This window comes from Maribacter algae (assembly GCF_047345745.1).
Lineage (GTDB): Bacteria > Bacteroidota > Bacteroidia > Flavobacteriales > Flavobacteriaceae > Maribacter.
This window is the reverse complement of record NZ_JBLFES010000005.1, coordinates 230686-287449: the sequence shown is the minus strand read 5'-3', so window position 1 is coordinate 287449 and position 56764 is coordinate 230686. Positions and strand designations below refer to the sequence as shown.

The window sequence follows — 56764 nt, the reverse complement described above, 5'->3', positions numbered from 1 at the left end:
TAGCCTAACACTCTTTTCCGAAAGTTTTACGTTTCCTGAATCGGAAACAACGGATGGGGAATTTGATTTGGAACTAAGTTCGGAAAACGTCAGCGTTGTATCAAATGGGATAGCTTATTTTAAATTGAGCGGTAACACGGAAAATTTAAGACTTACCATTGCAGCTGGAGATTCTCGGATAGAGGCCGAAAATCTAACGGCGCAAACCGTAAGTTTAAATCACAGGGGTTCCAATGATATTTTGGTCAATCCTCAAGTGGGTATCAGCGGAATTATTAGAGGTTATGGTGATGTAATAAGTTTTAACCGACCAGAAACAATTGCTGTTGAAGAGATTTTCAATGGTAGGTTACTATTTAGATAGTGCCAAGCTAAGCGATTAAGGACCAAAATATACGCTGTTAAACTTTTAATGTCATTCCGAATGGAATGTGGAATCTCATTTTCTATTAATTGGATTTCTCACTATGTTCGAAATTACAAATGCTTATCAATGAATTCCGTTTTAAAGTACATAAAACATTTATTTTCTCCATTAAAAGAAACTACTGTTGATAACATTAAATGGAAGGAGCTTTTAACAGCCGATGGGTTGTTACAGGATTTGATTGATAATGAAAAGATTCCTGGATTGGCAATAACTGTTTTAAAAGATGGAAAAAAACACTTTCAGAAAGGCTATGGTTATGCCAATTTGGAAACTAAAACTTTGGTACATCCTCAAAAAACAGTTTTCCGTATCGCCAGTGTTTCTAAACCCGTAGCGGCAACTGCTTTGGCGCACATGGTTGTTGATGGACTTATCGATTTGGATACTTCATTTTATGAATATGTATCCTATTATCCGAAGAAGAAATGGGATTTTACCATAAGACAGCTAGCAAGCCATACCGCTGGGATAAGGGGGTATAAAGGAGCCGAATACGGATTGAGCAAACCCTATTCCATTAAAGAAAGTATCAATATTTTCAAGGACGATGCGCTTCTTTTTGAACCCGGAACGGACTATCTGTACAATAGCTTTGATTGGGTTTTAATATCTCTGGCAATGCAGGAGGTAAGTGGAATTCCATTTGAGGAGTATGTGCAAGAAAAAGTACTGATACCTTTGGGAATGAAAAATACATTTGCACCGGAAGGGTATAAGAAGTCATTTCTAGCAGAGCGAGAAATCTATTTTTCAGAATTCTATTCCAAAGGCCGACTCGATTTTAGGGAAGCCATTCCCGTAAACAATTATTACAAGTTGGCTGCAGGGGGATATTTGTCCACTTCTGAGGATATCGCCAAGTTTGGACAGGCGTATTTAAATGGAGAAATTTTAAACGAAAAAGTGCTATCCCCTTTTTTGACTTCTGAAAAAATAAATGGAAAACCGACACATTATGGTTTAGGTTGGCAAGTGAGCGAAGATAAACAGGGCAGACCTTACTTTGGACATATCGGTAATGGAGTTGGGGGCTATTCCAACTTTTTTGTGTATCCCAATGAGCAAATGGTTTTTTCGATATTAACAAACTGTACAAATCCAAATATTCAAGAGGCGTTGGATGCAGTTGTTGATAGTTTTATCAATAATACCTCCCTATCATAGGATGCTCTACAATTGTTTTTTTCAGTTCGAACGGGTCTATGCTGCCCATTTTCCGGTACACTATTTCTCCTCCCGGAGCCACTAAGGCGGTATAGGGTAAAGCGCCGTCCCATTCCGGGTCTACCGCCTCTATCATTTTATATTTATCCTCTTCCGAGTAAATATAATTGTTGAGTGCGGAATGTTGTTTACGTAGAAATTTTAGTGCACGGTCTTTGGATTTCATATTGTCCGCACTAATGGAAATAAATTCAAAATCCCTGCCGCGATACATTCTGTGAATATCAACAAATTCAGGATATTCATGCACGCAAGGGCCACACCATGTAGCCCATAGATTTATAAGACGTAGTTTATCCGTATCATTTTGAAAAAGTGTTTGGATCCCTTGCGCATCAAGTTCCTCTAAGGTTACTTCTTTTTCCTTCCACTCCTTATTGATTTTTTTGGCATAGTCATCTTTCCAAGCCCATTTTACCGAACAACCAAACGTTTTAGTGACAGCTTCATCAATAGCTTTTCCCGCTAAAGTATTATCAATTGCATTTCTCACATCTTCCGCATTTGCCGTACCAGGTTTTTCGGAAGCATCTAACCTTCCTACATAAGTGAGTTCCCGTTCCTTGTTGAATACAAAAGTATGGGGTGTAGCTACTGGACCATATTTAAGGGACGCTTCGTGAGTGTCACCGTCGTACAAATAGGGAAAATTATAAGATTTGTCCACAGCCCTCGTCTTCATATCTTCAAAAGAATCGCCAAGATCACTGTACCCTAACTCGTTCAATAACAATCCGTTTATAGAATTGGGGGATATGGCAACGATCTGCACGTTTTTGTTTTGATAATCTTTGGCAAGTTGAATGATTCGATCTTCATAAGCCTGAGCGGTCGGGCAGTGGTTGCATGTAAATACGATGACCAACACTTCTGAACCATTGTAATCGTTCAAGGAATGAAACTTACCATCGGTACCGGGTAACTTAAAATCCGGGGCTTTTTGTCCAATTTTCAAAGTAATTACTTCTTGTTTTGGAACGGACTGTGGTTTGGCTACAAAAAAGGCCGTCTCTTCAGTGGAAGATTCTTCTACCATAGTAGCATTGCTATCCTTTTGTTTTTCCTTACAGGAAATGATTAGTAATATGCTGAATAACAGAAATGTGAATTGCGCCTTCATTTAAAACCTAAATATTTACTCCTAAATTTAAATATTCTAATTGAAGATTATACCGGTATTATGAATTATTTAAAATTGAATCTAACATTCTAGATTTCTATTCCGATGGATTCATATACAAATTGAAATACATTTTTGAATAGTTACATAAGCAATATATGAAACTATAGTTCTTTCAGAAGTGCATAGGATAACTCATAAAGCCTAATTAGAGGATTCTTTTTTCAACCAAGTTAATGGTAGTAGCTCATTAGGAAATGGTGCTAATAATAACTATATTGCACCATATCTATTATTTTATGCGAACTACTAGAAAGTCAATAACATTTACGGATCAACAGGATAGCTGGATAAAGCTTAGAGTTGAAAAAGGGGATTTCACTAACGATAGTGAATATATTCGTGATTTGGTAAGAAAAGACCAAGCGGAGAATATGAAACTTTTAGAATTAAAACAAGCTATTGATGAGGGGTTGCAAAGCGGTAGAAGCCCCCTAAAAATTCGTGATATAATCAGGAAGGTAGATAATGGGAATTTATAATCTATCTACTAGAGCTCAATTTGATATTGTAGGTATATATAAACATGGTATAAAGTTTTTTGGCGCGAAGCAAGCTTCGGATTATTTAATTCAATTAGAAGGTTTTTTGGAAGAATTGGCTGAACGTCCTGAATTAGCTAGAGATGCTTCTCCAATAGCAAATGCTTTGAAATTTTATAATTTCAAAGGCCATGTTATCTATTATTTATTTGACGGTCATGGGGAAATATACGTGGTTAGGGTACTTGGCAAAAGAATGAATTTTGAAGAACATCTATAAAGTTCAAATAATCTCTTTCTATAATTAAAGAAATATTCATAAATCATATTTTTCTTAGCAGAAATTGAAATTCTGTCCTGTTCGTAGTTTTTGATTTTATCGAGCGGAATATTCAACACTTTTTAAAATACACCAAGTCACTTTTTAATTTATCGGTTACAGTTAATAGTAAGGAATATTGCTTTGAAAAGGCGATTCAGAATATTTAATATGGCGAATAGGCAAAGCATATCTGTCTTCTTGAGCATAACGGGGTTTTAATTATCATAAAAAACTATTAAACACTATTCATAATTAAAATGTTTAAAGATTAATAATTAACTTTAAACAAAAATTTATATAATGAAAAAAATAGGAATACTAGTTTTACTTTTTGGAATGTGTTTAACAGGTTTGCAAGCACAGGAAATTACTGCGTTCCCCGGAATGTGGGGAGAAGCTTTTTATCAGGACAAAGAAAAATTGACTTGGAAAGAAATTGATAAAATTATGAGAGAAAGCCAAGTCGCGGAGATGCACTGGCAGAAATCAAAAAAACAAGCGTTAGGAGGTTTAGTGTTTGGAGCTGCTAATTTTGGTTCGGCTATTTGGTTAATTTCCAATCTTGATAAAAACGAACCTTTGACTGGTCCGGCCATTGCAGTCGCGGGAACTGGGCTTATAGGCGGTATTTTCTTTCATGCTTCTTCCAAAAACAAAAAAATGGCAATATTGGAATATAACGATGCTTTGGGTAAGAAAATGTCCTATAAGCTGGTGCCGATCAGCAATCAAAAAGGATTGGGCCTGGCATTGAAATTTTAAGAATTGCTATAAAATTTAAACATTGCATAGAGAATCATCAATATTTATTTGCATCGATGCGAAAATTATAAAAAAATATTCCTTTTTGAGGTATATTGAATTTTATTACTACATTAGCTCCAAGTTATAGGATAATGACAAAGCAATATTTCTGGAACGGTTTCTTTTTTTACTTCTTTTTTAAGAGAAGTACGGGACTGTTGTAGTATATAATAAAATACATATCAATTGAAGTCCCGTGAAAAACGGGGCTTTTTTTTGTTTAAAACTTGAGGTTTTGATGCTCCTAAAACTATTATCAGGAGTTAAGTTAGAAGTAATGAAACTAAAAATAGCCATACAGGGAATAAAAGGTTCCAACCATCATCAGGTAGCAAAAGACTATTTTGGTAATGATACGGAAATGGTAGAGTGCCTATCTTTTGATACGCTTGTAGACCAACTCTTGGAAGGCAAAGCGGATAAGGGCATCATGGCCATTGAGAATTCCATTGCCGGTTCCATCATACCTAATTACGCACTCGTATATCAAAATAACCTGCATATTATTGGGGAATATTACTTGAACATCCATCACAATTTGATGGTTTTAAAAGGTCAGAAATTAGAGGATATTAGAGAGGTTTCATCACATCCCATGGCATTGTTACAGTGTAAGGAGTTTTTTAAGAAGTATCCACACATAAAATTGGTAGAAGATGTAGATACCGCGGAAACGGCAAAGCGTATTCAAGAACAGAATTTATCGTATTTAGCGGCCATTGCGCCAAAGGTGGCAGCCGAATTATATGGTTTGGACATCGTAGCGGACGACATCCAAACCATAAAGAATAATGCCACCCGATTTATTATTGTAAAAACAAAAAATAAAGAGCTTCCCAAGTCCGAAATCAATAAGGCGTCTTTACGGTTTATTACGGACCACAAACGCGGGAGTTTGGCCACTGTCCTTAATGTGATGAGCGATTGCAATTTAAATCTGACCAAGATACAGTCGCTTCCGGTGATAGAAACACCTTGGAAGTATGCTTTTTTTGTGGATGTCACCTTTGGTGAATATCAAGCTTTTGACAAGGCGAAAGCACTTTTGAATATCATGTTGGAGGATTTTAAAGTATTGGGAGAATATAAAAATGCCATGCGATGATACAAACAGCGGATAGGCTTAAAACAGTCCAGGAATACTACTTCTCCAAAAAATTAAGAGAGGTAAGGGGGCTTGCAGCGGAAGGAAAACCCATTATCAATATGGGAATCGGGAGTCCCGATCTTTCGCCTTCACAAAGTGTAATAGAAAGTATCCAGAAAGCAGTGCTGGATTTAGGTGCGCATCAGTACCAAAGCTATCAGGGATTGCCGGAATTAAGAAAGGCAATTGCATTATTTTATAAAAATAAGTTTAATGTAAGTGTGGATGCCAATTCGGAAATATTGCCCCTTATGGGTTCTAAAGAGGGCATTATGCACATAAGTATGGCCTTTCTGAACGATGGGGACGAAGTACTTATCCCAAACCCGGGGTATCCAACCTACGCATCGGTTACCAAATTGGTCGGTGCTTCCGAAAAATATTATGATTTAACCGAGGCAAATGGGTGGTTTCCAGATATTGAAGCGCTGGAGAAAAAAGATTTGAGCAAAGTAAAATTAATGTGGTTGAGCTACCCGCATATGCCTACGGGCGCTAACGCAACGATAGCGCAATTCAAAAAGTTGGTGGCTTTTGCCAAACAGCATCATATTTTGTTGGTGAATGACAATCCGTACAGTTTCGTTTTGAACAGCGAACCTAAAAGCATCTTGACCATTGAAGGGGCCAAAGAGGTGTGTTTAGAACTGAATTCTCTAAGTAAAACCTTCAACATGGCCGGTTGGCGCGTAGGTTTTGTGTTAGGGAGTCAGGAGCATATCAGTGCCGTTTTAAAAGTGAAGAGCAATATGGATTCCGGTATGTTCTATGGCATCCAAAAAGGAGCGATAACCGCCTTGGAAAGCGCGGATATTTGGTATGAGCAATTGAATAATGTATATGAAAAGCGTAAAAAATTGGTTTGCCAGTTAGCGGACAAACTTAGCTGTACCTATGATAAAAATGCCGTTGGAATGTTTCTATGGGCCAAATTACCCAAAGGGATTGCATCGGCCGAAAGATTTATAGATGATATACTTTATGAAAAGGATATTTTCATCACTCCAGGTATTATTTTTGGCAGTAACGGGGAAGGATATATTCGATTTTCATTATGTGTAACAGAGGAAAAAATAAAAGAAGCAATAGATAGGTTTTAATTAGTTGTTTGTTGTCGGTTGATGATAAATATTAATGATGAATTTAAAAAAATGAAGCAATCAACGAACAACGAACAACGGACAACTAAAGCGAAGCGATAATAATGAACGTATTTGCAGTGGGTATAGGTTTAATAGGAGGGTCTTTCATGAAAGACTTAAAGGCAAAGATGCCCGAAACCGTTATCTATGGTATTGACGTTAATGAATCTCATTTGGAAGAGGCATTGGAGTTGAATATCATCGATAAGAAATCTAGTTATGATGAACTGCATCTAGCGGATTTTGTCCTCGTCAGTATCCCTGTAGATGTTATGGTTGAAGAGCTTCCCAAAATTTTGGATAAGATTTCGGATGACTGTGTGGTATGTGATGCCGGGTCTACCAAGGAACTTATTTGCAAAGTTTTGGACGGGCACGTTAAACGAAGAAATTATTTAGCTTGTCACCCCATTGCGGGAACGGAATTTTCAGGTCCGTCTGCCGCTATAAACGGACTGTTCAATGGAAAAGCAAACATTATTTGCGAGGTAGAGAAGACGGCATTTAAGCTTCAGGAGAAAGCACTCTCTATTTTTCAGTTGTTGGGAATGCGCATACGCTATATGAATCCTAAGGCGCACGATAAGCATATCGCATATGTATCACACTTATCGCACATAAGTTCCTTTATGTTGGGGAAAACGGTCATTGAGAAGGAGAAAAACGAACGTGATATTTTTGATATGGCGGGTAGTGGATTTGAAAGTACGGTTCGTTTGGCCAAAAGTTCACCGGCCATGTGGACTCCTATTTTTCAGCAAAATAAAGAGAACGTTATAGAAACATTGGAAGAATATATCCAAAATCTATCCGATTTTAAAGAGTTATTGCTCAAGGACAATTTTGAAGGAATTTATAATGAAATGAATAACACAAACAAAATAAAATCAATATTAAAAGGTATACCACTGAACAAAAAATGATTTTAGAGTCAAGAGCATATAAAAATAGATAGTAGAATAAACAATTAATATTTAAATAGAAGAAGATGTAAGATGGTGAAAACTTTACCCTTCACCTTTTTGCCCTTCAGCCAAAAACAAAGTAATGGAGAATACAAAAGAAATGAGAACATGGTTGGATGATATGGGTTTAGACCATCCACTAGTAATAGCAGGGCCATGTAGTGCGGAAACCGAAGAGCAAGTATTGCGCATTGCGCATGACTTAAAAGATACCGATGTAAACTACTACCGCGCAGGTATTTGGAAGCCAAGAACGCGTCCTGGCAATTTTGAGGGCGTTGGTGCTTTAGGTTTAAAATGGCTCCAAAAAGTAAAAGAGGAAACCGGATTAAAAACGGCAACGGAGGTGGCCAATAGAGCACATGTTGAGCTGGCTTTGGAGCATGATGTGGATTTGTTGTGGATCGGAGCACGTTCAACCGTTAGTCCTTTTATCATGCAAGAATTGGCAGATGCCTTGGAAGGAACTGATAAAATTGTATTGGTAAAGAATCCTGTAAATCCGGATTTAGCATTATGGTTAGGAGGAATTGAAAGATTGCATACTGCCGGAATAAATAAATTAGGAGCGATTCATAGGGGATTTTCGACCTACGAAAAATCAAAATACAGGAACATTCCGGAATGGCAACTGGCAATTGAATTCCAAAATAAATTTCCCGATTTGCCATTGATCAACGACCCATCGCACATTACGGGGAAACGCGATATGATTTTTGATGTATCGCAAACCGCATTGGACTTGAATTTTGATGGATTGATGATTGAAACGCATCACGACCCGGATAATGCATGGAGTGATGCTGCACAACAAGTAACACCGGACAAATTAGTGCAGATCATGAAAGATTTGAAAATACGAAAGGAGACTGATGTGGAAGCCGAGTACAATACAAAATTGAGCAATCTAAGGGCTCAAATAGATATCATAGACAATCAATTGATAGATACCTTAGGAAAAAGAATGAAAATTTCCGATAGCATTGGAGAATTGAAAAAACAAAAGAACGTAGCGGTGTTACAATCCAATCGTTGGAACCAGATTTTGGGTAAAATGATTTTGGAAGGAGAAACCCGTGGACTCAGTGAAGAGTTTGTACTGAGGATGTTCAAGGCAATTCACCAAGAGTCCATTAATCATCAAGAAAAAATAGTAAAGGCATAGTTTTAGAGTGCTACTATTAAAAAGCATCCACGTTAGCGGGGATGCTTTTTTTGTTTTTACACCAAAGTGTAAGAAAAATCATCCATATTCTTGCAATATTGACAAAACAGGAGCGTTAGGGGTCTATAAAACCAATAAAAATTAAAATAGAGGGGCATGAAAAAAAGTTTTTTAGCAGCCATATTGTTGATTACTGGTATGGGTGCCAGTGCACAATCTTATATCGGATTTTTAACCGATAACTATAGTGGCGTAAACAGTGTTATTGCGAACCCGGCCAATATTACCGATTCTCGGTTTAAAACAGATATCAACCTTGTGGGTGCGAGTACATTTTTTACGAACGATTATTTCTCGGCAGGATTTTCGGAACTAACGGGAAGTGATTTTGATTTTGATGCGGATGCGGAGTTATCGCCTTCCGATAATAATAATTTCGCGAACAATATAGATGTGTTAGGGCCTTCCTTTATGTTCAATTTGAGCCCCAAAAGTTCCATCGCATTTTTTTCAAGGGCCCGGCAGTTTGCCAGTGCAAATGAAATAAATGGGGAGACCGTGGATAATTTGGATGAAGGTATTGATGAGGATAGGGATTTTACCGTAAACGAAGGTGATTTCTTTGGTTCCGGAAGTGCTTGGGCAGAAGTTGGTTTGGCATATGCTAGGACCATCATGAATAAGGAACAGCATTATTTAAAGGGCGGACTTTCTTTAAAATACCTAAAAGGTTTGGGAAACGCCTATGCAACAGGAAGGGGCGTAACCGTAAATTATGATGCAGATGGCGCTACTTTGCCGGATGGCTCTACGAGCGGAACGTTACAATCAACGGGCGAATTGGATTACGGCCGCATTGCGGAATATGATGATGAGGATTATGATTATGAAGTGCCCGAGGAGGCTAGCGGTTTTGGTCTAGACCTTGGTTTTATTTATGAATGGAGACCGGATTATAATGATTACACCACCACTGGTCCTGACGGAGAAACCAAGGTCATGAAGGACAAAAACAAATACAAGCTTAAATTAGGTCTTTCCATAACGGATTTAGGCTCGGTCACCTATAAAAATGGTTTTATAGATAACTATGATATCACCAATTCAATAACACAAGAAGATTACGAAAGTATTGATGGTATTGATGAACTTAGAAATTTTTACACCTTTACGGCATCTAGGGCAGATATTAAAGCTTCATTGCCAACGGCGCTTCATTTTAATGCGGATTATAACATCAGCAATCATTTTTATGTAAACCTAAATACGGATTTATCACTTAAATCTCCCGGTGAGAACATTGTAAGAATAGCCAATGTAGTTTCGTTGACCCCGAGGTTCGAAAGCAAATGGTTCAGTTTTTATTTACCATTGAGTACCATTCAATATAGTGGTTTTCAGGTAGGTGCGGGATTACGTGCCGGGCCATTTTATCTTGGTTCAGGGTCTTTACTTACTTCATTGACGGAAGATAAGATACAAGGAAGTGATGTGTATGCGGGCGTTAAAATACCGGTATATCAAGGACAACCTAAAGATAAGGACGGTGACGGAATCATAAATAAGGAAGATGGCTGCCCAAAAGTGGCAGGACCGGCGGAGAACAATGGTTGCCCATGGGGAGATGCGGACAATGATACGGTACTGGATAATGAAGATAAATGTGTAAACGAAGCTGGCCCCGTTGAAAATGGAGGATGTCCTTGGCAAGATACGGATGGCGATGGCTTATTGGATAATGAGGATAATTGTATCACTGAAGCCGGACCTGTTGAAAACAACGGTTGCCCTTGGCCGGATTCGGATAACGACGGAATATTGGACAAGGATGACAAGTGTCCAGAAGAAATAGGTACGGTCGCAAATGATGGTTGTCCTGAGCCTGAAGTAACGGAAGAAGTGCAAAAATCATTGAACGAATATGCACGTACCATTTTGTTCAATTCAGGTAAATCTTCCATAAAGGACGAGTCTACCGCCGTATTGGTAGATATCCTCAAAATATTGAACGAATATCCCAATGCCAATTTTGTGATAGAAGGTCATACGGATAGTATTGGTTCTGTTCAGACCAACCAAAGACTATCGGAGTCTAGGGCGAAAGCCGTAATGGACTTTTTGGTAAAAAGTGGAATAGCTGCCAACAGATTGTCTGCGATAGGTTATGGAGAAAGCAAACCAATTGCGACCAATATGTACAAGGATGGTAGACAGAAAAATAGAAGAGTAGAAATAAACTTGGTAAAATAAGTAGCATTATCTAGGAAAAACAAAATGCCCCTTTAACGGGGCATTTTTAGTTTATAAAGTATTTTATATTGTTACTTTTTGAAAATGTATCGTGTTATAAAAATACCTTGTCCATCTTGTTGTCCGGCATCCGCCTCAACGGCACTGGTAACGAATATGAGTTCCCATCCATCGGCTAACATCTGGGTCAGTTTTGAAGAGATAACGGCATCATTGGCGGCAATATTCTGGAAACGGATTCCGGCAATATTGTAAAAGTTCAATAATTTGGTTTCCTCAAAGTTTTTGATGCGGATATCCCCTCGTTTGGATTTATTTCTAGTATTGTCCTCATCGGTCTGTTCGGAGGTGAATTCCTGAAAATCCTTTTCTTCTTGGGCATCAATGATTCTTGAACGCCCAATACCACTGGGAACAATAGATTCAACGCTGGTAATCACTTTTATTTGCTGCGCATTCGCATCAATTGATACAATTAAAAGTAAGCTTGTTATCAGTACTATTTTTTTCATAATATAAATTTTAGTATGTGTTGATTAAAGACAATTCGTTTTAGAAAGGGTTGCATGGATAAAGAAAGTAATTTCCATTGTTTCGACACATTTTAGTTACATTTTAATACTTGGTGTTTTTCATGGAATTAAGTTATGGCTATTTTCGATTTAGCGATATTAAAAATAGGTTTTTTGAAAAAGAACTAAAAAATAAGAAGAACTTTCAAAGGGACATCCGGCAGTATTTTGACAGATGCCATTGGAATTAATGAACATCAGATCACTGCAAGTTCATTCAAAAACCCTTAATTTGTAGCTATGATGAGCTGGAATCGATCAACATGTTAGGAACCGTCTATAAATCTACGGGAAGCTGGTACTCCGTTAAGAGTGAGGAAGGGGTTTTTTATGAATGCCGCATCAAGGGAAAATTCAGGATAGAAGGGATTAAAAGTACCAATCCGGTTGCTGTTGGGGATAAGGTTTTGTTCGAGATTGAAACAATCGGCGACGATACTATCGGTATAATCAATACGATTGTAGACCGTAAAAACTACATCATCAGAAAATCGGTCAATCTGTCCAAACAAACGCATATTATTGCCGCTAATCTAGATCAGGTTTTTTTGATGGTCACTTTGAACAATCCAAAAACATATCCTGTTTTTATAGATCGATTTCTCGTCACTGCAGAGGCGTATGATATTCCAGTGATTTTATTATTCAACAAGATTGATAGCTATACCGAAGAAGCACTGAACGAGGTGAAGTTTTTAGCGGCTCTCTACCGCAAAATAGGATATACTTGCATAGGAATATCCGCTAAGACCGGAAAGAATGTGGATAAGGTAATGGATTTGATGTTTGGTAAAACTTCTATGTTTTCCGGACATTCCGGAGTCGGCAAGTCTACCTTGATAAATGCAGTGGAGCCTGATTTGGACATAAAAACAGCGGAAATTTCCCAACAACACCTTCAAGGACAACATACCACTACTTTTGCGGAAATGTTCGATTTAAGTTTTGATGCTAGGATAATAGATACTCCGGGCATTAAGGGCTTTGGTATCGTAGACATGGAAAAAGAAGAAATTGGTGATTATTTTCCGGAGTTATTTGAATTGAAAAAAGACTGTAAATTCAACAACTGTATTCATTTGGATGAGCCCAAATGCGCGGTAAAAGAAGCGTTGGAAGAGGGAAAAATATCTTGGAGCAGGTATAAAAGCTACTTGCAAATGATTACCGGGGAAGAGGAGAGTTATAGAATTGATAATTACGGGGAAAAGTAATGCGGGCGGTATTGCAAAGAGTTTTGAAAGCCAATGTAACGATTGATGGTATTGTCAATGCAGCAATCGATAATGGAATATTGATCTTACTTGGAATAGTCAATGAGGACAATCAAGAAGATATAAAGTGGTTGTGTAGAAAAATAGCAAATCTTCGTATTTTCAATGATGCCGATGGTGTTATGAACAGATCTATTTTGGAGGTAAACGGGAAGGTAATCGTTGTAAGTCAATTTACATTACAGGCATCCACTAAAAAAGGCAATAGACCTTCCTATATCAAAGCGGCGAAGCCAGATGTAGCGGTTCCATTATATGAAATGTTCATTGCCGAGTTAGAGGATAAACTATCAAAAAAAGTAGGTACAGGTGTATTTGGCGCAGATATGCAAGTGGAATTGGTAAATGACGGTCCTGTTACAATAATCATCGATACTAAAAATAGAGAGTAATGAACATACAAAACGCTCAAGAAGCAGTAGACAATTGGATCAAAAAGCATGGAGTGCGTTATTTCAATGAACTCACTAATATGGCACAGCTCACGGAAGAAGTGGGCGAAGTGGCCCGTATAATAGCCAGAAGGTACGGGGAGCAAAGTGAAAAGGAATCCGATAAATCCAAGGATTTGGGGGAAGAGCTGGCCGATGTTTTGTTCGTAGTGTTATGTTTGGCCAATCAAACAGGAATAGATTTACAACAGGCTTTTGATAAAAAGTTAGATTTAAAAAGCAAGCGTGATCATGACCGTCACCACAATAATGAAAAGCTGAAATAATACTATCTTTGGGGCTATTTTTAAAAAGCAGATGCCTTGAAACTTCACTTGAACGGTCCATCCAATAATACGTTAAAAGCAGCTATAAAAATTACAGGTTCCAAGAGTGAATCCAATCGCTCTTTATTGCTTTCGGCATTATATCCTAATATATCTATCGCGAACCTTTCCAATTCTGATGATGCACAATTTATGGAAAGGGGTCTTACGGTTGAAAAAGGAACCGTAGATATTCATCATGCAGGGACGGCCATGCGTTTCCTAACGAGCTATTTTGCATGCCAGTCAAATAGAGAAGTGGTATTGACAGGTTCCCATAGAATGCAAGAAAGACCAATAAAAGTTTTGGTCGATGCATTAAAGAGTTTAGGAGCGGATATCACATATGAAAAAGAAGAAGGCTATCCGCCCTTAAAAATAAAAGGCGTTGCTATAAATAAAGAGAAAGTCAGTCTACCCGCAAATATTAGTAGCCAATATATTTCATCACTCTTATTGATAGCTCCAAGTCTCAAAAACGGACTGGAAGTGGAACTGGTCGGTCAAATTACATCTATTCCCTATATCAAAATGACTTTAGGGCTATTGGATGAAATTGGTGTCAAACATTCGTTTGAGGGGAATACTATCAAGATCAGTCCAAAGAATGATGTTTCAGAAACACTATTAACGGTTGAATCGGATTGGAGTTCCGCATCTTACTTTTATAGTATAGTTGCTTTTTCAGAAATTGGTTCGGAAGTTTCTCTTTCGGCCTATAAAAAGAATAGCTTGCAAGGGGATAGTGTGTTGGCTGAAATCTATACCGCTTTGGGCGTGGAGACTTCTTTTGAAAAAAATAACATTACGTTAAAAAAAATAGCAAAAGAATACCCAGAAATTTTAGAGGTAGATTTGGTCAATGCCCCTGATATTGCACAGACCATAGCGGTCACTTGTTTCGGTCTGGGAATAGGGTGCAATTTAGCAGGGTTGCACACACTCAAGATAAAAGAAACAGATCGGTTAGAGGCCTTGGACGTTGAATTAAAAAAACTTGGAGCCGACATTGAGGTGACGGATAAATCTTTGTCCTTACATGCTACTAGTAGTATTAAACCAGACATTGCCATAGATACCTACCATGATCATCGTATGGCCATGGCTTTTGCTCCTTTGGCATTCCGTACGAGTATCATCATCAATGACGCAGAAGTAGTTTCCAAGTCATACCCGGATTTTTGGGACGATATGAAAATACTGGGAATAAAGGTTGTTGAATTATAATTGCCCATTTACTTGACAACCCCCTATTAGGGATTGTATCTTTGCAGCCGCAATTTTGTGTTAAATTAACGCGGATTGCCATTAACGTTTAAAAGATATACCAAACATATGAAACTATCTCACTTTAATTTTGAGCTTCCAAAAGAATTATTGGCAGAACATCCTTCCGAAAATAGGGATGAGTCCAAATTAATGGTCATTCATAGGGAGACCGGAAAAATTGAACATAAGATGTTCAAAGATATGATCGATTATTTTGATGAGGGAGATGTTATGGTTTTGAATAACACCAAGGTTTTCCCCGCCAGGTTATATGGCAATAAAGAAAAAACCGGGGCTCGTATTGAAGTGTTCCTTTTACGCGAACTAAATGAGGAACAGAGGCTTTGGGATGTTTTGGTAGATCCCGCGCGTAAAATACGTATTGGCAACAAATTATATTTTGGGGATGACGAGACCTTGGTTGCCGAGGTTATTGATAATACCACGTCTAGAGGTAGAACACTTCGTTTTTTATACGATGGGGCGTATTTGGATTTCAGAAGAAAATTAAGGGAATTGGGTGAAACACCACTTCCAAAATATATAAAAAGAGACGTTGAGCCAGAAGATGAGCAGCGTTATCAAACCATTTATGCAAAACATGAAGGTGCCGTTGCCGCACCCACGGCAGGACTCCATTTTTCCAAACACCTTTTAAAACGTTTGGAGATAAAAGGGGTAGACTTTGCGGAACTAACGCTTCACGTTGGTTTGGGTACTTTTAATCCTGTTGAGGTCGAGGATTTGTCCAAGCATAAGATGGATAGTGAGGAATTGTATATAGACGAAAGAGCTACTGAAATAGTGAACAAGGCCCAAGCGCAGAAAAGACGTATTTGTGCGGTAGGTACAACGGTCATGAGAGGTTTGGAAAGTGCTGTTTCGTCCAATCATCAATTGAATACCTTTGAAGGATGGACCAATAAGTTCGTTTTTCCACCATATGATTTCAGTATAGCCAATGCGATGATCACTAATTTTCACCTGCCAAAATCAACATTGTTGATGATGGTGTCCGCATTTATGGGACATGATTTAATGAAAAAATCATATAAAGAAGCCATTTTGGAAGGTTACAGGTTTTATTCTTACGGTGATGCCATGTTGATTATTTAAATAAATTTATCCGCCCCTGCGGAAATTATTAAAATCCCGCTTTTTCAATATGACTGATAAAGCGGGATTTTATTTATGAAAGCTTATCCGATTAAAATGAAAGAAATCAAGAAGAAAGACATTCGGGCATTGACACGCGACCAACTTCGTGATTTTTTTGTTTCTAACGGAGATAAAGCTTTTAGGGGTAACCAAGTGTACGAATGGCTTTGGCAAAAAGGGGCACATTCTTTTGAGGGAATGACCAATCTTTCCAAACAGACCCGTGATATGCTACAAGACAATTTTGTAATCAACCACATTAAGGTTGATCAAATGCAGCGTAGTGCGGACGGGACCATTAAAAATGCGGTGCGGTTACATGATGATTTAATCGTGGAATCTGTCTTGATACCTACAAAAACACGTACAACGGCCTGTGTATCCAGTCAGGTTGGGTGTAGTTTGGACTGTAAATTTTGCGCTACTTCCAGATTAAAGCGTATGCGCAATTTAAATCCAGATGAAATTTACGATCAAGTGGTGGCCATAGATAATGAGAGTCGCTTGTATTTTGATAGACCTTTAAGCAATATTGTTTTTATGGGCATGGGCGAGCCGCTCATGAACTATAATAATGTGCTGAAAGCAATTGACAAAATAACCTCGCCAGAGGGTTTAGGCATGTCTCCAAAACGCATTACCGTTTCCACTTCCGGAGTGCCAAAAATGATAAGGAAAATGGCGGATGATGCGGTCAAATTCAAATTGGCAGTGTCCTTACATTCTGCTATTGATGCCATTAGAACTTCTATCATGCCCTTTAATGAAACCTTTCCATTGGCAGATTTAAGGGAAGCCTTGCAATACTGGTATCAAAAAACCAAAAGTCGTATTACCTATGAATATGTGGTTTGGGACGGAATCAATGATACACCTAAAGACGTAAAAGCATTGGTTGATTTTTGTAGGTTCGCACCATCCAAAGTCAATATTATAGAATATAATCCAATTGATGATGGTGAATTTCAACAAGCCTCGAACAAAGCGATAGAAATATACCAAAAAACCCTTGAGGCACATAACATAACCGTAACCGTAAGACGTTCTAGGGGAAAGGATATTGATGCCGCTTGTGGCCAATTGGCGAACAAGGCCTGATCAACTTTCATTTCTGGGTTCGTTTTAACCTTTAAACAAGTTACAACAGAAACTTTAAACGACTTTATTTGATTAATTTTGTTGGTTTAAGCCAGACCATCTGAAAATAGTAGCGCAAATAAAGGAACCTGTAAATCAGGAAATGGAGCTCTTCGAGTCCAAATTTCGGGATTCCATGTCGTCAAAAGTGGCGCTCCTTAATAGAATTACCCACTACATCGTCAATAGAAAAGGGAAACAGATGCGACCCATGTTCGTTTTTCTGACGGCCAAACTCCTGAATAATGGAGAAGTAAACGAACGTACCTATCGTGGGGCCTCGGTCATTGAATTGATACATACCGCAACGTTGGTACATGATGATGTGGTAGATGAGAGTTATAAGCGTAGAGGCTTCTTTTCCATAAATGCCCTTTGGAAGAATAAAATAGCGGTATTGGTAGGGGACTATTTACTGTCCAAAGGACTTTTGTTATCCATAGATAATGGCGATTTTGATTTGTTACGGATTATTTCGGTAGCGGTTCGTGAAATGAGCGAAGGCGAGTTGTTACAGATTGAAAAGGCCCGCAGACTGGATATTACGGAAGAGGTCTATTACGATATCATCCGTCAGAAAACGGCAACTTTGATCGCTGCTTGTTGTGGTCTGGGAGCGTGTTCGGTAAAGCCTGAAAGTGAAGATGTGGAAACGTTCAGAAAGTTTGGCGAGCTTTGCGGAATGGCGTTTCAAATTAAGGACGACCTTTTTGATTATGGTAATGAAAGTATTGGAAAACCTACCGGGATAGATATTAAGGAACAGAAAATGACCTTACCTCTTATTTACGCTTTGAACCATTGCTCTAAAAAAGAGAAAAGTTGGGTTATTAATTCCGTTAAAAACCACAACAAGGATAAAAAAAGAGTCAAAGCGGTAATAGCCTTCGTAAAGGAAAAGGGCGGACTGGATTATGCCGTGAAAAAAATGCTTGCTTTTAAGGATGAAGCATTGGAAATTTTGAGTTCCTACCCAGAATCCGATTACAGAAGTGCCTTGGAGTTGATGGTGAACTACGTTGTAGAACGTAAAAAATAGACTGTACATATTATTGATTTTCATTAGATTATGAAAATCGATATAAAATATTTTTTCTTCAGGCAACTTTTATGGAAACCAAATCGTCTATCTAAATAGAAGACAGAAATACAGTTTTGAAAATTATACCTTTTTACAAAAACGAAAGCCAGCTGATCAGAAAAGCATCCAACGGAAATAGGGATGCCCAGCAGCGTATATATTCAAAATATGCTCCTAAAATGTTGGGTGTTTGCCGGCAATATATTAAGGACATTCACTTTGCCGAAGATGTCATGGTACAAGGATTTTTAAAGGTTTTTACACATTTGGGTTCTTTTAAGTTCAAAGGTAGTTTTGAAGGTTGGGTAAGAAGGATAATGATTCGGGAAAGTATTTCGTATTTAAGGAAACAGCAGTTTGTGGTCTATGATGATGAAATCTATGAAAAGAACCAGTACGGGGATTTAGATCAAACTACGGATATGGACACGGAGCACATACAGCAGTTGATAGACGGTCTGCCGCAAGGATATAAAATGGTATTTGTATTGTACACGGTAGAAGGATACAAACATTATGAAATTGCTGAGATGCTTTCTATTTCTGAAAGTACTTCTAAAAGTCAGCTCTTCAAAGCACGAAAAGTGCTTCAAGAGCAATTAAAAAAACAAAATATTATAGGTTATGGAACCCGATAAATTTGAAAAGCATATAAAGGAAAAGCTACGGGAGCGCGAGATAAAACCTTCTGCAGCAGCGTGGGACAAGATTTCGGAAGAATTGACTACTGCGCCAAAGACCAAATCTCCGAACAGATTTTGGTATGCCGTTGCGGCCAGTGTAATCGTTTTGATCAGTGTTTCACTTTTTTACTTCAGTGGAAATGATGCTAAAACAACAGAAGAAATTAAAATGGTAAATACACCGGAACAAGCCTTGCCAAAAGAGAGACAAGGAGATGTTGGGACGGTTATCAAGAATGCCACAGAAATTGTTGTAACAGACACTGAACAGGACATTGATAAAACTGTTTTAGAGGATGAGGTTATAGCTGAAGGTCAATCAAGAACAAACGAGGTAAAGGATGTGAAAAAGGAGTATATAGAGGAGGGAGAGATTGTAAATAAAGAAGCGCTGGCCATGGAAGAAACAAAAGAACCCATTATAGTACCTGAGGCCGTTCTCCATATAAAAATTGCGGAGGTAGTAGCACAGGTAAATCATTTGGAGCGTTCGGAAAAGGTCACGGATGCCGAGGTAGATTCTTTGCTTTATGCCGCAAGAACATCAATTTTAAAAGAGAAACTTTTTAATACCGATAATAGTGTAAACGCTTTGGCTTTATTAAATGAGGTTGAAGGAGAACTTGATCAATCCTTCCGAGACCAAATTTTTGAATCCTTAAAGGCCGGTTTTTTAAAGGTTAGGACTGCTGTCGCGGACCGTAACAATTAACCAAAATTATTTAAGAACATTCTAAATATTTCATCGATTTATCGGTGGAACAGGGAGGAGTTTATTCATCAATCAATAGTAAAAATCAAAAATTATGAGAATTATTACCATGTATGTAGTGGGTTTGTTAGTTGTATTGGCAATACAGACCGGTCATGCCCAAAAGAAGGAAAGGAACAAAACGAAAATCGAGGTTTTGCAAGATGCCAAGGAAAAAGTAACAGTGCAGGAGAAAGAGGCACTTAAAGTAGAAGTAGAGGGAATCAATGAAAGGCTGGAAGAAGGACAAATAACAGCGGAAGAAGCACAGACCCTTAAAGAGGCCGCAGCAAAAAAAAGAGCCTTAAACATTGAAAACAGGCTGGCCATTTTGGACAATGAAATTGAACTTTTGAAGAGAAACGGTAATGGTGTGTTGGTGCTAACGGAGTCGGATACGACCAACAGCCTTGGTTTCAGTATAGATATCAATGGGAAACCGGCCATTTTTATCAAGGATAATTGGAAACGGGATGTGCGGTACGATCGTAGAACCTATTCGGATTTTGTATTGGCGGTAGGTTTGAACAATGCAATTATCGATGGCCAATCTTTGGAAGACTCGCCTTATAGAATAGGCGGAAGTCGGTTTTTTGAAATGGGCTGGCAATGGCGAACTAGGGTGTTCAAAAATTCTAATTTCTTGAGGTTTAACTATGGGTTTTCGTTTCAGTTCAATGGATTGAAACCAAAAGGCAATCAATATTTTGTGTTGGCCGAAAATGGACAAACGGAACTTGAGGAATTTGATTTTGACCTCAGGAAATCAAAGTTAAGAATGGATAACCTGGTATTTCCACTTCATTTTGAGTTTGGCCCCTCTAACGTGACTAAAACGGATGAAAGAATACGGTATTCCCTTAGAAACAAGTTTAGAGTAGGATTGGGAGGATATGCTGGATTTAATTTGGGTACACGCCAAAAATTAAAATATGATAGGGACGGGGAACGCGTAAAGGATAAGTTAAAGAGAGGGTACAACACCAGTAATTTTGTGTATGGATTAAGTGCCTATGCCGGTTTTGATGGTGTTCTGCTATACATGAAATATGATTTAAATCCTATTTTCAAAGACGCTCTTATAGAACAACGAAATATTTCTTTGGGCTTGAGATTTGATTTGTAGTTAAAGTGTTTTATTTGAGTTGGTCGGGCATATATTTTCAGATATATGCCTTTCTTTTATTAGGGAAGTTCTTTGCGCATAGCTTCCGTGAATTCATTTTCATAATAAACTCGTTTGCAATGACTGCATTCTGCAATGGTATCGGTGGTTATTTTGAAAAGCTTTATCCAGAACAAATGAAAATAGCTGCTGGTTTTTGAAACTTGTAAAGTGCCTATTTGGTTGCAATAAGGGCATGCGGTATCGGGCAATTGGGTGATTACCGTTTTTCCGGGCCGCGTTCCAAAAAAGAGAATCATTTTTAGTATTACTTTTGAGTTCGTAATTTACAGAATTAAAATTTCTCTCCTTTTGAGGGATTTAGGGAATGATTTCAAAAACCACCATAGATCAAGTATATGAAACTGCTCGTTTAGAGGAGGTTATCGGTGATTTTGTACAATTGAAAAAATCCGGTTCCAATTTTAAGGGACTCAGCCCCTTTAGTGATGAGCGAACACCGAGTTTTATGGTGTCGCCCGTAAAGCAGATATGGAAGGATTTTAGTAGCGGAAAAGGGGGTAATGTGGTGGCTTTTCTAATGGAACATGAGCATTTCACCTATCCGGAAGCTATAAAATATCTTGCCAAAAAGTATAATATTGAAATTGAGGAAACAGAGAAGACCAACGAGCAAAAGGAGCAGGCCAACGAACGCGAAAGCATGTACTTGGTTTCAGAGTATGCCCAAAAGTATTTTGGGGATATTCTTTGGGAATCTGAATTGGGCAAAGCTATAGGACTCAGTTATTTTAAAGAGCGAGGCTTTACCGAGCAAACTATCAAAAAATTCAAATTAGGATACTGTTTGGACCAGTGGGACGGTTTTACTACAGCTGCTTTAGATAGTGGCTATCAGTTGGATTATTTGGAAAAAACGGGACTTACTATTGTAAAGGAGGATACATCCAATCCGAATAATACAAGAAAATTTGATCGTTTTAAAGGCAGGGTCATGTTTCCTATTCATTCTTTGAGCGGACGTGTTTTAGGATTTGGTGGGCGCATATTGACCAATGATAAAAAAGCTGCCAAATACCTTAATTCCCCCGAAAGTGAAATCTATCATAAAAGCAAGGTACTTTACGGCATTTATTACGCCAAGCAATCCATTGCGAAGGAAGATAACTGCTATTTGGTGGAAGGTTATACAGATGTGATTCAATTTCATCAAAGGGGAATCCATAATGTTGTTTCCTCCAGTGGCACGGCATTGACTCCCGAGCAGATTCGTTTGATCAATAGACTTACCAAAAATATCACGGTGCTGTTTGATGGTGATGCTGCAGGTTTAAGGGCTTCGCTTCGTGGTATCGATTTGATCTTGGAACAGGGAATGAACGTGAAGATATGCACATTTCCAGAAGGGGAAGATCCGGATAGTTTTTCCAAAAACAACGAGCTGGAAGATGTGGTTTCCTATTTAGAAAAAAATGCCAAGGATTTCATTCAGTTTAAAGCGTCCTTATTGGTTGAGGAAGCTGCCAATGACCCCATTAAACGTGCCGAAACGGTTAGGGACATCGTAAATAGCATTGCAAAAATTCCCGATCGTATCAAAAAAGAAATATACATACAGGAATGTGCACAGATCATGAACATTTCTGAAGCGGTTCTTTTTAATACTTTGGCCCAAATAGGAAAAAAGGATGTTGCCGATGCTAAAAAACAACTCAAACAAGAGCATAAAGCTTTTGATGTAGTCAAGAATGAAACCGTTCCGGAAAAGGTAGATGTTCAATATGAATTGGAGCGAAAAATCATCGAGATACTATTGTTATATGGTACTCGAAAAGAAGAATTTGAAGATTTGGTACTGAAGGAAAGTGAAGAGGGCGATTTAATTTTAGAACCTGAATCCTTAGAAATAAAAGTGTATGAAAAGATATTTTTGGATTTGCAGGAAGATGAAATTGAACTGGCGCAACCTAAGTTCAAGGATATTTACTATAAGCTGATAGAAGCTTTAAACAACGGCACAGAGAACTTTACCGTGAATAGTTTTATGACGGAACTGGAGCAGGAAATGGTCAATGAAATCTCTTCTATACTTATGGAAGAAGAACGTCATGTACTGCACAATTGGGAGAGCAAGGATATTTATCCGAAAGCAAAGGAAAATACGATTTCGCAATTGGTAAGTGAAACCATTCTGACGTTACGCTGCTTTTTGATTAAAAAGCGAATGGAGTCCTTACAAAATCAAACACAGGAAATCCATAAGGACCATAAAGAAACCTTGGAAGAAATTATGAACTATATTCAGTTGAACAAACTACTGAATCAGAAATTGAACAGAGTACTTTCTTGAAACAAAAAAGACCTGCGAGCGCAGGTCTTTTATTTATGTTACAATTTGAGCTTAATAAAGTTCTAAAGCTTTGGCCTGCTGCAGTAAATCTACCATATTGTCCACATTCAATTTCTTCATTAAACGTGCCTTATAGGTACTAACTGTTTTTTCGTTAAGGTTTAACCCTTGTGCCACTTCTTTGTTCCTTTTGCCACTGGCCAAAAGTTTGAGCACTTCTACCTCTCTGGTAGACAACTTTCTGAAAAATCTTCTCGGCTTTTTGGTACCTTCATCAAAAGCTAGGCGTTGTGCCAGTTCATTGGTAATGAACATACTGCCTTCGCTAACTTTTTGTACAGCGGTAATGATGTAATCAATATCGGAGGATTTGGAAAGATATCCAAATGCACCTGCCCTAATGGCACTCAATGCATATACATCTTCGGATTGTCCGCTATACATCAAGACTTTTACGTCGGGATATTCTTTTTTGATTTTTCGCAGTGCCGCTATACCGTTCATTTCAGGAATGTCCATCTCCAGCATAACTACATCAGGAGTAACTTTTTCAAGTTTTTCAAAAAGTGCTTCGGTTGTGGCAACGTCTTCCACTAATTCAAAACCGGACGCAGATTCTAAAACTTTTCTAACGCCCATTCTTATAATAGGGTGGTGGTCCGCAATTAAGACTTTAATCATTATGTTCGTTTTTCTAGATTCAATTAGTAAGTCAATTTGTCAATAAAGACTTACATGCAAAGTAAGTTTAAATAATCTAATTTAGAAGTCAAAGGTGTGTTATTTTCTTAAATAAGCGTGAATTTAACACGAAATATTCGATTTATCTACTTGATTGTTAGTTGAGTGGTTTATTTTAACATTTCTGGAATCTCGCAGACGGGTATAGGGAGCATTTTGTGTTGATTCATCGTATTAAAGCGCTTGAATATCGAGAACACCTCTTGTTCCCTACCTTCAAAGTCATTAATCGTTTTACCTTCGTCCTGCATTTTCATGGCCCATTCCAGTTCGGGATAAGATGCTCCTATTTGATCTTCATCGGTACGATCATCTCCCCAAAGTCCATCTGTTGGGGCTGCCCTTAAAATTTCATCATTCACGCCCAAAGCCTTTCCTATGGCATATACTTCTGTTTTCAGAAGGTCGGCTATAGGGCTTAGGTCTACACCACCGTCCCCGTACTTGGTATAAAAACCTACACCAAAATCCTCAACTTTATTACCGGTACCTGCAACTAGGTAGCGCTTAAGTGCCGCAAAATAATACAGGCTGGTCATTCTCAGGCGAGCCCGGGTATTGGCCAAGGACATAAAACGTTCTTCCTCATTCGCTACGTTTGGGAATGCTGCAACCAGGCTATCGAATACTGGAGTAAGGTTTACCTGTTGTCTTTTAACGTTTGGAAAATTGGATTGTAACCAATCTATATGCCTGGATGCCCTGTTTACCTGATTGGTCGCTTGGTGAATGGGCATTTCCAAGCAAAGTAGATCCAATCCTGTTTTTGCACAAAGCGTAGAGGTGACCGCAGAATCAATACCACCTGAAACGCCGATTACAAAACCGTTTTGTTTTGCATGGGTAGCATAATCCTTCAGCCAATTTACAATATGGTCTATTACTTTATCCGTTTGCATACCACTATTAATATTTTTAAATCGATTAACTTTGCCTTAAAAATAACTTGTCCCTACCTAAAAAGAAAATGTAATTGGAAATACTTGGTATGAGAAAATCCATTTTTATCGTATTGTCAATTTTACTGGTTTTTTTTGCCTGTAATCAAACCGATAAAGTAGCTGCCGAAGTAGAAAAAATACCTTTGGAACTCAAGATATCAAGATTTGATAGGGATTTTGCAAAAGCAACTCCTGAAAATCTACCACAATTACGAAAAACTTATCCCTATTTATTTCCGGCACCGGATAGTGTCTGGATACAAAAGATGCAGGACTCTCTTCAGATAGAATTGTTTCAGGAAGTCGGGAAGATTTTTAATAGTTTTGAAGGTGAGGCCGAGGATTTAAAGCTGTTCTTTAAATATGCGAAGTATTATTTTCCCGAAATCGCTACTCCCAAAATTATAACCGTTACGAATGATGTTGACTACAATAACCGTATTATTTTGGCAGATACTTTATTGCTTATCGGTCTGGATAATTATCTTGGACCGCAACATAAGTACTATGGAGGCTTTCAACGGTACATTGCAAAAAGTTTGGACCGTAGTTATTTGGTGAGCGATGTGGCAAGTGCCTTTGCAAAAAGAGTTGTTCCCCGCCCTAATGAAAGGACTTTCTTAGCGCGAATGCTCTATTTTGGTAAAGAACTATACTTGAAGGACAAGTTAATGCCCTATGCGGGAGATAGTATTAAAATTGGGTATTCTAACAAAGAGATGGATTGGGCCGTGGCCAATGAAGAGCCCATATGGCGAAATTTTATAGAACAAGAACACTTGTACAGTACGGACAATGCCTTAAACCAACGTTTTTTGGAACCGTCACCCTTTTCCAAATTTGGGCTGGAACTGGACAATGAATCTCCTGGCAGATTGGGACGTTACATAGGTTGGCAAATTGTAAGGGCGTTCATGGATAAAAATGATGTACCCCTAAAACAAATGCTAAAGATGCCGGCGGATGAAATCTTTAAAAAGTCAAATTACAAACCAAGAAGCTAAATGGCAGATTTACACACATCGGAAATTACATTGAAAGTAGGTCTTGATGAAAATCGTGTTCCCGAAAAACTAACATGGTCCGCCCAAGACGGAGGTATAGAGAATGAAGCGGCAAAAGCTATGTTGCTATCGGTTTGGGACAGTAAGAATCAAGAATCCTTGAAAATTGATTTATGGACGAAAGATATGCCCGTAGATGAGATGAAAATCTTCTTTCATCAAACCTTGGTATCATTATCGGAAACATTTATGAAAGCCACTCAGGACGAAAAAATGACCGCCACCATGAAAGATTTTTGTGACTATTTTGCCGAGAAGCTTGAATTAAATGGCTAAACGTTACTTCTTGGCAGCCAATAAGTAAAGTACCACGCCCGGACCGGATTTTATTCTGCCCACTTCCCATTCAAAATTTTCTTTGCGTTGCAGTTGATCAATAAGACCGTTCATTTCTTTTATGGAATAGGTCCTAAAACAAGATACAATGCCATCCCAAAGAACAAAGAGCGGTACGATAGGAATTATATAGGTAAAGAGTAAGCGACCCCACTTAAAAGGTTTAATGAACGGGGTAGTGAAAAGAACGCTCAATGGAGAAAAAATCATGGCTAAAACACTCGGAATACTTCTTTCCTGGGCTTCAAAAATCCCGATAGAACTTTCTGAATCAACCGCATTTTGAAGAATCAAAAGTGCATCCTTTGGCCTAAAATGATGTAGGGAAAGAAATTGTGTCCGTAACCCTTTTAGATTTTCTGGAACATCTCTGGCATCTACAGCATCAGAAATATACTCAAAATTGTCTGCTAAAGCAGCAGTTGTTTTAAATGCAGGAATGTTCGGGTAGTAATCTGTCAATACAATCTTAATATCAGGATTGGTTTTCTTCAACTCTTCGTTTAGCCATAACCAACCGCCACCGCCACCCGAACCCAAATCTATAATCGTGTTGGTGTTGCTTTTTTCTAGACCTTTTTGAAGAATGGGAACTGCAGGTTTATATATTTTGACCTTGTTGGACAGAAATTGCAAAAAATCCGTACCATAGTTTCTTAGAAAATCAGGAAACCATTTTTGGTCTTCAAATTCAAATAAATGAACACGCCCCATAAAATGTTATTAAACTGATATAAAGGTAGTTAAATCTAATTCCATAATGGGTAAAAATCTGTTTTTAATAGTACTTTGTAATTGCCCCGCTACTTTAAAACCCAACTTTTTATAAAAGATTTCAGCGTTTGGGTCGGCATCCAGTGTAACCTTTGTCGCTTTTCCTTTGATACGATTTAAAAAATCGACCATTAAAAATCGACCATATCCTTTTCCGATAAAGATGGGGTCAACAAATAGAAAGTTAAGCTTTACTAGGTTCCTGTTAATCGGTGCAAAAGCGTAAAAACCTATTGGAGCATCTTTTTCTAAAACTACAAACACTTGATTAGTGCTGATATAATGAGGGGTGATTGTTAATTCCTCACGCCATTCTTCAAGCTGTTGGGGACTATAGCCCCAATACCCTTTAGATTTAATGGTGAGTTGGGTAAGTTTGGCAGCATCCGCTGTTTTAGCCTTCCTAATCTTCATTTTTGGGAAGAAATAAGTTTTCGGTATAATCCAATAAATCCATTCCGCCATGCTTTCCATGGCCTGGGATTACAATTTTGGTATCGGGATAAGCAGTTTTGATGGCTTTTATGGTATTGCTCCATTCGCCGAGATTGGCATCCTCCAGATTTCCATTTCCGGCTCCGATGGTTTTTACCATACACCCTCCATAAATTAGTTTTTCTTTGGGAATGTGACTAATAATATTATCACTGGTATGGGCTTCACCAAAAAAACGATTGGTTATGATAGCGTCACCTACGGGTACAGCCATTATATCGGTAAAACCTATTTGCGGGAGTAGCGTGTCATTTTTTATTAGTGTTATGGTTTTTTCATGGGCAATAGAAGGAATGTTTTCTTCGTGAAAAGCCTGTATTCCGCCCAAAGCATCTACATGAAAATGATTGATGACGACCGCCTTGATTTTTGCGGATTTGGTTTTCTTGATCCAATGTATCAGCTCTTTTGAGGATTCTTCATCATTGGTCGTGTCAAAAACAATAGCTTCGTTCTTATTAAAATAAACCAATCCGTTGGCCGCTACTTTTCCAAAATCATCAGTTTTTAAATAAGAGATATGAATAAAACTATTTTTAGAAATTTGTTTTATTTGAAGCGTTTTGGAATCGTAAGTTAGTTGTGCCTTTACAGACATAGTTTCTGTAAAGAACCATATTAAAAACAATATGCTGATTGGGCCGATTTTCATGATAAGCATAAAGGTATCGTTTTATTGAATTATGATGAAAAATTTAAAAATCCAAAAACTAATTTTCGTTTATAATGCCGATTCTGGCTTAGGGAATCTTCTGATTGATGGTGCCCATAAAATTGTAAGCCCAAAAACATATGCTTGTAGCTTGTGTGACATCACTTATGGTGCTTTTACCGAAAAAAGTATTTGGAAAAAGTTTAGAAAAGAACTTATTTTAAAAGGGTATGAACTGGATTTTCTGCATAAGGATGAGTTTATCAAATCATATAGATCAAAGTTTAGCTATAAATTCAGTTTTCCTATAATCTTGGCGAGTACAGGCGATAATCTGGAAGTTTTGGTAAGCACAACAACTTTAAACCAAGTGGAAACTCCAGAAGAACTGATTAAAAAGTTAAGGGAGCTGTTAGAATAGGGAGACTTATTTTTTTGCCGCTTTAAAAAAGGAATCATTGATACCATCAATATATTGCAAAAGTTCTTCACGACCTGTTCTATGGCTGGAGGAGGTAATAAAATAAGGTGGAGCTTCTTCCCAAACGCCTTGCAACAAAGTTTCAATATAGGCGTTCACTTGTTTTTCACTTGCTTTTGGTTTCAGTTTGTCGGCTTTTGTGAAAATGATTCCAAAAGGAATTCCATTCCCCCCCAACCATTCCATAAATTCCAAATCTATCTTTTGGGGATTATGCCGAATATCGATTAAGACAAAAGAGCAGACCAGTTGCTCACGCTGTAAAAAGTAATTAGTGATGTACTTTTGAAAGATACTTTTGTCCTTTTTGGAAACCCTCGCGTAACCATATCCCGGTAAATCTACCAAAAACCAATTTTCATTTATTTTAAAATGATTTATAAGTTGGGTTTTTCCGGGTCTCCCGGAAGTCTTGGCCAGGCTTTTACGCTCTGTAAGCATGTTTATGAGGGATGATTTCCCAACGTTGGATCGGCCAATAAAAGCATATTCCGGTATAAGCTCATTGGGACATTTGGCAACATCTGAATTGCTCATCACAAAGTCGGCCGACTTTATTTTCATTAAAATAACTGTTTAGAAATTACGCTTTTTCAACCAAGCCTCTAGAATTTCATTAAATTCTGAAGGGTGTTCCATCATCGGGGCATGTCCGCACTCCTTTATCCAATACAGTTCGGAATCCGGTAAGAGTTCATGGAACTCTTTTGCAACTTTTGGGGGCGTAACCGTATCGTTCTCTCCCCAGATAATACAAGTTGGCGTTTTCATTTTAGGAAGGTCCTTCGCCATATTGTGCCTAATGGCGCTTTTGGCGATAGCCAAAGTCTTTACCAGTTTCATACGGTCGTTTACCGTAGCAAAAACTTCATCTACAATTTCTTTGGTGGCAACGGCCGGGTCATAAAAAACGTCCTGCGCCTTTTTCTTTATAAATTCATAATCGCCTCTTTTAGGATAACCATCCCCCATGGCGCTTTCATATAGACCTGAACTTCCTGTAATGACCAGCGCCTTTACCATTTCAGGAAAAAGTTTGGTGTGTAACAGGCCAATATGGCCACCAAGGGAATTTCCTAGAAGAATAACATCTTTAAGCTCCTTGTATTCAATAAATTTTTCAAGGTATTTGGCAAAATTCTTGACGTTGGTCTTGAGCATGGGCATATCATAGATAGGCAGCTCCGGTATTAGTATTTTATAGCCTTTTGTGGGGAAATAATCGGTAACACCGTGGAAATTACTCAATCCGCCCATCAGTCCATGCAGAATAATGAGTGGGGTTCCTTCGCCCTTTTCAATATACCTGAATTTTCCGTCCTTGATAATTTCGTCTTTCATTCAGATCGGTCTGATTATTCGGCAAATATAGACAATTCAAATCATTTGAAATCCATTGATTTAGTAGATGTTTAACCGTATAGCACTTTGGTATGAATGTATTCTCGAGGTGGGGAATTTTACGCTATAAATCTATTTTTTAATCTGGAATATAGAAAATTATTAACAAAGTGGTAATTTGTGGTAAAATGTGGTAATAAAATTTGTAGTTTTGAGTTTTAAGTATAAATATCAACGATTTAGGTGATTAATTTCAATGCACAATACGATTGTAAGGCTGATGCCAAAGGTAGGGTAATGCTACCTGTTGCGCTAAAAAATAAGCTATTGCCCGTATTGAAAGATGGCTTTGTTATTAAAAGATCCGTAAGTGGGGCCTGTTTGGAGCTTTGGCCCATGTCCGAGTGGAATATCATGATGGGGAAGATCAATAAGCTAAATCGGTTTGTGAAAAAGAACAATGATTTCATCCGAATATTTATGTCCGGTGTGAAGGAAATTGAAATTGATAATGCAGGTAGATTGCTTATTCCCAAGAACCTTGTTGCCGTAGCGGGAATCAAAAAGGAAATAACGTTGAGCCCTGCGGTGAACATTATCGAGATATGGGACAAGGAGAGTTATGAGGAGGCTATTACGATTTCCAATGATGATTTTGAGGCTTTGGCAGAAGATGTAATGGGTGATGCAGAAGACGTTCCCGATGTATCATAATCCAGTACTTCTAAAGGAGTCGGTAGATGGGTTGGACGTCAAAAAAAGTGGAGTTTATGTTGATGTCACGTTCGGTGGAGGTGGGCATTCAAAGGAAATATTGAGACGATTGGGCAGCCAAGGTAGATTATTTGCTTTCGATCAGGATGAAGAGGCACAGGTCAATAGTCTGGAAGATGAAAGATTTACATTGATTGGTGAGAATTTTAGATACATCACTCAGTTTTTGAAGTTCTATGGCATTCGGAAAATAGATGGAATCTTAGCGGATTTTGGGGTTTCCTCGCATCAGTTCGATAAAGCGGAAAGAGGATTTTCTACCCGTTTTGATGCGGATTTGGACATGCGTATGAGCAATAAGAATACACTGTCCGCATATGAGGTGGTCAATAATTATTCTTTTGACGATTTGCGAAGAGTGCTTTTTGACTATGGCGACTTGAGGAATGCAAATGCTATGGCAAAAACGGTTGTCAACGGTAGGGAGGAAAATAAGATAAAAACCACCGAAGGTTTAAAGGAGGTGTTGGCCAAGTTTCTTCCGGAGCACAAAAAGCATAAAATATTGGCCCAGATTTATCAGGCCATACGCATAGAGGTGAATCAGGAGATTGAAGTGATAAAGGAATTTTTAGAACAAGTTCCGGGGCTGTTGGAAAAAGGAGGAAGGTTAAGTGCCATAAGTTACCACTCGCTTGAAGACAGGCTGGTAAAGCGCTTTGTAAGAGCCGGGCAATTTGAGGGGGAGCCTGAAAAGGATTTTTACGGAAATATAGATGTTCCTATGAAAAAAGTAGGTCCGTTGATTGTACCATCTAAAGAAGAGATAAGGGAAAATAACCGCGCCAGAAGCGCAAAACTTCGGATAGCGGAAAGAATATAAAGTATTGGTTTTATGAAAAAAGGAGTATTGAACATTTTAAAAGGTAAGTTTTTGGTGAGTGGTGACGCGCCCAAGAATTGGCTCTTCATCATTTTCGCTTCTTTTCTGGCAACGGTAATGATCAGCAGCTCCCACAGTGCGGACAAAAAAGTACATAAGATTGCGGCGTTAAATGAAGAAGTAAGGGAACTGCGAAGCGAATTTGTGGATGTGCGTTCAGATGTGCAGCAGTTGAAGTTAGAGTCTACCATTACGAGTACGGTGATGGAAAAAGGGCTATACCCATCCGAAACGCCGCCAAAGAAAATCAAAGTAAAATCCTTAAAAGAAGATAAGTAAGAACATGCCCGCTACGGATAAAAGCATATTGACCCGATTGTACGTTGTTGCCGGCGTACTTGTACTATTTGCGGGTGCCGTGCTTTTTAAGTTGGTATCCATTCAAGTAGTGGACGGTAAGAAATACATGGCTTTGGCGGAAACCAGAACCACTAAAATGTTTACCATTGAACCGAATAGGGGTAACCTGTATTCGGACGATGGTAGTCTGTTGGCCACTTCGGTTTCAAAATATACCGTACGATTTGATGCGGTTACGGTAAGCGATGCCGATTTTAAGGAATTTGTAAAACCCTTGTCGGATGCTTTGGCCAAACAATTTGGTAAGACCTCATCGCACTATCAGCAGATTTTAAGAAAAGCAAAAGAGAATAAAAATCGGTATGCGTTAGTGGCCCGAAATCTGGATTACTCCGAATATATGGCCGTAAAGGAATTTCCATTATTCAATAAAGGTCCTTTTAAGGGCGGACTTATTATTGAACAAAAGACAAAGAGGGAGCATCCGTTAGGAAAAATTGCGGAACGCAGCGTGGGTTATGAGCGTGTTGATGAAAACGGTTACCGTACAAGAGTGGGTATGGAGGGTGCTTTTGGTGATTATTTAAGAGGGTCCGAAGGAAAAAGGTTGAAGCAGAAAATTGCAAAAGGACAGTGGAAACCCATCGGAAACGATAATATCATCGAACCAAAAGATGGTTATGACGTGTATTCCACGATTGATATCAATATACAGGATATTGCCCACCATGCACTTTTAAAGCAGTTGGAATACTACAAGGCCGATCACGGAACTGTCATTGTGATGGAAACAAAGACCGGAGAGGTAAAAGCGATTTCCAATTTGGGCAGAACCCCAAAAGGAAAATATTATGAGCGATTAAACTATGCGATTGGGGAATCCCATGAGCCAGGCTCCACCTTTAAATTAATAAACCTAGTAGCTGCTTTGGAAGATAAAGTGGTGGATACAAGTACGGTGGTGGACACCGAGAAAGGAGCTTGGAAAATATATAGGCATAGGGTTAAGGATACGAAGCATGGTGGTCATGGTGAGATATCCATCTCAAAGGCATTTGAGGTTTCTTCCAATGTTGCTTTTGCGAAGACTATCCATGAAAATTATAAAGAAGACCCGGAGAAATATGTGAACAGGCTAATGAGCATGGGTATTCACAAAGAATTGGGCCTACCTGTAAAAGGCGAGGGTGTGCCTGTTGTTCGCTACCCCGGCGATAAAGGCTGGTCAGGTCTTTCTTTGGCGCAAATGGCCTATGGTTACGAAGTGGCCATGACTCCATTACAAATTTTGGCTTTTTACAATGCCATCGCAAATGATGGGGAGTTGATCAAACCAAGATTGATTAAAGAAGTAAAAGAATGGAACAAGACTATTAAGAAGTTTGATAAAGAAGTCCTGAATCCTTCCATCTGTTCCAAAGAAACGGCTAGAAAAGTACAGCAATTGCTTAAAAACGTAGTGGAGAAAGAGCATGGTACAGGTCACGGACTGTATTCATCCAATTTTTCAATGGCAGGAAAAACAGGTACCTGTCAAAAGAACTATGTAGCTAAAGACCCCGATAAATTAAAATACATTTCTTCATTTGCAGGATACTTTCCGGCGGATAACCCGAAGTACTCTTGCATTGTGGTAATTCATGAACCGGATAAAAGTGTAGGCTATTATGGAGCCGATGTTTCCGGTCCCGTTTTTAAATCGGTTGCACAAAAAGTATATGCAACCTCACCCTTAACGGATGAGGTAGATGTGAAGGAAACCATGGTTGCCGGTCTGGAAGCTGCTTTTGAGAGCTATTTTGAAAATGCGCAAAAACAATTTAATGAAGTGCCCAATGTTAAGGGAATGAGCGGCATGGATGCCGTTTCTATCTTGGAGAATCTGGGCTTGAATGTAGAGGTCAAAGGGAATGGAACCGTAAAAAAACAGTCTATCTCCCAAGGAACAGATATTAAGAAGGTCAAAAAAATCGTATTGGAACTTTCATGAAGTTGTTAAAGGACATATTATATGGAGTAAGCCTAAAGGCCGTAAGCGGTACTACCAACTGTGGTATTGCATCCGTATGCTTTGATTCCAGGAAAGTTCAAAAAGATGATGTCTTCGTTGCCATCAAAGGCACATTGACAGATGGTCATAAGTATATTGATGCAGTTGTAAAAGCGGATGCCAGGGCAATTATTTGTGAAGAGCTTCCGGCCACCATGGCAGACAATGTAACTTATGTGGAAGTCGATAACGGTAATAAGGCATTGGCCATCATGGCCTCTAATTATTATGATAATCCTTCCAAAAACCTAAAACTGGTCGGAGTTACAGGTACCAATGGCAAAACTACGGTGACCAGTTTGCTTTATCAATTGTTCAAAAAAGCGGGGTACAAAGTAGGATTATTGTCGACCATCAAAATAATGGTAGATGATACGGAATATAAGGCAACCCATACTACTCCGGATGCTTTGACCATCAACAAACATCTGAAATTGATGAATGATGAAGGTGTCGAATTTTGTTTTATGGAAGTGAGTTCCCATGGAATCCATCAAAAAAGGACCGAAGGATTGGTTTTTGAGGGAGCAATTTTTACGAACCTCTCCCATGACCATTTGGATTATCATAAAACCTTTGCCGAATACCGGGATACTAAAAAAATACTTTTTGACAAGTTGCCAAAAAAAGCATTTGCCCTCACCAATGTTGATGACAAGAACGGTTTGGTGATGCTGCAAAATACCGATGCCAAAAAATACACGTACGCGCTAAGGAATTATGCTGACTATAGGGCGCAAATATTAGAAAATCAGTTTGATGGCCAATTATTAAAAATCGATGATAACGAGCTGTGGACCAAATTAATAGGTGATTTTAATGCCTATAATATTCTGGCCATATATGCCACGGCCGATTTATTGGGATTGGAGAAATTGGAAACCCTTCGGTTGTTAAGCGAACTGGAAAACGTAGACGGAAGGTTTCAATATTACATATCGAAAAAGAAAATTACGGCAATAGTTGATTATGCCCATACGCCGGATGCTTTAAAAAATGTGCTTGATACAATCAATACATTGAGAACTGGAAATGAAAACGTCATCACCGTTGTGGGGTGTGGTGGCGACAGAGACAGATCAAAGCGTCCGGTAATGGGCAATATCGCTTCGGAAATGAGCAATAAAATCATTTTCACTTCGGATAATCCACGAACCGAGTCACCCACTGTAATCATCAAAGAAATGGAGGCGGGGGTAGAACCGCAGAATGCCCAAAAAATCCTTTCGATTGAAAATAGGGAGCAAGCTATAAAAACAGCTTGTCAACTGGCCGTTGCCAATGATATCATCCTTGTTGCAGGAAAGGGCCATGAAACCTATCAGGAAACAAATGGCGAGCGTGTAGATTTTGATGATTTTAAAATTGTAAAAGAAGTATTGATTAAGCTTGATAAATAAGGTTTAGAAAAACATATGTTAACCTATCTGTTCGAATATTTAGAAAAAGAATACCAGTTGCCAGGAGCCAGTCTGTTTCAGTTCAGTACGTTTCGGGCGGCAATGGCCATATTGTTTTCCTTGATCATCGCTACGGCTTATGGGAAGCGCATCATTCTATTTCTTCAAAATAAGCAAGTCGGCGAAACCATTCGGGATCTGGGTCTAGAAGGACAGCAGCAAAAAGCGGGAACACCTACGATGGGAGGCATCATCATCATCATGGCTACATTGATTCCGGTACTTTTGTTTGCCCGTTTGGAAAACATCTATATTCTTTTGCTCATTTTTACCACCATATGGATGGGGATTATCGGCTTTACCGATGATTACATAAAGGTCTTTAAAAAGAACAAGGAAGGTCTTAAGGGCAAGTTCAAGGTTTTGGGACAAATAGTGTTGGGGTTAATTGTTGGAGCGGTACTTTATTTTCACCCTGAGGTGACTATGAGGGAGCACGATAAAACAACGATTACGGCACAATACACAGTGGAGGAAGTTCAAGGGGCCGAAGTGAAATCTACCATGACCACGGTTCCCTTTTTCAAGAATAACGAATTTGATTACAGCAATTTTATTGGTTGGGCCGGTGAAGGAGCAAAGGAGTACGCATGGCTCATTTTTATTCCCATAATTATTTTGATTGTTACGGCAGTATCCAACGGTGCAAATCTAACGGATGGTATTGACGGTCTGGCCGCAGGTACCTCTGCGATTATTGTATTTACATTGGGCGTCTTTGCACTGGTTTCCGGTAATATTATTTTCTCGGATTATCTGGATATTATGTACATCCCAAGAGTAGGTGAGTTGCTTATATTCATCACCGCTTTTGTGGGGGCCTTGGTTGGGTTTTTATGGTACAATACGTTTCCTGCACAAGTTTTTATGGGAGACACGGGGAGTTTGACCATTGGAGGGGTAATTGCTGTAATCGCGATTATCGTACGGAAGGAATTATTGATTCCATTATTGTGCGGCATCTTTTTCGCCGAGTCGCTCTCCGTAATGTTGCAGGTAGGATATTTCAAGTATACCAAGAAAAAATTGGGGGAAGGAAAGCGAATTTTCTTGATGTCTCCCTTGCATCACCATTACCAAAAGAAAGGCTATCACGAGAGCAAGATCGTAACCCGGTTTTGGATTGTGGGGATTATGTTGGCAATTGTGACAATAGTGACACTAAAAGTGCGCTAAATGGAATTTTTAGTAATTCTCGGAGGCGGAGAAAGTGGTGTGGGCACCGCTATTTTAGGGCAGAAAAAGGGATATAAGGTATTTGTTTCCGATAAGGGAAAAATAAAGAAAAAATATAAAAACGTTCTTGAACATTTTGGAATTGATTGGGAGGAAGAAAAGCATTCGGAAGAACTGATTCTTTCAGCGAATCTGGTCATGAAAAGCCCTGGAATACCGGATACTGTTCCATTGGTAAAGGCACTGGTAAAAAAAGGGATTCCTGTGATTTCAGAAATCGAATTTGCTTCTAGATATACGGATGCCACGATTATAGGAATCACGGGAAGCAATGGTAAGACCACAACCACCATGTTGACCTATCATTTGCTCAAGGAAGGTGGTCTGAACGTTGGTATGGCCGGTAATATAGGGGATAGTTATGCTAAAATGGTTGCCGAAAACGATTATGATTATTACGTATTGGAAATCAGTAGTTTTCAATTGGATGGCATAAAGGATTTTAAGCCGCATATCGCGGTCATCACAAATATTACTCCGGACCATTTGGATCGGTATGATTACAAATTCGAGAAGTATATCGCTTCTAAATTCAGTATAGCTAAGAACCAGGATGAGTCGCAGTATTTTATTTACGATGCCGATGATGAGGTGATTTCTGAAAACTTGAAAGCTAACCCGATCAAACCCAAATTGATGCCTTTTTCTTTGAACAAGACTTTTGAAGAAGGAGCATTTCTAAAGAATGAACAGATTATGATTAAAACACAAACGGACACTATTACGATGATGAAAGATACTCTAGCCTTAGAAGGGCAGCACAATTTAAAGAATACCATGGCCGCGGCAACTATTGCCAAGCTTGTAGGGATTCGAAAAGAAACGATAAGGCAATGTGTTTCCAATTTTCAAGGAGTGCCCCATCGTTTGGAGAAGGTACTTAAAATACATCATGTGCAATATATCAACGACTCCAAGGCAACCAATGTGAATGCCACATACTATGCCTTGGACAGTGTCAAGACCTCAACGGTTTGGATAGTGGGCGGCGTGGACAAAGGAAACGAATATAAGGAGCTGATGCCATTGGTTCGTGAAAAAGTGAAAGCCATTATTTGTCTTGGAGAGGATAATACAAAGATTAAAGAGGTGTTCGGGAATGTGGTGGATTTGATGGTGGAAACCTTTGCGATGGAAGAAGCGGTAAAGGTAGCCTATAAAATCGCGGAACGTGGAGATACGGTTTTACTGTCCCCCGCATGTGCCAGTTTCGATTTGTTTGAAAATTATGAGGATAGGGGGAATCAATTTAAAAAGAGTGTAAAAAATTTATAAGTGCTACGGATTTTTCAAAATATAAAGGGGGATAAAGCTATTTGGGCCATTGCGGCACTTTTGGCTCTGTTTTCGTTCTTGCCGGTGTACAGTGCTAGCAGTAATCTAGTGTATGTAGTGGGTAACGGTACCACGGTGGGGCATTTGGTAAAACACGCCTTATTGCTCTTTTTAGGTTTTGGAATCATGTACGGGATTCACAAAATACCGACGCATTTTTTTAAAGGATTGTCCTTGATTGCGATGCCCGTGGTCATAGTACTGCTGATTTTTGTATTGGCGCAAGGTACTACAGGTGGCGGTGGGGCCAATGCTAGCCGTTGGATACGGATTCCATTCGTCGGTTTTGGTTTTCAGCCTTCAAATCTGGCAGCAGTGGTACTAATGATTTATGTGGCAAGATATCTTTCAAAAATTAGGGATATCAAAGTAACATTTACGGAGAGTATTCTGCCTTTATGGGTACCGGTCTTTTTGGTGGTGTTCTTAATTCTTCCTGCCAATTTTTCAACTGCTGGCATTATTTTCTCGATGGTACTGATGCTCTGTTTTTTAGGCGGATATCCTTTGAAATATTTGTTTGGAATTGTAGGAACGGGAATAGTATGTTTAACCTTATTTGTTCTCACGGCAAAAGCAGCTCCGGATCTATTCCCTAATAGAGTGGATACTTGGATGAGTAGGATCGATAGTTTTTCCAATCCGGAAGATACGGAAGCAAATTATCAGATAGAAAAAGCCAAAATTGCTATCGCCACGGGCGGAATTGTGGGCAGGGGAGCGGGGAAAAGTGTGCAAAAGAACTTTCTGCCGCAGAGTTCTTCGGATTTTATCTATGCAATTATTGTTGAGGAATATGGATTGGTCGGTGGTTTTGCATTGATGTTCTTTTACTTATTTCTACTGTTCAGAATAGTGGTTGTGGCTAATGGTTCCGGCACTGTTTTTAGGAAACTTTTGGTATTGGGTGTTGGGCTTCCTATTGTTTTTCAAGCATTGATAAATATGGCCGTAGCCGTTGAACTTTTTCCGGTGACCGGACAGAATTTACCATTGATCAGTAGTGGGGGTACTTCCAGTTGGATGACCTGTTTGGCCATTGGTATTATATTGAGTGCAAGTAATAAAAGTATAGCACAAGAAGGTGCTTATACATCGGAAATAGATGAGACAAATCCTTTAGAAGTGCTAAGTGGGCAATTATAGGTTCATACTTTCTGGAGGAGGAACGGGCGGACATATTTATCCGGCGGTATCCATAGCGAACGAACTGAAAAGGAGATATCCAGATGCGGAATTTCTTTTTGTGGGGGCAAAGGACAGGATGGAAATGGAAAAAGTTCCGCAGGCAGGATATAAAATAGAAGGTTTATGGATTTCAGGGTTACAGCGGAAACTCACCCTTAAAAATATAATGTTTCCCATAAAATTGATAAGTAGTTTGATAAAGGCACGAAAAATAGTATCCAGAATACAGCCACATGCGGTCATCGGAACGGGTGGTTTTGCTAGCGGGCCTTTATTAAAAGTAGCCTCGGGAAGAAAAATTCCATGCGTATTGCAGGAGCAAAATTCATATGCCGGGATTACCAACAAGCTTTTAAAGGGTAGCGTTGCCAAAATATGTGTGGCATATGATGGGATGGAAAAGTTTTTCCCCAAGGACAAAATAGTGAAAACTGGAAACCCTGTTAGAGCGGATTTGGTTGATATAGCGATTCCTAAAAGTGAAGCTTTAGCCTTCTTTGGATTAAAACCAGATGTAAAAACGCTTTTAGTGCTAGGTGGAAGTTTGGGTGCTAGGAGCATAAATCAACTCATAGATAAAGAGTTGGAATATTTCAGGAGTTTGGGAATCCAAGTTTTATGGCAATGTGGGAAAGGATATATAGAAAATTATAAGGACAGAAATACGGATGACGTAAAAGTATATGCCTTTTTGAATGATATGGATAAGGCCTATTCCGCAGCGGACATAATCATCTCTAGAGCAGGGGCAGGTTCGGTTTCCGAATTGTGTTTAGTTGGCAAACCGACGGTGTTTATACCATCGCCAAATGTTGCTGAAGACCACCAAACCAAAAATGCGCAAGCCTTGGAAAAAGAGAATGCCGCAGTGTTGATTCGGGAAAAGGACTTGGATTTGGAATTTGAAAGCGTTTTCGGTCAATTAATGGCATCCGAAGAACAACAAGAGACATTGTCGAGAAATATAAAAGTATTGGCTTTGCCAAACGCTACGAAGGATATATGTGACGAAATAGAAAAATTATTGGTAGAGAACAAATGAATATAGAGCAGATACATAGGGTGTATTTTATAGGGATAGGCGGCATCGGAATGTCTGCCTTGGCTCGTTATTTCAAGTTTATCAATAAATCCGTAGCAGGCTACGACAAAACAGAAACACCTTTAACGAAGGAGCTTTCGGATTTGAACATCGCTATACACTATCAGGATAATTTTCAGGCTGTTCCCGAGGAATTCCTAAATGTTGAAAATACGTTGATTGTTTATACACCTGCCGTTCCGGACTCACACTCGGAATATCAATATTTTCTTCAGAATGGATATACTGTCAAAAAAAGATCTGAAGTATTGGGGCTCATTACAAAGGATTCGTACTGTTTTGCGGTGGCAGGTACACATGGGAAAACGACTACTTCAAGTATTTTGGCACATTTGCTAAAAGAAACGGGAACACCGCTCACCGCTTTTCTAGGGGGTATTTCAGAAGATTTCAACAGCAATTTACTTTTGGAAGGAACTGAGTATTCGGTTGTGGAGGCAGATGAGTTTGACCGTTCCTTTTTAAGGCTTTCACCCAACGTGGCCTGTATTACTTCAATGGATGCCGATCATTTGGACATTTATGGGGATAAAAGAGCATTGGAAAATTCCTTTAGGGAATTCACCGAGCGATTAAAACCTGGCGGAACGCTTTTTGTACGGAACGGGCTGCCGTTGAAAGGAGTCACCTACGGAATAGAGGACGATTCCGATTACTGTATCCGTAATATAAAAATAGAACAAGGTACCTATATATTTGATTTGGGAACTCCTGAAACAGTTTTGAAAGGAGTTAAGTTCAACAAACCGGGAAGACATAATTTGCTCAATGGTCTGGTAGCTTTTGCTATGGCAATACAGGCAGGTTCCCCACCATATCGCATAGCGGATGCCTTGGGAAGTTTTAAGGGCGTACAAAGACGTTTTTCGTATCAGATCAAGACAGACGATTTCATCTTTATAGATGATTATGCACATCATCCCACAGAAATAGACGCGGTATACGATGCCATTTTAGAAATGCACCCTAATAAAAAGGTGTTGGCCATTTTTCAACCGCATTTGTTCTCTAGGACTAGAGATTTTGGAGACGATTTTGCAAAAGTTTTATCAAAATTCGAAAATGTTTTGGTGTTGGATATTTATCCGGCCAGAGAAAAGCCAATAGCGGGAATAACATCGGATTGGTTGTTGGAAAAAATGACGAATAGCAATAAAAAAAGTATCGGAAAAGAGCAAATAATAACTGAAATAAAAGAACAAAATCCTGAGCTGTTGGTGACCATGGGTGCGGGCGATATCGGCTTAGAAATAAAAAAAATTAAAGAAGAATTGGAATATGCGCATTAATTGGAACTATTTTAAGATAACTGCGCTTGTGTTAGTAATAATGGGGCTTTACGCATTTTCTAACCATCGCAGCAGTAAGAAAAAAATTATTAAAATGAAGGTTGAATTCGTTGGTGACGAGAATTTATACATCACGGAAGGCACGGTTAATAAATTGTTAATACAAAAATATGGAGGGCTCGAGAATGTGCCCAAAGAAAAATTAGTTTTGAATACTGTAGAAAAGGTCCTAGAGGCCAATGAAATGGTGAAAAGTGCCCAAGTTTATCTCACTGTTGATGGTGAACTTACGTCTAAAATTGTTCAACGCAAACCAATCGGACGCATAGAGGGGAGTAAAAAGTTTTATCTGGATGATGAAGGAAAACGCATGCCGTTATCTAAAAATCATTCTGCTAGGGTCCCTATTATAACAGGCAATATTACAGGGAAAAGCCTGGAGGATGTATATGTCATATTGGAATTTATCAATAAGGACGATTTTTTGCGAAAGAACGTAATAGGTATTCATATTGAAAAAGAAGATGATTACCAGTTAAAATTTAGGCTGAACCAGTTTGTGGTAAATCTAGGAGGGATTGAAAATCTAGAGGAAAAGTTCAGCAATTTCAAGGCGTTTTATGCGAAAGCAAATAAAGACAAAACCTTGGAAAATTTTGCGGTAGTAAGTTTAGAATTCAATAACCAAGTAGTGTGCACTAAAATTTAAAGAAAATGGAACAAGCTAATTATTCAGTCGGTCTAGACATCGGAACAACCAAAATCGTTGCCATGATCGGTAAGGAGAACGAATATGGTAAGATTGAGATTTTGGGTATTGGCAAGTCCAAAAGTTTGGGTGTGCACCGTGGCGTGGTAAATAACATTACGCAGACCATTAAATCCATACAACAGGCTATTGAGGAAGCGGAGGCAAACTCCGGTCTTAAGATAGGTTCCGTGGTCGTAGGTATCGCCGGTCAACATATTAGAAGTTTACAGCATAGCGACTATATTACTAGGGCAGATTCGGAAGAAGTAATAAACGAGGAAGATTTGGATAAGTTGTGCAATCAGGTTTACAAACTGATTATGCTTCCAGGCGAAGAAATCATACATGTTCTGCCGCAGGAGTATAAAGTAGATGGGCAAGCAGAGATTAAAGAACCTATCGGGATGTACGGAGGCCGTTTGGAAGCCAACTTTCATGTGGTTGTAGGTCAGGTAACTTCTATCAAAAACGTAGGACGTTGCATTAAAAGTGCAGGATTGGACCTGGGAAACATTACTTTGGAGCCATTGGCATCATCGGATGCCGTATTAAGCCAAGAAGAGAAAGAGGCGGGTGTTGCATTGATAGATATAGGTGGCGGAACCACGGATTTGGCCATCTTTAAGGATGGAATTATCAGGCATACCGCAGTGATTCCTTTTGGAGGTGGTGTGATTACCGAAGATATCAAGGAAGGATGTTCTATTATTGAAAAACAGGCAGAATCGCTTAAAACAAAATTTGGTTCGGCTTGGCCAGGGGAAAACAAGGATAACGAGATTGTTTCCATTCCCGGATTGCGAGGACGTGAACCAAAGGAAATCACACTTAAAAATCTATCTAAAATAATCCATGCCAGAGTGGTTGAAATTATAGAGCAAGTCTATGTGGAAATCAAGAATTATGGTCATGAGGAGCAGAAAAAGAAACTGATTGCCGGTATCGTATTGACCGGAGGCGGCAGCCAATTAAAGCATTTAAAGCAGTTGGTGGAATACATTACGGGAATGGATACCAGAATAGGATATCCAAACGAACATTTGGCCGGTGATTCCAGTGAGGAAATCGCAAGTCCTTTATATGCTACGGCAGTAGGGCTTTTGATGAATGCGATAAAGAATCAGTATAAGGTAAATTATGAAGAGCAAGTAACGGAAGAAGTGGAGCAAGAACGGGAATTGGCTTATGCAGACCATGAAATGGAAGCAGCTGTGACCGGAACACAAAAAAAAGAACGTAAATCTGTATTTGACAAATGGTCCGAAAAACTAAAGGAATTTTTGGATAACGCAGAGTAAAGAATATAAAGTTTAGCATACAATAACCAGTAATAAAAAGAAGATGAGTAACAACAACGAATTTGATAGTATTTCTTTTGATCTCCCAAAAAATCAAAGCAATGTCATAAAGGTCATCGGTGTAGGCGGCGGTGGTAGCAATGCCATAAACCACATGTTCCAGGCAGGTATCAACGGAGTGGATTTTGTTATTTGCAATACGGATTCACAGGCCTTGGATAATAGTCCTGTGCCAAACAAAATTCAGTTGGGCGTTTCATTGACGGAAGGTTTGGGAGCTGGTGCCAATCCTGAAGTTGGTGAGCAGGCCGCCATGGAAAGTATGGAAGACATAAAAAATATGTTGGACACTACCACCAAAATGATTTTTATTACCGCTGGTATGGGCGGGGGAACAGGTACTGGTGCTGCTCCTGTCATTGCTAAATTTGCTAAGGAGCTAGATGTACTTACCGTTGGAATCGTTACCATGCCTTTTCAATTTGAAGGCAGGATGAGATGTGAGCAATCACAGCGTGGTATTGAAAAGCTCAGGAAAAATGTTGATTCATTAATCGTCATCAATAACAATAAACTAAGAGAGGTTTATGGAAACCTTGGTTTTAAGGCAGGATTTTCAAAAGCCGATGAAGTATTGGCAACGGCCGCTCGCGGTATTGCCGAGGTAATTACTCATCACTACACTCAGAATATAGATTTACGTGATGCTAAAACGGTGCTTTCTAATAGTGGTACGGCAATTATGGGTTCTGCGATAGCTTCAGGCTCCGCAAGGGCCAATGAGGCCATCATGAAGGCTTTGGATTCACCTTTGTTGAACGATAATAAGATTACCGGTGCTAAAAATGTATTATTATTGATTGTTTCCGGTTCTCAGGAAATCACGATTGATGAGATAGGGGAAATTAATGACCACATTCAGATAGAGGCAGGTTATGGTGCCAATATTATTATGGGCGTCGGTGAAGATGAAGGCTTGGGAGAAGCTATCGCCGTAACGGTCATTGCTACGGGATTTAATGTAGAGCAACAAGACGATATCGTAAATACGGAAACAAAAAAAATTATTCACACCTTGGAGGATGAACAAAAGGCCGAAAAGGAGTTGATGAACCGCAGGACGGTTCATACCTTGGAAATTGATGAGGACGAAGAACCTGCTGCATATGAACTGTTGGACGAGGGGGATTTTGATTTGATACCCACAACGAACTACATAAGAAATTTCAATGTATTTTATGAGGAAGTAGTTGCTGAGGGTATTAGCGAAGATGATTTTGTCATCATAGAATCTTCTGATGCCTTACGAAATATTGAAGTAGTGGAGCCTGAGATTTTAAAGGCAAAAGAAGACCAAACGGAGCTAAGTTTTGACATGCCCTTGGCTTCAAATCCAATCGAGGAAGAGGAAGAAAAAGAAAACGTGATAACCTTTAATCTGGATGATGATGTAAGGGATATCAAGGTCAAGGATAGTATTGAGGTAATTCCGGTGTTGGAGTATGATAAAAATGGTGAAAAAAGATACAGTCTCGATGATTATATGCAATTGGAAAACAAACTGACCGGTGCTAAATCCAAGGCAGAAGAGTTCGAACCAAAAATCATAGAGGACGAATTGGTTTTCGAGAAAAAGACGGTCGTAGATAACCGCCCAGAGGAAGCTATAAAAACAATTGATCCAATGGAATCCCCGATTGAGGAATTATTGAGGGAAAGAGCGGACGAACGGAGGAGAAAACTAAAAGATTTCAACTATAAATTTCAGAATAGCTTAAGTAATATCGATGAAATAGAAAAGGAGCCCGCCTACAAAAGACAAGGAGTAGATTTAAACGATAATCCAAGGGAAAATAAGATATCCAGAACAAGTTTAAGTGATGATAGTAATGATGAAATTCAATTACGGTCCAACAACTCTTTTCTACATGATAATGTAGATTAACAATCTTGAAAACTTACAAGTTTAAACCCGAAAACAAGTATTGTTTTCGGGTTTATTTTTTATCTTCGTGCGGCTAAAATAGATTCATATGGGACTACAACAAAAGGTAATGGAGCAGATGAAAACGGCTATGAAAGCCAAGGATACTGTAGCTCTTGAATCGTTAAGAGCTATTAAGTCGGCCTTATTGTTGGCTCAGACTAGTGGTGAAGGAGCGCTGTCGGAAGAAGATGAGACCAAACTTGTTCAAAAGCTGGTAAAACAGCGTAAAGATAGTGCCGCTATTTTCAAAGAGCAGGGTAGGGAAGATTTGGCAGCCCCTGAATTGGCTCAAGTGGCGGTAATAGAACAGTTTTTGCCAGAGCAATTGTCCGAGGAAGAAATAGAGAAAGTAGTAATACAGACTATTGATGCAACAGGCGCTTCCGGGATGAAAGATATGGGAAAAGTAATGGGAATGGTCTCTAAGGAATTAGCGGGCCAGGCAGATGGAAAGACCATTTCTACGATTGTAAAAGCGAAATTGAATTCATAAATAAACGGCCGCGTGGCGCTCCCGAAGTCTCGGGAGAATAGCGTATCAGACCTGCCTATCGGCAGGCAGGTTTCGGCGGGAGTAGTGGTAAGATTTGTTTTAATAATAAATATAATGGCCGCGTGGCGCAACTGAATAGCGCATCAGATTTCGGCTCTGAGGGTTGGGGGTTTGAATCCCTCCGCGGTCACTAAAGGGGATTTTCTGCAAATCGAGTGGAAAGTCCCCTTTTCTATTTCCTTCAAATTCCCTGAAAATGAGCAGATTGCATTAAAAATTTCATTGACCCGAAAAGTTTGAACTAGCTTGTTTTTGAAGTCATACCTAATCCCGTCAGGGAACACCATATATTGTATGGCTCTCTTAGTTTCCAGATTACCTAACTCCCATAAAGACGGTAGGTTACAAGCATAATCAAGTGCAATTTTTACGGATTTTTTGAGGTTTGAACTATTTATTCCCCCATTTTCCAATTTTACCTTCAATTCCCTTTGTTTTGCTTTTAGTTCAGGCATAAAAAGGTCGTACTGCGATCTTGTAATTTCGTTCAGTAAAACGAATCTTCTTTCCAATGTATCGATTCTTTCTTCGAGCTGGCCGAGTTCTTTGGTCAATCGCTTTTGATCGTCAAGTGCCTCTTGATTTTTATTTATGAGGGTGTCGTGAATTATCTCGGTCAATGGTTCGATATACTTTCTATCCGCTATTTTAAACCTCCCTAACACATTTAAAAATTCGTCATGCAGCTTTTTGGCACTTCTGTTCTCCTTGCTTCCTTTACGCCTGTTTTTGTAATAATACAGGCCCTTTTTCTTTACGATAAATCCAGTGTAAGGTGTTCCGCAAACCGAGGATCTGACAAACATTTTTAATGGCAGGTTTTCATCATCGAACGAATATTTCTTGGGTGTGTCGCCTGCGTGAAGTAGATTATGTATTTTCAGGAAAACCTTTTTCGAAACAAGGGCCTCGTGCTTTCCTTGAATTACCTCTCCCGGAATCAGACTGTTGACAATAAGTCCACAATAGAAGGGGTTTCTAAAAATGTCGGTCAGTTTTTTTGCGTTTATATTCAAGCCCTTTTCCTTCAGACGTTGCGCAATCTCGACATGGGACATATTAGAGTCCGCCTTCCATATAAAAGCATGCTTTAGCAATCTTCCTTGTTCAGAAACTACAAAATTCGGAATCTTCCCTTTACCGGGATTGGTATTGGTGTATCCAAAGGGATAAGCTCCCGTCCAGTATCCCTTTCGTAACTTTTCCTGCATGCCCGTAATGGATTTGTCCCTGCGGATTTGGTTGTCGAAGTGGGAAAACATATGAAAAAGATTTTCCTGGAACGTACCTGCGCTTGTGGTAACATCGATTTCCTGGGTGGCCGAAACGACCGCTATTCCCTGTTTCTTTAGTTGCCCGCTGATATATGCACCGTTGGCACCCGTTCTTGAAAACCTATCGTAGGAATAGACAATGATGTAACCGATGTTCTTTCGTCGCTTGACATAGCTTAGCATCTTTTGGAATTCCCTACGTTCATCGCTCTTTGCCGATTCATAAGTTCCCCCAAAGTATTCTATGACATCCAGCTCTTTTCTTATCGCATACTCTTGGCAATATTTTAGTTGGGTAGTAAGACTGGCATTGTTGTCAAATTGCTCTTTGCTGGAAACACGCGTGTAAATAACGGCCGTATTACTTTTACCTATGATTCTTCCCTTTTCCTTCTTTGCAAATTGCTCGAATACCTCTAAGTTCATATACTCTCTTTTTGGACATGGTCACAAACTATATTGGCGATTGCTTGAAGTTGTTCTACGGTCTTTTCCGCATCTTCTTCCGAGTAATCTTCAAAATCTTCATAAGTTCTGAGCCATGTACTGTTGAATATTTTGTTTTTCTGCTTTAGCTCAAGTATTGAGTTTAACATTTCCTATAAATATCGACAGCTCCTGTGTTTGAAGGTCACTCTCGTATTTGTGAAAGCAGGCTTTAATTTACCTTTTTTTAATTGATTAAAATCTCAAGAAATCAATATTTTATCCATACTTATGAGGTATTGGTTAACAACTTGTGGCATTGTCGGCGGGACGGATTTTTTTCTTGAAAATCCTGTTCACACAAACAATTTTACCATTGCTTTGCTTGATTTCCAGATTCTGAAAATCATGTTGTTTCAACATATCGATAATACGCTCTCCTGTATGTAGTCGCTCCAAACCCTCGATTGTATCGACCTCCCCATTTTTGATTATCAACTTAATGGATAGGAACCTTTTGTTCCGTATCATCTCCAGCACCTGAACTTCAGATGGAGTTAATTCCGAAGATTGTAACTTCTTGTTCTCTTTCATAATATCTTCTATAGGTTCAGTCCTTTCTTTTTCTTCTTTCTTTTGCGCTTTTTCTTAATACCTTCATCCATTAGTTCAAGTTTAAACGGATTCCATTCCGTTTCACCTACTAGAGGTTGGACTACTCCATTTCCCTCAGTTTTTCCCAGATGACCTTCTGATTGCCCAGAAGAATTTTCAGTGCCTTGCGCAGTTCTATTATTTCTTTGTTCATGCCTGATTGTCGTTCCATTGTTTCTTTCGCCAGTAAGATGAGTTCCTCGTTCTTTTTCATTAGCCGATAGTATAACCGGACGGTCTCTTGTTTGCTCATAAGCGATATGTTTTACGATGCTGTTCCATGAAAATTTTTTACCGAGCGTACTGCCTTTATATACAACTCCTTGGTATTTGAAGGATATGCCCGAGACTCTTCCCGCGGTTTTGCTCACGTTGAATCTTGGCGATATATTTTGCTGTTGTAGTAATGTGATGAATTGCGCGGTATCCGTTGCCCTTGAAATTACTGAACCGATTTTGTCCTGAAGAACAAGTTTTATCGGAACATTGCCCGTTCTTAGGGTCTTCTCTATTTCTTTTTGGGTAAGTGATTTTTTGGAATTTGCGTTACCCACGATTTGGGTCAGTCCGTATTTCTTTTCCAGATCATCGAGTATTTTACGGCTTCTTCTTTTGATATTACTGTCACTTGTTAATCTCCCCGAATACCTTACCCGATTTGCTATAATATGGATATGCTCATGTTCCGTATCGGTATGACGGTACATGATAAACTGATTGTTGTCAAAACCCATCTTCATCAGATAATCGCATCCGACCGATACGAACGTCTTATCATCCAAATAATCCGAATGCGGCAGGTTCAGGGAGACATGAAGTACCGCTTTCCAGAGGTTTGGGCGTAGCTCCCTTATCAAGTTGAATTCCTGCGTCATTTCAACGGAAGTGGAATGTTCGATATTGGAGTCGATGACATACCCGACCCCTTCACGTACCTTTTTTTCATTGTAGGCCAGTACTCCATAAAAATCCTTTCCTATGACTATCTTACCTATCATTTTTCGTGATATATGATTTAAGGTATTGCAATAGCGTTTTTACTTCCTTCAATTGTCTATGGATACTGAACGGGTCGCAAATGCCTGAGTTTACCACCTTGGCAATTTGGTTCAGATTGTTTCCCACTCGACTCAGTTCAACAAAAAGTTTCCGGTCCGATGGACTTACCTTTTTCTTTGGTAGCGACTTTTTCGTAATCTTTCTTCGGATTAATTCGGTAATGGACAACCCGATAGTTTCCGCATTATTGGAAACTTTGGAATAATCATAAACGGTCATTCTTACATTGACCTGTATTGTCTTTCGTGCCGTAAATTCTTTTTTCGGTCTTCCCATTTCAATTGATTTAGCTTGTATTTCCGGTAATCTGCAAACGAAGTGCGTAGGGTTTTTGTTAGCAAAAACACAACTTGCTACGTGACCTCCGATTAACTTTGACCAAACCTAAAACATATCGCAAGTCAATAAGGGCTTTGCCGTACATGGAGTGTTGTACGGTAAATACTATGAAGAGAGTACTATCTCGAAGTAGGTGCTTTCTAGGGAGTGGATTGATTTGTGCCGTCGAAAATAAATTTCGAAGTATTCCACGAAGTGAAATACGGCTCAAAGCCAAGTTCTTCTTTGAAGTCTTAATTAATTTTTGCCAGTCGCACTTCAAAAATGACTGGAACGACCGTCGGTCAAAATATCATGGTAAAGTTTAGCCTTTGAATTCTCTGAAATGGCTTCTGATTCATCTATGGCCTTATAGGTCAGTTGTATTTCACGATTGGCCAGTTCAAGTGCCAGGTTACCATCAAATTCTGATTCAATGAATTTCTGCTGCCAGTTGGCATGGACAATATGAGCGTTTATGGCAAAACAGATTCGATAATCCAACATACTCAAATATGCTCTCAATTTTGGAAAGCTATCCACCAAGGTGAAGCAAAAATGGAGGTCGGGATGGCAATTTCCGTGGCCTATTTGCCTTTCCCATTGGTCGATAAGCGCTGGATAGGAGTCACGAAATTCGATAACCTCGTCGGTCAACAAAAGGGTTTCGTTCACTTTTTGTTTTAAAGTTAAGCGGATTTGATTTTAATGTAAACAACAAATCAAAGGTAGTTATCAACAGCTTCTTTCTTCCCCTAACCATAAAGGCCCAAAGCTTTGCTTTGGGTTTTCTTTGAAACATTTTTTATCTAAAGTTGTTGAGAGGCATAAAAGATAATTGAGCTTCAAAAGGGTAGCATCAAAAAATAGAGGCTATCCGAGAAAAATAGATTTTTCCAAATATTCAATTCATCCAATATTCAACACATTATGGCCATAGTCAATGATATAATGCTTTATAGCTATAATCGTTGCTATATAGCACTATTCATTTCGTCATATGGACATAGCATCGTATGACTAAATAGGGTTTTTAAATAAAGAATTGGCCAACAATGGCTTGCCATGGGCAAGCTCTTATGTACCGACCGATGAGGTTGAATCTATATAACTTAATGTTTCTAACCGCATAGCTCGTTGGGGTACATGTCCCCCAACGAGTACATAGAAAAGACTGAAAATAGCCCGGATTCTCTAGTTATGACCGGTGCCTAAATACGGGAGAAGGTCAACTTTATGGTAGTGAAGTTCTTTTCCCGAAATGTAGGGGAATGCTGAGTGGATTATAAATATGTATTAACCTATTTTAGAGTAATTAATATTGAAACATTTATAAAATATGAACACCTTAACTATCAAAGCAGAAAAAATCCATAATGGATTATCAAACAGAAATTTCATCTTCAAAGAATTAAAATGGTATAAAAATCCAACCTATATACACCATTCCATTCTTGTGTTAACTGCAATTCCAATGTTTATCTATTTAAACAGTAACAAAATCCCGTATGTATTTTTGATATGGGGAGTAAATATGATTATAGTGCAGTTTATACTATTTGATTATATCAATAAGTTGATATGCAAGAAGCTAAAACTGAAAATGATTAAGAAAGGGTCATTTAGAAAATTTCCAACACTCAAGTATAGACAAAAAACAAATAAATTATATTATAAAAGAATGATTTCAAAAGGACATCTTTTCGGGAATAACAAAGATATAAGGCTATTGGAAATTATTGAAGAAGAAACAAAGAGTAATCTATTCACTAAAAGGACCACGTATGGACTACAGAATATTATCAAAAGATTATTTCCAGTTATAACACTCTTGTTTGGAATCTACACAACATTAATTTTAAGCAATTCTAGGGATTTTATCACTGATTCTAAATTAATTCTTGCCTACAGTATCTTACTAATCATAATAATTTTCATTGCTCTATATACAGATTATATCGTTTTAGAATCCTTAAATGTAAAATATAGAAAACAAAAACAGTTCTTGAACAGAATAACAAGTTTAAAAAATAATTTGAAGCTGAAGTACAAATAGATTTGGGAAACTCGTTTAAAGTGGTCGCGTCTATCCCACCACACTGCTCAACTTGAACATTGGCAAATACATTGAAATCAATATCACTCCAACAAAAATACCGATAACGACTATGATAAGGGGTTCCATAAGGGTGGACAACAGTTTTGACTTTTGCTGTACCTCGATTGCATATTGCTGATTCAACCGTTCAAAGATGTATTCCGTTTGATTGGTTTCCTCGGCTACTTTGACCAAGGAAACCATTTTGTTGTCAAAGATTTTGCTGTCCGCCATACTAGCATTTAGGCTCCGCCCGGCCAATACTCCTTTTTCCACATCGACCAAAGCGATATTCAAGGGGTAGAAATCGATCATCTCTTTCACCATTTGGATGCTATGCAACATGGGTACTTTTGAAGAAGTCAAAAGCGCAACAGCCTGTGTGAACTGGGCTAAATATACCGAACTGATAAAACTGCCTATATACGGTATTTTCAAGAGCATTTTATCAATTCCTTGCTTGTACCATTCCTTTTTGGAAAAGGTCTTGCGCAACACCAGCAGTGTTCCTATGAACAACAAAACCAACCAACCATAATCCCTGATAAAATTCGAAATGCTAATAATCATTTTGGTAATCGGGGGGAGGTCTACACCATTCTGTCTAAAAATATCATCGAACATAGGCACCACCATTCTTAGCATAAAAACCACTACTAAAACTGCCGTACACATAATGATAATAGGATACGTTAAAGCGTTTAAAAGTCCCCTTCTTTGTTCATTCTTCCTTTCATAAAATTTACCCAGTTCTTCAACTATATTGCTCAGGGTACCGGTTTCCTCCCCTATTTTTACCGAGTAATATTCATATTCCGTAAACTCCGCTTTTCCATGAAGCACCTCAAAAAAGCTTTTCCCGGCAACTAGCCCATCGACCATTTCCCCAAAGAAAATTTTCAGCTTTTCCTTTTTTTGGTTTTCTTGGATAAGGGACAAGGCCTCCTTCAAATTGATCCCGGCTTTCAGCAAAACACCTAATTCCGAATAAAAATCTTCCTTTCTTCTGTTCCCAAAGGTTTTCCCGAACAAAATGATTTCCTTTTTGAGAAGGTTCGACAAATTGCCCCCAGTTGGGTTGGATGATTTTCTCTCTATGGTCTGTTCTAACTTAAAGCCCATTCTATTTGTTCCGATTCATATAAGTAGCCGTAGAATTATCCTTGTAGACAAATATTCTTTGGTTTCCGGTTTCCTTGCTCGTTACTAATTCGATGGCATCCAACTCTCCATGTTCAATGGGCTCGTTATCAAAATAAAATTGAAGGGATTCAACTTTGATATTGAAAGTATCCTTTTCTTTGATCAAAAGATTCCCTGTAAACGCATATTGTTTCGAGCCTAATTCATTGCTAACGTTCAGCTGTTTATTTTTTGCGTCGTAAAAAATATAACTATGGGTACTAAAATCCATCCAAAGCGATTGCCGCAAATTGTTCGCTTCCGACTTTACCTCATAGATATTTTCAATACTGCCCATTTGACGTTGTACCAAATTCAATACAGAAAAAGATATCCCTACAACGATGGCGGTCAGCAATAGGACCACTATCATCTCGCTCAAGGTAAAAGCCCTGACTTTTTTTGTTTTAATTGACATTACCGATGTAATTGATTACCTGTTTCTTTGTTTTGGCATTTTCAGCTTCAAGAGCTACAAAAGCCACTCCGTTATATTCTTCTTTGAAAATGCTTATTTCCCAAGATTCAAAATCCTCGTGATAGGGCAACTTTAATATGCCGTTCTTATATTGGTATTCCAGCGAATTCAATCGCTCCTCTACGGCTTCAATATTCTGCTTAACGTTTTGGCGCAATAAGTTGTTCAATAACATACTGGATGTCATAAATATGATAACGATCAATACCGTGGCCACTAATGTTTCCATAAGTGTTGAAGCCTTTATTTTTTTTAGTAGAGCCATTTCATCACCTTTTTGGTCCTATCGCTCTTATCCATAAGTAATCCACAATATGAAGCATGCAAATTCTGACTGTTTACCAGACCGTCATATAAATGGTTTTGATAAATGCTACCATTTTCCAAAGCCATAAATGCTCCGGTACATACCGCTCCGTTTACCCTACCTTTCAGTTCTAAATTTTGTGCACAATAGACCTCGCCGGTAACTTTTGCATTTTCTTCTATTTTGATCTGTGGCGCGAATAATTGTTGCTCTACATCGTCTAAAAAAGCAACGACTCCCCCTACTTCGGCATAAGAATCCATGTATATGGATGGTTTATAAGTTGATGATGTCGAGTGGGGATTCACAGTGCTTGAAGGAATATTAAAAGCGGTTTTCTTTTGAACGACCAAAGCACTTGGATAATACAGCTCACACTTTTTCCCGACTGTAATTTGGGTATTTGCCAAGGCCTGGAATGTGCCTTTTACCCAATTTTTAATTTCAATCTTCGGGGCTATCAATAGGACATCTTGAAGTTTTGCACTCGCTTCAACAACAATTTTGTGGGAAGCCGATATGATAATGTTGCCGCTTAAGGCAATATCCTTTAAGCGTACCTCGTGGCCCTGCATTATCATTGTTGGGGATTGAAATGAATTTTTAAGTTCCTTCTCCGGAAAAGTAGTTACCAACTTTCCTTCTGGAACATAATTCATAGAGGTCAACGTCTTTATCTGTTGTTTGATCTCATCATCTATTGTAGGTAATACGGAATCACTTTGGAATGTCCTGCCATAAACGAGTTGCGATCTGTTATAAGAATTCCCGTAAATATTACCTGCTTTGAGTCCTTTTTCCGGAAGGTAGGCAGCTCCGGTTATTTTGGCGTTGCCCGCTATGACCATTGGTCTTTTTTGGTCCTTTACATAAAGTGCAGGTATTTCATCGGAATAAGCCCCGCCAACGAGAGCTGTCTTTACAGTACCAATATTTCCATGTACCGCGGTAACCGTTCTTTTTTCAAAAATACCCCATAGTTCCCGTCCTACTTTTATCTCGATTCCCAATTTATTTTCCGATGGAATGGGAATGGATTCTTCCAAAGGAATTTTTTTGTCCAATGAAACATCCATTCCAAAACTAGCGGATTTTACGACCGCTATGACCAAATCCGTTTTTTTTGCAAAATAAGATTGGGTATAGGACAACAAAACAAAGGCCATTAACAGGATAGCGACGACCGCACCAATGAACAGCACGAATTGAAGTGCCCCTGCCTTTATTTTCTTGACGATAGTCATTCGGACAATGGTATTGTTCTTAAACGATCGGCCGAACGCACCCTGATTTTACCTTTTGAACCGCTTATTAGCTTCACCTCGTTTATAGTCTGGTTCAGTGCCATCATATGCTGTTGCCCATCTATGGTCACAAAAAAGATTTTTTGCCTAGAAGATTTATCCGTGATGAATCCAGTATATGCGATGGCCTTTTCAGGAACTTTTGGTTTTGTGTCTTTAATGGCGAGCGTTTTCTTTGGGTTTTTGGGAGCGTTTACCGTACCCAAAAAAGGATCTCGATAATTGGCAACGATGCTAAAGGTATCGCGTACTTTTACTTTCTCAGGTATAAATATGTCCTTTGAAATCGCTATATCAACTTTGGAAACGGAAGGGTTTACCGTATTCAGGATTTTATATGCGATAACTCCCCAAACACCAAGGACCAGTGCCAATAACAAATATGTCTTTTGGTTTTTGTTCAAGGGTATCGATTTTAATTCCTTAGCGTATCTACGACGAACCTATTGGCAAAAAAGCTGGTCTCATAGGCACTGTTTATGGCCTTGATGCGCCATTCATAATCATTGTTGGTCAATATTTTTGTAATTCTAGGGCTTGTAAAGGTGCTATCCACCACAACAATGCTGTCCATCACAATCTGTGAGGCATTCTCAAAATTGGGAGTGGCAACCTGGACATGATAGCTTTTGGCCTCGTATACTTCCGTCCAGGAGAAGCTTACATCGGTCTGTACTACGATGCTGTTCTCCGCCGGAGCCACAAGCTGAACCGTTTCGTTGGATATGTCCGGCACCTCCAGTATATCCTCACAAGATAGGCCCATTCCCAATAGTAGTATAATGGTCATAGGCTTGAAAAATGTCTTCATAATTTGGAGTAATCTTTGGTTTCATCTAGTTTATATGCCTTACGCTGTGTGCCCCGCGGGCAACTTTCTCCGTTCGAGGTCAATGTCTCGATTCGTTTTTGCCCATAGACCGTTTCCCCCCAGCAGAATCCGGAGACCTCAAAATCAAAAATTTCTTCGGATGATAGGTCTATGTACGATTTTGATGTTCCTCTTATAGCTTGAACAATAATTTGTCCGTTAGCATCGTCCATTAGGAAAAGTGTTTCGGCAGTGGTCAATTCCTTTCGGGTGGCTTCGTTGACCATAATGGCAATTTTGGAAACAAGCACATAATCCGTGTCCGTTGCCAAATAGGAAATGACAGCAGTATTGCTATCATGGTTCAAGGCTTCCCTAATACCGATTTTATCGGCAATTTCAAGGCAGACATACTTAAGGGTTCCGATCAAAGAATCGGGTTGGGTAGCTATAGGACTTTCCCCATAAGCTGACCTTATTTCGGTATATTTTTTAAATTTTGATCTGTCAAAGGAAACCGCTATTGCGGAGAGTGCTATAGGGCTCTTCAGCT

General features: G+C 38.9%; 62 protein-coding genes and 1 tRNA gene (2 of these 63 running past the window's edge). 40 read left to right on the top strand and 23 right to left on the bottom strand.

What is annotated here, in order from left to right; all coding sequences use genetic code 11:
* Together ACKWBX_RS17820 and ACKWBX_RS17815 are read left to right on the top strand one after the other, a co-directional pair.
* On the top strand, positions 1–364 hold the end of the coding sequence (locus ACKWBX_RS17820) for a head GIN domain-containing protein (RefSeq protein ID WP_413970076.1). 437 nt of this gene lie to the left of the window's left edge; the window shows 364 of its 801 coding nt (coding positions 438–801); the start codon falls outside the window, past its left edge; it ends in the stop codon at positions 362–364.
* A 129-nt stretch (positions 365–493) separates the two neighbouring features.
* Positions 494–1594 carry a serine hydrolase domain-containing protein gene (locus ACKWBX_RS17815; RefSeq protein ID WP_413970075.1) on the top strand — a complete coding sequence of 367 codons (1101 nt, stop codon included), beginning with the start codon at positions 494–496 and terminating at the stop codon, positions 1592–1594.
* Here ACKWBX_RS17815 and ACKWBX_RS17810 read toward each other — a convergent pair.
* The gene (locus ACKWBX_RS17810) at positions 1572–2774 is read right to left on the bottom strand and encodes a redoxin domain-containing protein (protein ID WP_413970074.1); all 1203 of its coding nucleotides are present in this window, start codon (positions 2772–2774) and stop codon (positions 1572–1574) included. The two genes, ACKWBX_RS17815 and ACKWBX_RS17810, sit on opposite strands and share 23 nt — an antisense overlap.
* Positions 2775–3073: 299 nt before the next feature.
* Here ACKWBX_RS17810 and ACKWBX_RS17805 point away from each other — a divergent pair, with 299 nt between their 5' ends.
* The 8 genes from ACKWBX_RS17805 to ACKWBX_RS17770 all read left to right on the top strand — a co-directional run bounded on the left by ACKWBX_RS17805 (position 3074) and on the right by ACKWBX_RS17770 (position 11111).
* A complete protein-coding gene (locus ACKWBX_RS17805; RefSeq protein WP_413970073.1) occupies positions 3074–3316 on the top strand; it encodes a type II toxin-antitoxin system ParD family antitoxin in 243 nt (80 codons plus the stop codon).
* Positions 3303–3596, top strand: coding sequence for a type II toxin-antitoxin system RelE/ParE family toxin (locus ACKWBX_RS17800; RefSeq protein WP_413970072.1), 294 nt, complete (start codon positions 3303–3305; stop codon positions 3594–3596). The genes ACKWBX_RS17805 and ACKWBX_RS17800 overlap by 14 nt, the downstream gene beginning before the upstream one ends.
* Before the next feature lie 342 nt (positions 3597–3938).
* Positions 3939–4400 carry a hypothetical protein gene (locus ACKWBX_RS17795; RefSeq protein ID WP_413970071.1) on the top strand — a complete coding sequence of 154 codons (462 nt, stop codon included), beginning with the start codon at positions 3939–3941 and terminating at the stop codon, positions 4398–4400.
* 319 nt (positions 4401–4719) lie between these two features.
* Positions 4720–5547, top strand: a complete 828-nt coding sequence (locus ACKWBX_RS17790) for a prephenate dehydratase (RefSeq protein ID WP_413970070.1) — start codon at positions 4720–4722, stop codon at positions 5545–5547.
* On the top strand, positions 5544–6689 hold the full coding sequence (locus ACKWBX_RS17785; RefSeq protein WP_413970069.1) for a pyridoxal phosphate-dependent aminotransferase: 1146 nt from the start codon (positions 5544–5546) through the stop codon (positions 6687–6689). Before ACKWBX_RS17790 ends, ACKWBX_RS17785 begins: the two co-directional genes overlap by 4 nt.
* 104 nt (positions 6690–6793) lie before the next feature.
* Complete coding sequence (locus tag ACKWBX_RS17780; protein WP_413970068.1) at positions 6794–7654, top strand: prephenate dehydrogenase; 861 nt, start codon at positions 6794–6796, stop codon at positions 7652–7654.
* 124 nt (positions 7655–7778) lie between these two features.
* Complete coding sequence (locus ACKWBX_RS17775) at positions 7779–8861, top strand: chorismate mutase (protein ID WP_413970067.1); 1083 nt, start codon at positions 7779–7781, stop codon at positions 8859–8861.
* Between the two features lie 156 nt (positions 8862–9017).
* Entirely contained in the window at positions 9018–11111 is a 2094-nt protein-coding gene (locus tag ACKWBX_RS17770; protein ID WP_413970066.1) for a DUF5723 family protein, read from the top strand.
* Between the two features lie 71 nt (positions 11112–11182).
* Here ACKWBX_RS17770 and ACKWBX_RS17765 read toward each other — a convergent pair whose 3' ends face one another.
* Positions 11183–11623, bottom strand: coding sequence for a hypothetical protein (locus tag ACKWBX_RS17765; RefSeq protein WP_413970065.1), 441 nt, complete (start codon positions 11621–11623; stop codon positions 11183–11185).
* 323 nt (positions 11624–11946) lie between these two features.
* On the opposite strand from ACKWBX_RS17765, the gene rsgA reads away from it, so the two are divergent.
* The 10 genes from rsgA to ACKWBX_RS17715 all read left to right on the top strand — a co-directional run bounded on the left by rsgA (position 11947) and on the right by ACKWBX_RS17715 (position 20919).
* Complete coding sequence (gene rsgA / locus ACKWBX_RS17760) at positions 11947–12897, top strand: ribosome small subunit-dependent GTPase A (RefSeq protein WP_413970064.1); 951 nt, start codon at positions 11947–11949, stop codon at positions 12895–12897.
* Positions 12897–13349 (top strand): D-aminoacyl-tRNA deacylase, encoded by a 453-nt coding sequence (gene dtd, locus ACKWBX_RS17755; protein WP_413970063.1) that lies wholly within the window; start codon positions 12897–12899, stop codon positions 13347–13349. Before rsgA ends, dtd begins: the two co-directional genes overlap by 1 nt.
* Positions 13349–13675: a nucleotide pyrophosphohydrolase gene (locus ACKWBX_RS17750; protein WP_413970062.1), complete on the top strand. Its 327-nt coding sequence runs from the start codon at positions 13349–13351 to the stop codon at positions 13673–13675. The genes dtd and ACKWBX_RS17750 overlap by 1 nt, the downstream gene beginning before the upstream one ends.
* A gap of 36 nt (positions 13676–13711) precedes the next feature.
* Complete coding sequence (locus tag ACKWBX_RS17745) at positions 13712–14941, top strand: 3-phosphoshikimate 1-carboxyvinyltransferase (protein ID WP_413970061.1); 1230 nt, start codon at positions 13712–13714, stop codon at positions 14939–14941.
* 108 nt (positions 14942–15049) lie between these two features.
* Entirely contained in the window at positions 15050–16099 is a 1050-nt protein-coding gene (gene queA / locus ACKWBX_RS17740; RefSeq protein WP_413970060.1) for a tRNA preQ1(34) S-adenosylmethionine ribosyltransferase-isomerase QueA, read from the top strand.
* A gap of 96 nt (positions 16100–16195) precedes the next feature.
* Entirely contained in the window at positions 16196–17239 is a 1044-nt protein-coding gene (gene rlmN / locus ACKWBX_RS17735; RefSeq protein WP_413970059.1) for a dual-specificity RNA methyltransferase RlmN, read from the top strand.
* A 100-nt stretch (positions 17240–17339) separates the two neighbouring features.
* Positions 17340–18317, top strand: coding sequence for a polyprenyl synthetase family protein (locus tag ACKWBX_RS17730; RefSeq protein WP_413970187.1), 978 nt, complete (start codon positions 17340–17342; stop codon positions 18315–18317).
* A gap of 116 nt (positions 18318–18433) precedes the next feature.
* Positions 18434–18997, top strand: coding sequence for an RNA polymerase sigma factor (locus ACKWBX_RS17725; protein WP_413970058.1), 564 nt, complete (start codon positions 18434–18436; stop codon positions 18995–18997).
* Entirely contained in the window at positions 18984–19754 is a 771-nt protein-coding gene (locus tag ACKWBX_RS17720) for a hypothetical protein (protein ID WP_413970057.1), read from the top strand. Before ACKWBX_RS17725 ends, ACKWBX_RS17720 begins: the two co-directional genes overlap by 14 nt.
* Before the next feature lie 94 nt (positions 19755–19848).
* A complete protein-coding gene (locus ACKWBX_RS17715; RefSeq protein ID WP_413970056.1) occupies positions 19849–20919 on the top strand; it encodes a hypothetical protein in 1071 nt (356 codons plus the stop codon).
* A gap of 59 nt (positions 20920–20978) precedes the next feature.
* Here ACKWBX_RS17715 and ACKWBX_RS17710 read toward each other — a convergent pair whose 3' ends face one another.
* Entirely contained in the window at positions 20979–21218 is a 240-nt protein-coding gene (locus ACKWBX_RS17710) for a zinc-ribbon domain-containing protein (RefSeq protein WP_413970055.1), read from the bottom strand.
* Between the two features lie 68 nt (positions 21219–21286).
* On the opposite strand from ACKWBX_RS17710, the gene dnaG reads away from it, so the two are divergent.
* Entirely contained in the window at positions 21287–23269 is a 1983-nt protein-coding gene (dnaG, locus tag ACKWBX_RS17705) for a DNA primase (protein ID WP_413970054.1), read from the top strand.
* A 51-nt stretch (positions 23270–23320) separates the two neighbouring features.
* Here the strand turns inward: dnaG and ACKWBX_RS17700 are convergent, their stop codons facing one another.
* Together ACKWBX_RS17700 and nadE are read right to left on the bottom strand one after the other, a co-directional pair.
* On the bottom strand, positions 23321–23950 hold the full coding sequence (locus ACKWBX_RS17700) for a response regulator (protein ID WP_413970053.1): 630 nt from the start codon (positions 23948–23950) through the stop codon (positions 23321–23323).
* A gap of 170 nt (positions 23951–24120) precedes the next feature.
* A complete protein-coding gene (gene nadE, locus ACKWBX_RS17695; protein WP_413970052.1) occupies positions 24121–24909 on the bottom strand; it encodes an NAD(+) synthase in 789 nt (262 codons plus the stop codon).
* Positions 24910–24998: 89 nt separating this feature from the next.
* On the opposite strand from nadE, the gene gldB reads away from it, so the two are divergent.
* Together gldB and gldC are read left to right on the top strand one after the other, a co-directional pair.
* A complete protein-coding gene (gene gldB / locus ACKWBX_RS17690; RefSeq protein WP_413970051.1) occupies positions 24999–25955 on the top strand; it encodes a gliding motility lipoprotein GldB in 957 nt (318 codons plus the stop codon).
* A complete protein-coding gene (gene gldC, locus ACKWBX_RS17685) occupies positions 25956–26291 on the top strand; it encodes a gliding motility protein GldC (protein WP_413970050.1) in 336 nt (111 codons plus the stop codon).
* A 3-nt stretch (positions 26292–26294) separates the two neighbouring features.
* Here the strand turns inward: gldC and ACKWBX_RS17680 are convergent, their stop codons facing one another.
* Genes ACKWBX_RS17680 through bla form a run of 3 tightly spaced genes read right to left on the bottom strand, consistent with a single transcriptional unit; the run spans position 26295 to position 28218 of the window.
* The gene (locus ACKWBX_RS17680; protein WP_413970049.1) at positions 26295–27065 is read right to left on the bottom strand and encodes a hypothetical protein; all 771 of its coding nucleotides are present in this window, start codon (positions 27063–27065) and stop codon (positions 26295–26297) included.
* Positions 27066–27074: 9 nt separating this feature from the next.
* Positions 27075–27539, bottom strand: a complete 465-nt coding sequence (locus ACKWBX_RS17675) for a GNAT family N-acetyltransferase (protein ID WP_413970048.1) — start codon at positions 27537–27539, stop codon at positions 27075–27077.
* On the bottom strand, positions 27529–28218 hold the full coding sequence (gene bla / locus ACKWBX_RS17670; protein ID WP_413970047.1) for a subclass B1 metallo-beta-lactamase: 690 nt from the start codon (positions 28216–28218) through the stop codon (positions 27529–27531). Before bla ends, ACKWBX_RS17675 begins: the two co-directional genes overlap by 11 nt.
* 88 nt (positions 28219–28306) lie before the next feature.
* Here bla and ACKWBX_RS17665 point away from each other — a divergent pair, with 88 nt between their 5' ends.
* Positions 28307–28693, top strand: a complete 387-nt coding sequence (locus ACKWBX_RS17665; RefSeq protein WP_413970046.1) for a GTPase — start codon at positions 28307–28309, stop codon at positions 28691–28693.
* Positions 28694–28699: 6 nt separating this feature from the next.
* Here the strand turns inward: ACKWBX_RS17665 and yihA are convergent, their stop codons facing one another.
* Together yihA and ACKWBX_RS17655 are read right to left on the bottom strand one after the other, a co-directional pair.
* A complete protein-coding gene (gene yihA / locus ACKWBX_RS17660; protein WP_413970045.1) occupies positions 28700–29317 on the bottom strand; it encodes a ribosome biogenesis GTP-binding protein YihA/YsxC in 618 nt (205 codons plus the stop codon).
* 12 nt (positions 29318–29329) lie between these two features.
* Positions 29330–30094: an alpha/beta fold hydrolase gene (locus ACKWBX_RS17655; protein WP_413970044.1), complete on the bottom strand. Its 765-nt coding sequence runs from the start codon at positions 30092–30094 to the stop codon at positions 29330–29332.
* Between the two features lie 243 nt (positions 30095–30337).
* Between ACKWBX_RS17655 and ACKWBX_RS17650 the strand changes: the two genes are divergently transcribed.
* The 15 genes from ACKWBX_RS17650 (at position 30338) to ACKWBX_RS17580 (ending at position 46430) form a co-directional block, all read left to right on the top strand.
* Positions 30338–30808: a division/cell wall cluster transcriptional repressor MraZ gene (locus ACKWBX_RS17650; protein ID WP_413970043.1), complete on the top strand. Its 471-nt coding sequence runs from the start codon at positions 30338–30340 to the stop codon at positions 30806–30808.
* Entirely contained in the window at positions 30780–31691 is a 912-nt protein-coding gene (gene rsmH, locus ACKWBX_RS17645) for a 16S rRNA (cytosine(1402)-N(4))-methyltransferase RsmH (RefSeq protein ID WP_413970042.1), read from the top strand. Before ACKWBX_RS17650 ends, rsmH begins: the two co-directional genes overlap by 29 nt.
* Before the next feature lie 12 nt (positions 31692–31703).
* Positions 31704–32030: an FtsL-like putative cell division protein gene (locus ACKWBX_RS17640; RefSeq protein WP_413970041.1), complete on the top strand. Its 327-nt coding sequence runs from the start codon at positions 31704–31706 to the stop codon at positions 32028–32030.
* A 4-nt stretch (positions 32031–32034) separates the two neighbouring features.
* Positions 32035–34041 carry a penicillin-binding protein gene (locus tag ACKWBX_RS17635; protein ID WP_413970040.1) on the top strand — a complete coding sequence of 669 codons (2007 nt, stop codon included), beginning with the start codon at positions 32035–32037 and terminating at the stop codon, positions 34039–34041.
* Entirely contained in the window at positions 34038–35501 is a 1464-nt protein-coding gene (locus ACKWBX_RS17630) for a UDP-N-acetylmuramoyl-L-alanyl-D-glutamate--2,6-diaminopimelate ligase (RefSeq protein ID WP_413970039.1), read from the top strand. The genes ACKWBX_RS17635 and ACKWBX_RS17630 overlap by 4 nt, the downstream gene beginning before the upstream one ends.
* 15 nt (positions 35502–35516) lie before the next feature.
* Complete coding sequence (mraY, locus tag ACKWBX_RS17625) at positions 35517–36737, top strand: phospho-N-acetylmuramoyl-pentapeptide-transferase (RefSeq protein WP_413970038.1); 1221 nt, start codon at positions 35517–35519, stop codon at positions 36735–36737.
* Positions 36738–38072 carry a UDP-N-acetylmuramoyl-L-alanine--D-glutamate ligase gene (gene murD, locus ACKWBX_RS17620; RefSeq protein ID WP_413970037.1) on the top strand — a complete coding sequence of 445 codons (1335 nt, stop codon included), beginning with the start codon at positions 36738–36740 and terminating at the stop codon, positions 38070–38072.
* Positions 38073–39278 (top strand): FtsW/RodA/SpoVE family cell cycle protein, encoded by a 1206-nt coding sequence (locus ACKWBX_RS17615; protein WP_413970036.1) that lies wholly within the window; start codon positions 38073–38075, stop codon positions 39276–39278.
* Positions 39265–40362, top strand: coding sequence for an undecaprenyldiphospho-muramoylpentapeptide beta-N-acetylglucosaminyltransferase (gene murG, locus ACKWBX_RS17610; RefSeq protein ID WP_413970035.1), 1098 nt, complete (start codon positions 39265–39267; stop codon positions 40360–40362). Before ACKWBX_RS17615 ends, murG begins: the two co-directional genes overlap by 14 nt.
* Entirely contained in the window at positions 40359–41711 is a 1353-nt protein-coding gene (gene murC / locus ACKWBX_RS17605; RefSeq protein WP_413970034.1) for a UDP-N-acetylmuramate--L-alanine ligase, read from the top strand. The genes murG and murC overlap by 4 nt, the downstream gene beginning before the upstream one ends.
* Positions 41701–42420: a cell division protein FtsQ/DivIB gene (locus ACKWBX_RS17600; protein WP_413970033.1), complete on the top strand. Its 720-nt coding sequence runs from the start codon at positions 41701–41703 to the stop codon at positions 42418–42420. Before murC ends, ACKWBX_RS17600 begins: the two co-directional genes overlap by 11 nt.
* Before the next feature lie 5 nt (positions 42421–42425).
* On the top strand, positions 42426–43760 hold the full coding sequence (ftsA, locus tag ACKWBX_RS17595) for a cell division protein FtsA (RefSeq protein WP_413970032.1): 1335 nt from the start codon (positions 42426–42428) through the stop codon (positions 43758–43760).
* Positions 43761–43803: 43 nt separating this feature from the next.
* A complete protein-coding gene (gene ftsZ / locus ACKWBX_RS17590) occupies positions 43804–45705 on the top strand; it encodes a cell division protein FtsZ (RefSeq protein WP_413970031.1) in 1902 nt (633 codons plus the stop codon).
* 88 nt (positions 45706–45793) lie between these two features.
* Positions 45794–46240 carry a GatB/YqeY domain-containing protein gene (locus ACKWBX_RS17585; protein WP_413970030.1) on the top strand — a complete coding sequence of 149 codons (447 nt, stop codon included), beginning with the start codon at positions 45794–45796 and terminating at the stop codon, positions 46238–46240.
* Positions 46241–46356: 116 nt separating this feature from the next.
* Positions 46357–46430 (top strand) — tRNA-Arg (locus tag ACKWBX_RS17580).
* Here ACKWBX_RS17580 and ACKWBX_RS17575 read toward each other — a convergent pair.
* From ACKWBX_RS17575 to ACKWBX_RS17550, 6 genes are all read right to left on the bottom strand, one after another.
* A complete protein-coding gene (locus tag ACKWBX_RS17575; protein WP_413970186.1) occupies positions 46384–48000 on the bottom strand; it encodes a recombinase family protein in 1617 nt (538 codons plus the stop codon). The genes ACKWBX_RS17580 and ACKWBX_RS17575 overlap by 47 nt on opposite strands.
* The gene (locus tag ACKWBX_RS17570; RefSeq protein ID WP_413970029.1) at positions 47997–48170 is read right to left on the bottom strand and encodes a hypothetical protein; all 174 of its coding nucleotides are present in this window, start codon (positions 48168–48170) and stop codon (positions 47997–47999) included. Before ACKWBX_RS17570 ends, ACKWBX_RS17575 begins: the two co-directional genes overlap by 4 nt.
* 133 nt (positions 48171–48303) lie before the next feature.
* Positions 48304–48594, bottom strand: a complete 291-nt coding sequence (locus ACKWBX_RS17565) for a hypothetical protein (protein ID WP_413970028.1) — start codon at positions 48592–48594, stop codon at positions 48304–48306.
* 8 nt (positions 48595–48602) lie between these two features.
* Positions 48603–49652, bottom strand: a complete 1050-nt coding sequence (locus ACKWBX_RS17560) for a relaxase/mobilization nuclease domain-containing protein (RefSeq protein WP_413970027.1) — start codon at positions 49650–49652, stop codon at positions 48603–48605.
* A complete protein-coding gene (locus ACKWBX_RS17555) occupies positions 49642–49989 on the bottom strand; it encodes a plasmid mobilization protein (RefSeq protein WP_413970026.1) in 348 nt (115 codons plus the stop codon). The genes ACKWBX_RS17560 and ACKWBX_RS17555 overlap by 11 nt, the downstream gene beginning before the upstream one ends.
* A gap of 321 nt (positions 49990–50310) precedes the next feature.
* On the bottom strand, positions 50311–50706 hold the full coding sequence (locus ACKWBX_RS17550; RefSeq protein ID WP_413970025.1) for a hypothetical protein: 396 nt from the start codon (positions 50704–50706) through the stop codon (positions 50311–50313).
* 664 nt (positions 50707–51370) lie between these two features.
* On the opposite strand from ACKWBX_RS17550, the gene ACKWBX_RS17545 reads away from it, so the two are divergent.
* Positions 51371–52087, top strand: a complete 717-nt coding sequence (locus ACKWBX_RS17545) for a hypothetical protein (protein ID WP_413970024.1) — start codon at positions 51371–51373, stop codon at positions 52085–52087.
* Positions 52088–52117: 30 nt separating this feature from the next.
* On the opposite strand, the gene ACKWBX_RS17540 is transcribed toward ACKWBX_RS17545, so the two are convergent.
* The 7 genes in view from ACKWBX_RS17540 to ACKWBX_RS17510 are tightly spaced (at most 11 nt apart) and all read right to left on the bottom strand, a layout consistent with a single transcriptional unit that may run on beyond the window.
* A complete protein-coding gene (locus tag ACKWBX_RS17540; protein WP_413970023.1) occupies positions 52118–53251 on the bottom strand; it encodes a type II secretion system F family protein in 1134 nt (377 codons plus the stop codon).
* Position 53252: 1 nt separating this feature from the next.
* Entirely contained in the window at positions 53253–53729 is a 477-nt protein-coding gene (locus ACKWBX_RS17535; protein WP_413970022.1) for a PulJ/GspJ family protein, read from the bottom strand.
* Positions 53719–54054, bottom strand: a complete 336-nt coding sequence (locus ACKWBX_RS17530) for a hypothetical protein (protein WP_413970021.1) — start codon at positions 54052–54054, stop codon at positions 53719–53721. The genes ACKWBX_RS17535 and ACKWBX_RS17530 overlap by 11 nt, the downstream gene beginning before the upstream one ends.
* Positions 54042–55340: a hypothetical protein gene (locus tag ACKWBX_RS17525; protein WP_413970020.1), complete on the bottom strand. Its 1299-nt coding sequence runs from the start codon at positions 55338–55340 to the stop codon at positions 54042–54044. Before ACKWBX_RS17525 ends, ACKWBX_RS17530 begins: the two co-directional genes overlap by 13 nt.
* The gene (locus tag ACKWBX_RS17520; protein ID WP_413970019.1) at positions 55337–55804 is read right to left on the bottom strand and encodes a hypothetical protein; all 468 of its coding nucleotides are present in this window, start codon (positions 55802–55804) and stop codon (positions 55337–55339) included. Before ACKWBX_RS17520 ends, ACKWBX_RS17525 begins: the two co-directional genes overlap by 4 nt.
* 11 nt (positions 55805–55815) lie before the next feature.
* Positions 55816–56211: a hypothetical protein gene (locus tag ACKWBX_RS17515; protein WP_413970018.1), complete on the bottom strand. Its 396-nt coding sequence runs from the start codon at positions 56209–56211 to the stop codon at positions 55816–55818.
* Positions 56208–56764 carry the 3' portion of a hypothetical protein gene (locus tag ACKWBX_RS17510; RefSeq protein WP_413970017.1) on the bottom strand. Its footprint extends 163 nt past the window's final position, so 557 of the gene's 720 nt are visible here — the last part of the coding sequence; its start codon lies off the right edge, out of view; the stop codon is at positions 56208–56210. Before ACKWBX_RS17510 ends, ACKWBX_RS17515 begins: the two co-directional genes overlap by 4 nt.

Excerpts from the sequence above, each read along its gene's own strand:
- ACKWBX_RS17555 (WP_413970026.1), bottom strand. The coding sequence starts at position 49,989 with ATGGGAAGACCGAAAAAAGAATTTACGGCACGAAAGACAATACAGGTC.
- ACKWBX_RS17535 (WP_413970022.1), bottom strand. The coding sequence starts at position 53,729 with ATGTCAATTAAAACAAAAAAAGTCAGGGCTTTTACCTTGAGCGAGATG.
- ACKWBX_RS17770 (WP_413970066.1), top strand. The coding sequence starts at position 9,018 with ATGAAAAAAAGTTTTTTAGCAGCCATATTGTTGATTACTGGTATGGGT.
- ACKWBX_RS17600 (WP_413970033.1), top strand. The coding sequence starts at position 41,701 with ATGCGCATTAATTGGAACTATTTTAAGATAACTGCGCTTGTGTTAGTA.
- murC (WP_413970034.1), top strand. The coding sequence starts at position 40,359 with ATGAATATAGAGCAGATACATAGGGTGTATTTTATAGGGATAGGCGGC.
- dtd (WP_413970063.1), top strand. The coding sequence starts at position 12,897 with ATGCGGGCGGTATTGCAAAGAGTTTTGAAAGCCAATGTAACGATTGAT.
- ACKWBX_RS17675 (WP_413970048.1), bottom strand. The coding sequence starts at position 27,539 with ATGAAGATTAGGAAGGCTAAAACAGCGGATGCTGCCAAACTTACCCAA.
- bla (WP_413970047.1), bottom strand. The coding sequence starts at position 28,218 with ATGTCTGTAAAGGCACAACTAACTTACGATTCCAAAACGCTTCAAATA.
- ACKWBX_RS17720 (WP_413970057.1), top strand. The coding sequence starts at position 18,984 with ATGGAACCCGATAAATTTGAAAAGCATATAAAGGAAAAGCTACGGGAG.
- ACKWBX_RS17665 (WP_413970046.1), top strand. The coding sequence starts at position 28,307 with ATGAAAAATTTAAAAATCCAAAAACTAATTTTCGTTTATAATGCCGAT.
- mraY (WP_413970038.1), top strand. The coding sequence starts at position 35,517 with ATGTTAACCTATCTGTTCGAATATTTAGAAAAAGAATACCAGTTGCCA.
- ACKWBX_RS17540 (WP_413970023.1), bottom strand. The coding sequence starts at position 53,251 with ATGGGCTTTAAGTTAGAACAGACCATAGAGAGAAAATCATCCAACCCA.
- ACKWBX_RS17655 (WP_413970044.1), bottom strand. The coding sequence starts at position 30,094 with ATGAAAGACGAAATTATCAAGGACGGAAAATTCAGGTATATTGAAAAG.
- ftsZ (WP_413970031.1), top strand. The coding sequence starts at position 43,804 with ATGAGTAACAACAACGAATTTGATAGTATTTCTTTTGATCTCCCAAAA.
- ACKWBX_RS17570 (WP_413970029.1), bottom strand. The coding sequence starts at position 48,170 with ATGTTAAACTCAATACTTGAGCTAAAGCAGAAAAACAAAATATTCAAC.
- ACKWBX_RS17575 (WP_413970186.1), bottom strand. The coding sequence starts at position 48,000 with ATGAACTTAGAGGTATTCGAGCAATTTGCAAAGAAGGAAAAGGGAAGA.
- ACKWBX_RS17775 (WP_413970067.1), top strand. The coding sequence starts at position 7,779 with ATGGAGAATACAAAAGAAATGAGAACATGGTTGGATGATATGGGTTTA.
- ACKWBX_RS17565 (WP_413970028.1), bottom strand. The coding sequence starts at position 48,594 with ATGAAAGAGAACAAGAAGTTACAATCTTCGGAATTAACTCCATCTGAA.
- ACKWBX_RS17635 (WP_413970040.1), top strand. The coding sequence starts at position 32,035 with ATGCCCGCTACGGATAAAAGCATATTGACCCGATTGTACGTTGTTGCC.
- ACKWBX_RS17530 (WP_413970021.1), bottom strand. The coding sequence starts at position 54,054 with ATGGCTCTACTAAAAAAAATAAAGGCTTCAACACTTATGGAAACATTA.
- gldC (WP_413970050.1), top strand. The coding sequence starts at position 25,956 with ATGGCAGATTTACACACATCGGAAATTACATTGAAAGTAGGTCTTGAT.
- ACKWBX_RS17785 (WP_413970069.1), top strand. The coding sequence starts at position 5,544 with ATGATACAAACAGCGGATAGGCTTAAAACAGTCCAGGAATACTACTTC.
- ACKWBX_RS17805 (WP_413970073.1), top strand. The coding sequence starts at position 3,074 with ATGCGAACTACTAGAAAGTCAATAACATTTACGGATCAACAGGATAGC.
- ACKWBX_RS17790 (WP_413970070.1), top strand. The coding sequence starts at position 4,720 with ATGAAACTAAAAATAGCCATACAGGGAATAAAAGGTTCCAACCATCAT.
- dnaG (WP_413970054.1), top strand. The coding sequence starts at position 21,287 with ATGATTTCAAAAACCACCATAGATCAAGTATATGAAACTGCTCGTTTA.
- rsmH (WP_413970042.1), top strand. The coding sequence starts at position 30,780 with ATGCAGAAGACGTTCCCGATGTATCATAATCCAGTACTTCTAAAGGAG.
- ACKWBX_RS17515 (WP_413970018.1), bottom strand. The coding sequence starts at position 56,211 with ATGAAGACATTTTTCAAGCCTATGACCATTATACTACTATTGGGAATG.
- ACKWBX_RS17795 (WP_413970071.1), top strand. The coding sequence starts at position 3,939 with ATGAAAAAAATAGGAATACTAGTTTTACTTTTTGGAATGTGTTTAACA.
- ftsA (WP_413970032.1), top strand. The coding sequence starts at position 42,426 with ATGGAACAAGCTAATTATTCAGTCGGTCTAGACATCGGAACAACCAAA.
- ACKWBX_RS17800 (WP_413970072.1), top strand. The coding sequence starts at position 3,303 with ATGGGAATTTATAATCTATCTACTAGAGCTCAATTTGATATTGTAGGT.
- ACKWBX_RS17810 (WP_413970074.1), bottom strand. The coding sequence starts at position 2,774 with ATGAAGGCGCAATTCACATTTCTGTTATTCAGCATATTACTAATCATT.
- ACKWBX_RS17585 (WP_413970030.1), top strand. The coding sequence starts at position 45,794 with ATGGGACTACAACAAAAGGTAATGGAGCAGATGAAAACGGCTATGAAA.
- gldB (WP_413970051.1), top strand. The coding sequence starts at position 24,999 with ATGAGAAAATCCATTTTTATCGTATTGTCAATTTTACTGGTTTTTTTT.
- nadE (WP_413970052.1), bottom strand. The coding sequence starts at position 24,909 with ATGCAAACGGATAAAGTAATAGACCATATTGTAAATTGGCTGAAGGAT.
- ACKWBX_RS17525 (WP_413970020.1), bottom strand. The coding sequence starts at position 55,340 with ATGACTATCGTCAAGAAAATAAAGGCAGGGGCACTTCAATTCGTGCTG.
- ACKWBX_RS17700 (WP_413970053.1), bottom strand. The coding sequence starts at position 23,950 with ATGATTAAAGTCTTAATTGCGGACCACCACCCTATTATAAGAATGGGC.
- ACKWBX_RS17710 (WP_413970055.1), bottom strand. The coding sequence starts at position 21,218 with ATGATTCTCTTTTTTGGAACGCGGCCCGGAAAAACGGTAATCACCCAA.
- ACKWBX_RS17765 (WP_413970065.1), bottom strand. The coding sequence starts at position 11,623 with ATGAAAAAAATAGTACTGATAACAAGCTTACTTTTAATTGTATCAATT.
- ACKWBX_RS17680 (WP_413970049.1), bottom strand. The coding sequence starts at position 27,065 with ATGGGGCGTGTTCATTTATTTGAATTTGAAGACCAAAAATGGTTTCCT.
- yihA (WP_413970045.1), bottom strand. The coding sequence starts at position 29,317 with ATGAAAATAAAGTCGGCCGACTTTGTGATGAGCAATTCAGATGTTGCC.
- ACKWBX_RS17780 (WP_413970068.1), top strand. The coding sequence starts at position 6,794 with ATGAACGTATTTGCAGTGGGTATAGGTTTAATAGGAGGGTCTTTCATG.
- rlmN (WP_413970059.1), top strand. The coding sequence starts at position 16,196 with ATGAAAGAAATCAAGAAGAAAGACATTCGGGCATTGACACGCGACCAA.
- ACKWBX_RS17630 (WP_413970039.1), top strand. The coding sequence starts at position 34,038 with ATGAAGTTGTTAAAGGACATATTATATGGAGTAAGCCTAAAGGCCGTA.
- ACKWBX_RS17815 (WP_413970075.1), top strand. The coding sequence starts at position 494 with ATGAATTCCGTTTTAAAGTACATAAAACATTTATTTTCTCCATTAAAA.
- rsgA (WP_413970064.1), top strand. The coding sequence starts at position 11,947 with ATGTTAGGAACCGTCTATAAATCTACGGGAAGCTGGTACTCCGTTAAG.
- ACKWBX_RS17750 (WP_413970062.1), top strand. The coding sequence starts at position 13,349 with ATGAACATACAAAACGCTCAAGAAGCAGTAGACAATTGGATCAAAAAG.
- murD (WP_413970037.1), top strand. The coding sequence starts at position 36,738 with ATGGAATTTTTAGTAATTCTCGGAGGCGGAGAAAGTGGTGTGGGCACC.
- ACKWBX_RS17545 (WP_413970024.1), top strand. The coding sequence starts at position 51,371 with ATGAACACCTTAACTATCAAAGCAGAAAAAATCCATAATGGATTATCA.
- ACKWBX_RS17560 (WP_413970027.1), bottom strand. The coding sequence starts at position 49,652 with ATGATAGGTAAGATAGTCATAGGAAAGGATTTTTATGGAGTACTGGCC.
- queA (WP_413970060.1), top strand. The coding sequence starts at position 15,050 with ATGAAACTATCTCACTTTAATTTTGAGCTTCCAAAAGAATTATTGGCA.
- ACKWBX_RS17640 (WP_413970041.1), top strand. The coding sequence starts at position 31,704 with ATGAAAAAAGGAGTATTGAACATTTTAAAAGGTAAGTTTTTGGTGAGT.
- ACKWBX_RS17715 (WP_413970056.1), top strand. The coding sequence starts at position 19,849 with ATGAGAATTATTACCATGTATGTAGTGGGTTTGTTAGTTGTATTGGCA.